This is a genomic window from Actinomadura formosensis NBRC 14204 (assembly GCF_001552155.1).
Classification (GTDB): Bacteria; Actinomycetota; Actinomycetes; order Streptosporangiales; family Streptosporangiaceae; genus Spirillospora; species Spirillospora formosensis.
In genome coordinates this window covers 1-52,628 of sequence record NZ_BCQQ01000039.1, presented here as the reverse complement: position 1 = coordinate 52,628, position 52,628 = coordinate 1, and the positions used below count along the sequence as shown (strand labels likewise).

Annotated in this window: 48 protein-coding genes and 1 pseudogene; 26 read left to right on the top strand and 23 right to left on the bottom strand. The window is 70.5% G+C overall.

Annotated elements, in window-relative coordinates:
- Positions 1-242: 242 nt before the first annotated feature.
- Both AF1_RS13195 and AF1_RS13190 read left to right on the top strand, forming a co-directional pair.
- A complete protein-coding gene (locus AF1_RS13195) occupies positions 243-485 on the top strand; it encodes a hypothetical protein (RefSeq protein WP_067797424.1) in 243 nt (80 codons plus the stop codon).
- Positions 482-1,522 (top strand): hypothetical protein, encoded by a 1,041-nt coding sequence (locus tag AF1_RS13190; protein WP_067797421.1) that lies wholly within the window; start codon positions 482-484, stop codon positions 1,520-1,522. The genes AF1_RS13195 and AF1_RS13190 overlap by 4 nt, the downstream gene beginning before the upstream one ends.
- 181 nt (positions 1,523-1,703) lie before the next feature.
- Here the strand turns inward: AF1_RS13190 and AF1_RS13185 are convergent, their stop codons facing one another.
- Both AF1_RS13185 and AF1_RS13180 read right to left on the bottom strand, forming a co-directional pair.
- Entirely contained in the window at positions 1,704-2,414 is a 711-nt protein-coding gene (locus AF1_RS13185; protein WP_242609054.1) for an MFS transporter, read from the bottom strand.
- Positions 2,411-3,394: an NAD(P)/FAD-dependent oxidoreductase gene (locus AF1_RS13180; RefSeq protein WP_067797441.1), complete on the bottom strand. Its 984-nt coding sequence runs from the start codon at positions 3,392-3,394 to the stop codon at positions 2,411-2,413. Before AF1_RS13180 ends, AF1_RS13185 begins: the two co-directional genes overlap by 4 nt.
- A gap of 90 nt (positions 3,395-3,484) precedes the next feature.
- Between AF1_RS13180 and AF1_RS13175 the strand changes: the two genes are divergently transcribed.
- The gene (locus tag AF1_RS13175; protein WP_067797418.1) at positions 3,485-4,084 is read left to right on the top strand and encodes a helix-turn-helix domain-containing protein; all 600 of its coding nucleotides are present in this window, start codon (positions 3,485-3,487) and stop codon (positions 4,082-4,084) included.
- 180 nt (positions 4,085-4,264) lie between these two features.
- Here the strand turns inward: AF1_RS13175 and AF1_RS13170 are convergent, their stop codons facing one another.
- On the bottom strand, positions 4,265-4,678 hold the full coding sequence (locus AF1_RS13170; protein WP_131733027.1) for an ATP-binding protein: 414 nt from the start codon (positions 4,676-4,678) through the stop codon (positions 4,265-4,267).
- Positions 4,678-4,824 carry a hypothetical protein gene (locus AF1_RS13165; RefSeq protein ID WP_157419182.1) on the bottom strand — a complete coding sequence of 49 codons (147 nt, stop codon included), beginning with the start codon at positions 4,822-4,824 and terminating at the stop codon, positions 4,678-4,680. The genes AF1_RS13170 and AF1_RS13165 overlap by 1 nt, the downstream gene beginning before the upstream one ends.
- Before the next feature lie 640 nt (positions 4,825-5,464).
- Here AF1_RS13165 and AF1_RS13160 point away from each other — a divergent pair.
- Positions 5,465-6,151 (top strand): hypothetical protein, encoded by a 687-nt coding sequence (locus AF1_RS13160; protein WP_067797403.1) that lies wholly within the window; start codon positions 5,465-5,467, stop codon positions 6,149-6,151.
- Between the two features lie 13 nt (positions 6,152-6,164).
- Here the strand turns inward: AF1_RS13160 and AF1_RS13155 are convergent, their stop codons facing one another.
- Positions 6,165-6,665, bottom strand: coding sequence for a 2-thiouracil desulfurase family protein (locus AF1_RS13155; RefSeq protein WP_067797400.1), 501 nt, complete (start codon positions 6,663-6,665; stop codon positions 6,165-6,167).
- A gap of 111 nt (positions 6,666-6,776) precedes the next feature.
- On the opposite strand from AF1_RS13155, the gene AF1_RS13150 reads away from it, so the two are divergent.
- A complete protein-coding gene (locus AF1_RS13150; RefSeq protein WP_067797397.1) occupies positions 6,777-7,985 on the top strand; it encodes a PP2C family protein-serine/threonine phosphatase in 1,209 nt (402 codons plus the stop codon).
- A gap of 6 nt (positions 7,986-7,991) precedes the next feature.
- On the opposite strand, the gene AF1_RS13145 is transcribed toward AF1_RS13150, so the two are convergent.
- The 3 genes from AF1_RS13145 to AF1_RS13135 all read right to left on the bottom strand — a co-directional run bounded on the left by AF1_RS13145 (position 7,992) and on the right by AF1_RS13135 (position 10,577).
- On the bottom strand, positions 7,992-8,810 hold the full coding sequence (locus tag AF1_RS13145) for an SDR family NAD(P)-dependent oxidoreductase (protein WP_067797394.1): 819 nt from the start codon (positions 8,808-8,810) through the stop codon (positions 7,992-7,994).
- On the bottom strand, positions 8,807-9,808 hold the full coding sequence (locus AF1_RS13140; protein ID WP_067797391.1) for an AurF N-oxygenase family protein: 1,002 nt from the start codon (positions 9,806-9,808) through the stop codon (positions 8,807-8,809). Before AF1_RS13140 ends, AF1_RS13145 begins: the two co-directional genes overlap by 4 nt.
- 61 nt (positions 9,809-9,869) lie before the next feature.
- Positions 9,870-10,577 (bottom strand): TetR/AcrR family transcriptional regulator, encoded by a 708-nt coding sequence (locus tag AF1_RS13135; protein WP_242609053.1) that lies wholly within the window; start codon positions 10,575-10,577, stop codon positions 9,870-9,872.
- Between the two features lie 202 nt (positions 10,578-10,779).
- Here AF1_RS13135 and AF1_RS13130 point away from each other — a divergent pair, with 202 nt between their 5' ends.
- From AF1_RS13130 to AF1_RS13120, 3 genes are all read left to right on the top strand, one after another.
- Positions 10,780-11,556 carry an ABC transporter ATP-binding protein gene (locus AF1_RS13130; RefSeq protein ID WP_067797380.1) on the top strand — a complete coding sequence of 259 codons (777 nt, stop codon included), beginning with the start codon at positions 10,780-10,782 and terminating at the stop codon, positions 11,554-11,556.
- Positions 11,553-14,063 (top strand): ABC transporter permease, encoded by a 2,511-nt coding sequence (locus tag AF1_RS13125; RefSeq protein WP_067797372.1) that lies wholly within the window; start codon positions 11,553-11,555, stop codon positions 14,061-14,063. The genes AF1_RS13130 and AF1_RS13125 overlap by 4 nt, the downstream gene beginning before the upstream one ends.
- Positions 14,064-14,152: 89 nt before the next feature.
- Positions 14,153-15,364: a pyridoxal phosphate-dependent aminotransferase gene (locus tag AF1_RS13120; protein WP_067797369.1), complete on the top strand. Its 1,212-nt coding sequence runs from the start codon at positions 14,153-14,155 to the stop codon at positions 15,362-15,364.
- A gap of 22 nt (positions 15,365-15,386) precedes the next feature.
- Here AF1_RS13120 and AF1_RS13115 read toward each other — a convergent pair whose 3' ends face one another.
- Entirely contained in the window at positions 15,387-17,486 is a 2,100-nt protein-coding gene (locus AF1_RS13115; RefSeq protein WP_242608970.1) for an ATP-dependent DNA helicase, read from the bottom strand.
- A gap of 173 nt (positions 17,487-17,659) precedes the next feature.
- Here AF1_RS13115 and AF1_RS13110 point away from each other — a divergent pair, with 173 nt between their 5' ends.
- Positions 17,660-18,628 (top strand): DUF4192 domain-containing protein, encoded by a 969-nt coding sequence (locus AF1_RS13110; RefSeq protein ID WP_067797366.1) that lies wholly within the window; start codon positions 17,660-17,662, stop codon positions 18,626-18,628.
- A gap of 33 nt (positions 18,629-18,661) precedes the next feature.
- On the opposite strand, the gene AF1_RS13105 is transcribed toward AF1_RS13110, so the two are convergent.
- On the bottom strand, positions 18,662-19,033 hold the full coding sequence (locus AF1_RS13105; RefSeq protein ID WP_067797360.1) for a hypothetical protein: 372 nt from the start codon (positions 19,031-19,033) through the stop codon (positions 18,662-18,664).
- 151 nt (positions 19,034-19,184) lie between these two features.
- Between AF1_RS13105 and AF1_RS13100 the strand changes: the two genes are divergently transcribed.
- From AF1_RS13100 to AF1_RS13085, 4 genes are all read left to right on the top strand, one after another.
- Entirely contained in the window at positions 19,185-19,979 is a 795-nt protein-coding gene (locus tag AF1_RS13100; RefSeq protein WP_084262846.1) for a polysaccharide deacetylase family protein, read from the top strand.
- 35 nt (positions 19,980-20,014) lie between these two features.
- Positions 20,015-20,518, top strand: coding sequence for a DUF1707 and DUF4870 domain-containing protein (locus tag AF1_RS13095; protein WP_067797357.1), 504 nt, complete (start codon positions 20,015-20,017; stop codon positions 20,516-20,518).
- A gap of 198 nt (positions 20,519-20,716) precedes the next feature.
- The gene (locus tag AF1_RS13090) at positions 20,717-22,084 is read left to right on the top strand and encodes an FAD-binding oxidoreductase (protein ID WP_067797354.1); all 1,368 of its coding nucleotides are present in this window, start codon (positions 20,717-20,719) and stop codon (positions 22,082-22,084) included.
- A gap of 79 nt (positions 22,085-22,163) precedes the next feature.
- The gene (locus tag AF1_RS13085) at positions 22,164-23,429 is read left to right on the top strand and encodes an SAM-dependent methyltransferase (protein ID WP_067797351.1); all 1,266 of its coding nucleotides are present in this window, start codon (positions 22,164-22,166) and stop codon (positions 23,427-23,429) included.
- Positions 23,430-23,559: 130 nt separating this feature from the next.
- On the opposite strand, the gene AF1_RS13080 is transcribed toward AF1_RS13085, so the two are convergent.
- Positions 23,560-24,435, bottom strand: coding sequence for an alpha/beta fold hydrolase (locus tag AF1_RS13080; protein WP_067797348.1), 876 nt, complete (start codon positions 24,433-24,435; stop codon positions 23,560-23,562).
- Positions 24,436-24,599: 164 nt separating this feature from the next.
- On the opposite strand from AF1_RS13080, the gene AF1_RS13075 reads away from it, so the two are divergent.
- Together AF1_RS13075 and AF1_RS13070 are read left to right on the top strand one after the other, a co-directional pair.
- The gene (locus AF1_RS13075) at positions 24,600-25,988 is read left to right on the top strand and encodes an aspartate aminotransferase family protein (protein ID WP_207394164.1); all 1,389 of its coding nucleotides are present in this window, start codon (positions 24,600-24,602) and stop codon (positions 25,986-25,988) included.
- A 162-nt stretch (positions 25,989-26,150) separates the two neighbouring features.
- Entirely contained in the window at positions 26,151-27,398 is a 1,248-nt protein-coding gene (locus AF1_RS13070; protein WP_067797338.1) for a cytochrome P450, read from the top strand.
- 105 nt (positions 27,399-27,503) lie between these two features.
- Here AF1_RS13070 and AF1_RS13065 read toward each other — a convergent pair whose 3' ends face one another.
- Positions 27,504-29,048 (bottom strand): long-chain-fatty-acid--CoA ligase, encoded by a 1,545-nt coding sequence (locus AF1_RS13065; protein WP_067797336.1) that lies wholly within the window; start codon positions 29,046-29,048, stop codon positions 27,504-27,506.
- Between the two features lie 125 nt (positions 29,049-29,173).
- On the opposite strand from AF1_RS13065, the gene AF1_RS13060 reads away from it, so the two are divergent.
- Entirely contained in the window at positions 29,174-29,788 is a 615-nt protein-coding gene (locus tag AF1_RS13060) for a hypothetical protein (protein ID WP_067797333.1), read from the top strand.
- Positions 29,789-29,962: 174 nt separating this feature from the next.
- Positions 29,963-32,431 carry a leucine--tRNA ligase gene (leuS, locus tag AF1_RS13055; protein WP_067797330.1) on the top strand — a complete coding sequence of 823 codons (2,469 nt, stop codon included), beginning with the start codon at positions 29,963-29,965 and terminating at the stop codon, positions 32,429-32,431.
- Between the two features lie 55 nt (positions 32,432-32,486).
- On the opposite strand, the gene lexA is transcribed toward leuS, so the two are convergent.
- The gene (gene lexA, locus AF1_RS13050; RefSeq protein ID WP_067797327.1) at positions 32,487-33,188 is read right to left on the bottom strand and encodes a transcriptional repressor LexA; all 702 of its coding nucleotides are present in this window, start codon (positions 33,186-33,188) and stop codon (positions 32,487-32,489) included.
- Between the two features lie 174 nt (positions 33,189-33,362).
- Here lexA and AF1_RS13045 point away from each other — a divergent pair, with 174 nt between their 5' ends.
- The 5 genes from AF1_RS13045 to AF1_RS36300 all read left to right on the top strand — a co-directional run bounded on the left by AF1_RS13045 (position 33,363) and on the right by AF1_RS36300 (position 38,413).
- The gene (locus AF1_RS13045) at positions 33,363-33,698 is read left to right on the top strand and encodes a LysM peptidoglycan-binding domain-containing protein (protein ID WP_067797323.1); all 336 of its coding nucleotides are present in this window, start codon (positions 33,363-33,365) and stop codon (positions 33,696-33,698) included.
- Between the two features lie 257 nt (positions 33,699-33,955).
- Positions 33,956-34,429: a transcriptional regulator NrdR gene (gene nrdR, locus AF1_RS13040; RefSeq protein ID WP_067797318.1), complete on the top strand. Its 474-nt coding sequence runs from the start codon at positions 33,956-33,958 to the stop codon at positions 34,427-34,429.
- A gap of 121 nt (positions 34,430-34,550) precedes the next feature.
- A complete protein-coding gene (locus tag AF1_RS13035; RefSeq protein WP_067797312.1) occupies positions 34,551-37,367 on the top strand; it encodes a vitamin B12-dependent ribonucleotide reductase in 2,817 nt (938 codons plus the stop codon).
- Between the two features lie 207 nt (positions 37,368-37,574).
- Positions 37,575-37,991 (top strand): prevent-host-death protein, encoded by a 417-nt coding sequence (locus AF1_RS13030; RefSeq protein WP_067797309.1) that lies wholly within the window; start codon positions 37,575-37,577, stop codon positions 37,989-37,991.
- Complete coding sequence (locus tag AF1_RS36300) at positions 37,988-38,413, top strand: cytotoxic translational repressor of toxin-antitoxin stability system (RefSeq protein WP_067797304.1); 426 nt, start codon at positions 37,988-37,990, stop codon at positions 38,411-38,413. The genes AF1_RS13030 and AF1_RS36300 overlap by 4 nt, the downstream gene beginning before the upstream one ends.
- A 92-nt stretch (positions 38,414-38,505) precedes the next feature.
- Here AF1_RS36300 and AF1_RS35800 read toward each other — a convergent pair whose 3' ends face one another.
- Positions 38,506-39,201, bottom strand: a complete 696-nt coding sequence (locus tag AF1_RS35800) for a DoxX family protein (RefSeq protein ID WP_084262844.1) — start codon at positions 39,199-39,201, stop codon at positions 38,506-38,508.
- Between the two features lie 196 nt (positions 39,202-39,397).
- Here AF1_RS35800 and AF1_RS13015 point away from each other — a divergent pair, with 196 nt between their 5' ends.
- The 3 genes and pseudogenes from AF1_RS13015 to AF1_RS37025 form a co-directional block, all read left to right on the top strand.
- Entirely contained in the window at positions 39,398-39,859 is a 462-nt protein-coding gene (locus AF1_RS13015; RefSeq protein ID WP_067797297.1) for an OsmC family protein, read from the top strand.
- A gap of 75 nt (positions 39,860-39,934) precedes the next feature.
- The gene (locus tag AF1_RS13010) at positions 39,935-40,984 is read left to right on the top strand and encodes a lipoate--protein ligase family protein (protein WP_067797432.1); all 1,050 of its coding nucleotides are present in this window, start codon (positions 39,935-39,937) and stop codon (positions 40,982-40,984) included.
- Positions 40,985-41,103: 119 nt separating this feature from the next.
- A pseudogene (locus AF1_RS37025) lies at positions 41,104-41,619 on the top strand (TerD family protein); the annotation flags it as partial.
- A 1,006-nt stretch (positions 41,620-42,625) separates the two neighbouring features.
- On the opposite strand, the gene AF1_RS13000 reads toward AF1_RS37025, so the two are convergent.
- The 6 genes from AF1_RS13000 to AF1_RS12975 form a co-directional block, all read right to left on the bottom strand.
- Complete coding sequence (locus AF1_RS13000) at positions 42,626-43,258, bottom strand: HhH-GDP family DNA glycosylase (RefSeq protein WP_067797286.1); 633 nt, start codon at positions 43,256-43,258, stop codon at positions 42,626-42,628.
- A 71-nt stretch (positions 43,259-43,329) separates the two neighbouring features.
- A complete protein-coding gene (locus tag AF1_RS12995; protein ID WP_067797429.1) occupies positions 43,330-44,073 on the bottom strand; it encodes a ribonuclease HII in 744 nt (247 codons plus the stop codon).
- A gap of 135 nt (positions 44,074-44,208) precedes the next feature.
- On the bottom strand, positions 44,209-44,814 hold the full coding sequence (locus AF1_RS12990) for a response regulator transcription factor (protein WP_067797281.1): 606 nt from the start codon (positions 44,812-44,814) through the stop codon (positions 44,209-44,211).
- A gap of 5 nt (positions 44,815-44,819) precedes the next feature.
- Positions 44,820-46,013 carry a sensor histidine kinase gene (locus tag AF1_RS12985; RefSeq protein ID WP_067797278.1) on the bottom strand — a complete coding sequence of 398 codons (1,194 nt, stop codon included), beginning with the start codon at positions 46,011-46,013 and terminating at the stop codon, positions 44,820-44,822.
- 46 nt (positions 46,014-46,059) lie between these two features.
- The gene (locus AF1_RS12980) at positions 46,060-46,788 is read right to left on the bottom strand and encodes an ABC transporter permease (RefSeq protein WP_067797274.1); all 729 of its coding nucleotides are present in this window, start codon (positions 46,786-46,788) and stop codon (positions 46,060-46,062) included.
- Positions 46,785-47,714 carry an ABC transporter ATP-binding protein gene (locus AF1_RS12975; protein ID WP_067797271.1) on the bottom strand — a complete coding sequence of 310 codons (930 nt, stop codon included), beginning with the start codon at positions 47,712-47,714 and terminating at the stop codon, positions 46,785-46,787. Before AF1_RS12975 ends, AF1_RS12980 begins: the two co-directional genes overlap by 4 nt.
- A 184-nt stretch (positions 47,715-47,898) precedes the next feature.
- On the opposite strand from AF1_RS12975, the gene AF1_RS12970 reads away from it, so the two are divergent.
- Positions 47,899-50,445 (top strand): AAA family ATPase, encoded by a 2,547-nt coding sequence (locus AF1_RS12970; protein WP_067797426.1) that lies wholly within the window; start codon positions 47,899-47,901, stop codon positions 50,443-50,445.
- Between the two features lie 80 nt (positions 50,446-50,525).
- On the opposite strand, the gene AF1_RS12965 is transcribed toward AF1_RS12970, so the two are convergent.
- Genes AF1_RS12965 through AF1_RS34305 form a run of 3 tightly spaced genes read right to left on the bottom strand, consistent with a single transcriptional unit; the run spans position 50,526 to position 52,199 of the window.
- On the bottom strand, positions 50,526-51,278 hold the full coding sequence (locus AF1_RS12965; protein ID WP_067797268.1) for a LamB/YcsF family protein: 753 nt from the start codon (positions 51,276-51,278) through the stop codon (positions 50,526-50,528).
- Positions 51,279-51,306: 28 nt separating this feature from the next.
- The gene (locus AF1_RS12960) at positions 51,307-51,675 is read right to left on the bottom strand and encodes a hypothetical protein (RefSeq protein WP_306303163.1); all 369 of its coding nucleotides are present in this window, start codon (positions 51,673-51,675) and stop codon (positions 51,307-51,309) included.
- The gene (locus AF1_RS34305) at positions 51,672-52,199 is read right to left on the bottom strand and encodes a hypothetical protein (protein ID WP_131732882.1); all 528 of its coding nucleotides are present in this window, start codon (positions 52,197-52,199) and stop codon (positions 51,672-51,674) included. Before AF1_RS34305 ends, AF1_RS12960 begins: the two co-directional genes overlap by 4 nt.
- Positions 52,200-52,628: the final 429 nt, after the last annotated feature.

Here is a 52,628-nt window from a genome sequence, read left to right as displayed (position 1 = left end):
AGGGGCCCCGCCGTTACCGGCGGGGCCCTTCTCATTTCTAGGGTTTTACTGTCGCTCCCGCCGTTCTTGCGACGCCGAAGACACATCGGCACAGTGTTGACCGTCGGCCCGGGACCAGCTCGCATCTGGTGGGTGTCGGCTGCTCGAAGAGTAAGAAGAACGGCCCCCACTCGACCGATGGACCGCTCGCCCTAGACCATTGTCGCTATCGACAGGGGCACCGGCTCGGCACGATCGTAGTCATGAAGGATTCAAAGTCTTACGATCGCCTGTCGGGACTGTTGCTCTTCCTCGGCGTCATCGAGGGTGTCCGGCCGTTCATCAACAAAGCTCTCGGCTGGGACAGCAGCTTCCTCTGCCTGCCCATGTACCTGCCGAGCCCCTTCTGGTGGATCGCGTCGGCCGGTGTCATCGTCTTCAGTGCCACACTGATCATCTGGCTCGATGTGGCGAAGAAACGACGCTTTCCGGAGAAATCCGAATGAGCGGGCCGAACACGGGCGGGATCCGGTTGCGGCGAAGCCGGCGTGCCGCTCCCGCCATAGCGCTGTTCCTCCTCGCGCCGACGGTCGGAGAACTGCTGCTGGGGAACCTCGCGTACACGCAACTGCCGTTCTTCCTGCCCATCCTCGCCCCAATGTACGGCGGCGGCGCCCTGCTCATCCGGGAAGTGACCCGGAGGGCCGGGCGCGGGCCGACGACGATGCTGATCCTCGGCGTGGCCTACGGGCTCGTAGAGGAGGGCCTGGCGGACCAGATGCTCTTCAACCGGTACTACGCCGGGCACGACGAGATGGGCGACACCTACATTCCCGTGCTCGGGATGGGCGGCTGGCTGACCCTCGGTGTCCTGACGATGCACGCGGTATGGAGTACGAACGTCGGTATCGCGCTGGTGGAGGCTTTCGTGCCTGACCGGGCGGAGACACCGTGGCTGGGCCGGACCGGCCTGAGCGTCACCGCGGTCATCTTCGCCACCGGCTCGGCTCTCGTCGCCTGGGGCGGCTACCAGGACGAGCGGTTCCTCGCCGCGCCCGTGCAGTTGCTCGGCACCGCGGCCGCGATTGTGGCACTGGTCATCGTGGCGTTCCGCCGTCCACCCGCGTCGCGGCTCGCCGGCATCGCCCCGAAGCCGTGGATCGTCGGCGTCGTCGCCTTCGTCGCGGGTGGCGCGTTCTCGTGCACGGCCGACCTGCCCGGATGGTGGAGCGCCGCGGCGGTTGCAGTGGTGATCGCCGTCACGATCATCGTGGTCGGCCGCTGGTCGCGGCAGCGGAACTGGAGCCGTGCTCATCGCCTTGCTCTCGCCACGGGCGCGGTGCTGACCTATGCCTGGATGGGGTTCGGGATGCAGCCGGAGTCGGGCCCCAAGACCACGGGTGACTACGTCATGAACGTTGTGCTGGCTTCAGGCACCGTTGCCCTGGTCGTGTTCGCGGCCCGGAGACTGCACGCGTTCCGGCCGGCCGCGTCCACCGCCGGGGAACGGTTCGAGCCCGCTGCTCAGCCGCCGCGCGGGTGACGCCGCTCGCGACGAGCCGGACCGGCGACGTCACGGCACTCATCCCTTTTCCTCCCGAGACGAGGTCGCCGGTGCGGCGCTCGCCGAACGGGTTGGCCTCCGCTGACCCGCCGGTTCGAGTACAGCCTCGCACCATCCCCAGCCGTCATCGGGCCGCCACCGCCGACGTCCGGACGGACGTCTACACCGGCGGAGACCTCGGGCTCAGCCCGGCGAACCGGCCTCGTCCACCGTCATCTGCGACCGGGCGGCGAGAGACCGCCCGGTCGAGCAGGACGGCCGGCACCACGGCCGCGGCCAGGACGGCGCCGATCCAGGTGACGGACGTGAGGCCCGCGCCGGCGTTCAGGGCGACCACGCCCCAGAACCCGCCCCGCCATCCGGTGAAGTGACTGAGCAGCGCGCCCGCCGGGCCACCGGCGATCATCGCCAGGCTGAGGCCGCTGACGACGACTCCGGAGGCGCGTGCGGTGCGGCCAGGGGGGACGAGGCCGGTCGCGGTGACCGCTGCGACCGCCCAGTACCCCGCATAGGCGAGGCCGCAGACGAAACGGGTGGCCAGGAGCACCGCGTAACTCCCGGTCAGAAGGCCGGCCGTCACCGAGACGGCGAAGACGACCTGAGCGGTCACCAGCGTGGTGCGTCGCGGCCAGCGCAGCGTCATGATGGCGAAGGGAGGCCCGCCGATCACGACACCGACGGCGAATGCCGAGATCAGCGCGCCGGCGGAGGACAGGCTGATCTTCAGGTCGTCGGCGATCGCCGGCAGGGTCCCGGCCAGCAGGAACTCCGCACTGCCCATCGCGAACAGGCTGAACGCGAGCAGGTGGACGCCGAGCGGCAGCCTTCCGTGAGGGACCGGCACCTGCTGCCGGGTGGTGTCCACGCTCATCGGCCATCACCCCGGGCCGTGGTGCGGTGCTGTTCGACGGCGCGGTCGACGTCTTCGTCCAGCAGGTCGGTGTTGATGGCGAAGGCGGCGGTGGAGCCCAGGCCGGCGGCGGTGATGACCTGGGCGCGCGGATCGATGACGTTACCGGCGGCCCAGACGCCGGCGATGCCGGTGCGGCCGGTGCGGTCGACGGTGACCCAGCCGTCGTCGTCCTTGTCGCAGCCCAGCCGGGTCAGCAACTCGTCCTGCGGAACCATGCGGGGGACGAGGAAGGCGGCGGCACGGGGGATGTGGCGACCGTCGGTGAGTTCGATGCCTTGCAGCCGGTCGTCGTCGATGACCAGATGCCTGATCTCGCCCTCGATGATGCGCAGGCCGCGTGCCTCCAGCCTTTCCCGATCCTGCGCCGTCAGCTTGAGCGTGTGCGGGAAGAAGACGACATCGTCGCTCCACGCGCGCAGGAGCAGGGCCTGGTGAACCGAGCCCGGATGGGAGCCGAGGACGGCGAGCGGCCGGTCACGGACCTCATAGGCGTGGCAGTAGGGGCAGTGCAGCAGGTCCTTGCCCCACCGTTCACGCACGCCGGGGATGTCGGGCAACTCGTCGCGCAACCCGGTCGCGACCAGCACGCGGCGGGCCTTGAGTGTCGGCCCGCCGGCCATCCGGACGTAGTAGCCGTGGTCGATCCGGTCCACCCGGCCTTGGATGAGCCGGACGCCGTACCGGGAGATCTCGGCGCGGCCGAGTTCGAGCAGTGTCGCGGGGGCCAGTCCGTCACGGGACAGGAAGCCGTGCATGTGCGAGGCGGGCGCGTTGCGCGGCTCACCGCCGTCTATTACCGCTACCGTACGCCGGGCCCGTCCCAGCACCAGGGCGGCGCTCAGACCGGCGGCGCCGGCGCCGATCACCACCACGTCGTAAACCCCGTCGCCGGCGGCGCGCCGCGCGCCGTGGGGCTGGTCGTTCACCGCATTGATCATGGCGATCACCTCCGCGCCCGATGGTGCGGCCCTGGTGACGTTCCGACAACTTCTGTTGCCATTTCTGGGACGCAGGGATGGAATGGGGGGATGGACGAGCAATCTCCGATCGCCGCCACGCTGGCCCAGGTCGGCGCACGCCTCAAGCGCATCCGCACCCAGCGCGGCGTGAGCCTGTCCGCGCTGGCCGAGGCCACCGGCATATCCAAGAGCACCCTGTCGAGGCTGGAGACGGGCGGGCGCCGCCCGAGCCTGGAGCTCCTGCTGCCCATCGCCCAAGCCCACCAGCTCCCGCTGGACGAGCTGGTCGGCGCGCCCGAGGTCGGCGACCCGCGAATCCGCTGGAAACCCCGCGTCCGCAATGGCCGCACGATGATTCCGCTGACCGCCCACCCCGGCCCCCTGCAAGCCTGGAAGTCGATCATCCCGGCCGAGCAGAACCGGCCCGAGCCGTGCACACACGAGGGGTATGAGTGGCTGTACGTGCTATCCGGGCGCCTGCGGCTCATCGTGGCCGACCACGACCTGATCCTGGGACCGGGTGAGGCCGCCGAGTTCGACACCCGCCTGCCGCACTGGTTCGGCCCCACCGGTGAGTCTCCGGTGGAGGTCCTCAGCCTGTTCGGCCGTCAGGGGGAGCGCATGCACATCCGCGCCAGGCCACGCCCCCGGCGGGAGCCGGCGTCCTGACCCGCTCGGCCGCCGCCTTCACGTTGCCGCATGGGGAGATGGATCCGCCGCGTCCGTTCCCCGCCTCGGATCGGAACTCCCGCTTGTCGTGCAGGCCCGCGCAACGGACGCACGCCTTGCGTGATCTTGCCTGCTCTTCCCGTTTCGGTCCGTTCGGGTGCCCGGCACTGCCCGAGTGCGTCACGCCAGCACACGTGCCCATATCCACTTCCCGCATGGTCTGGTCGGGGAGATGCCGCACTTGGACGACAGCGCCTCCACGATGGGCAGGCCCCTGCCGTCCGCCCTCATGGGCGCGGTGTGCATCGGCGGTTTGCGCACCGGCAGGGCGTCCGAGGAGTCCCACACCATCAGCAGCACCCCGCACGGCTCGCGCGTGAACTGCACGCGAATCTGCTGCTCGGGAGTGTGCAGGATCGCGTTCGTCACCAGCTCACTGGCGATCAGCGCCACGTCGTCGCGCAGCCCGGCCAGCCCCCACGAGGCAAGCCGGAGGTCTACCAGTGTCCGAACCTGACCCGGGGCCGTCCGCGCCGCCAGGAACGTCATGTCCAGCCTGTCGGTGACGATCGCGCTCCTCCTGCCATGGCCCATCACGACCGCCGCGCCAACTGCCGCAGCACCGGTACGGCCCGCTCCGCCGTCGCCGACCCGTCGCCGGCCTCGCCGAGCACATGCCCGCGCTCGCCGCCCAGGCGGAACAGCCGGCCGTCGCACGCGATCACCCGCTCGCCACGCACTCTCAGCGATGTGATCAGGGGCGTCCCGTGCACCGCCGCGCGGCGTCTCCACCGCATGAGCCGCGCTGCCAACTCCGCTAATGGGTTGGTCGTAATATTTCCCATAAGTCCGACTCCTTCCAGTCGGGCCCAGGCCCTGGGACGCGGTGGTGATGACACCGGTCCGGGGCCGCCTTGTATCTCCGTTCTGCGCCCTTCTTTCGCTTTCGGGGGAAGGTGAGGCGGTCCAGCGAGGAGAGGCGCGATCTTTCTCTTTTCTCTGATTCGGAGAGCGCTTAGACTTGGGTCAAGATTGCCGCTATGCGGCAATAAAGCCAATGTCTGATCAAGGCAACGGCATTGCCGTATGGCGACAATGGGAGCGTGAGCAGTGGCTGCTACCAGGGCGAATGTGCAGCGTCGCCGGCAGATTGAACGTGAAGCCAACGAGATTCGTCTGGATGGAATCCGTCGCGGCCTTACCGTCGAAGCCATCGTTGAAGGGATTACTCGTAAGATTTCGGACATTACGCCGCTGGAGGCATGGCGGTTCGCCAGCGGCTACGACCGCAGCGAGGTTTCCGCGAGACTCGACGCCCTGTACGAGGCGGACGGTCTCCAGCCGCCGCACATAGACGCAGCCGTCCTATGCCGGTGGGAATTGGGCGATCGCCGCCCGAGCAACGAACGCATCGAGTACTTCTGCCGCCTCTACCGCACAAGGCCCGATCGGCTCGGATTCGGGACCGACCACAGTCCCGGCGACGTGGCCCACGTTCAGCGCGCGGGGATCGTTGACGCGTTCCCGTTCACGAGTGAGGAGTCCGAACAGGATCTCGTCCAGCGGATCTCGGCCGCCCGGGAGCGCATCAACCTGTTCGGCCTGACGCGATCGTTCTACGCCAGTGACACCGTTCTCTCCGTCCTGAAGAAGAAGGCGCGGACGATGGACGTCAACGTCTATGTCATGGACCCCTACTGCGAGTCCCGCAAGGACCGTTACCGGATCGAACCAGCGGACGCGGCCATGGAAGACCCCGAGCGCTACGTTCGGGAGATCATCCGGCCGCTCCGTGCCGCGTCGGACGAAGAGCCCCGGCTCCGGCTGTACCTCTTCGACTTCCCCTGCTCGTTCGCGATGGAGGAGGTGGACGGGGTCGTGCGCGTCATGATGTACGGGCACGGCCGGCGGGGGACCCATGGCCCGATCATCGTCTTCGGCGAGGGCACGTCCTCGCACGCCTACTTCGTGGAGCAGCTCCGGTGGCTGGAGCGCCTCTCGTCCGACGACTCGCCGGAGCCCTGGAAGAGCAAGGGGGTGCGGGTCCGGCCCTTCGACCTCTGGTAGCCACGTACCCTGGTTAGAGGGACCGGTCTTCGAGGACGGCCAGGTGGGTCTGGAGGGCTTCCAGGTCGTTCTCGGTGAAGACCGTGATGCCGGCGCGTTCCAGGAGGGCCGTGGTCACACCGGAGCCTGGGCGTTTCGTGGCGGTGAAGGTGCCGTCGTAGATGCGGTGGGTGCCGCAGGACGGACTGCCCTCCTTCAGGAGGGCGATTCGGGTGCCGGTGCGCTGGGCGGTGTCCAGGGCCAGGCGGGCGCCCTGGAGAAACCGGTCCGTGACGTCCTCGCCGGTGTCGGTGAGGATGCGGGCTCTTCCGTCCAGGACGTCGGCGCCGTCGCCGTCGACGATCTCGGCCGGGGGGCGCGGAACGGGCAGGCCACCCGACACCTCCGGGCAGAATGGCACGAGACGCCCCTCCGAACGCCAGCGCTCGAACAGGCCGTTCCCCACGGGCCTGGCCGCGCCGTCGTAGCGGACGGGGCGGCCCGCCAGGCAGGAGCTGACCAGGATGCGTTCCACGTCGCCCAGCCTATGCGGGACCGTCGCGCCGTACTCTGCGCCCCGGTTAGGATCGGCCCCCAGACCTGGGGGAACAGCAGTGAATCAGTAGATCTAGTACATACAGGTGGCATGTTGGAGAACTCGGAGGACGCCGCCCGGAGGCTTGAGAACATCCGGGCGCTCACCGATGAGGCGTTCGCCCATATGGATATGGACGAGTTCCTCGACACGCTGCTCGACCGCGTGCGCGAGATCCTGGACGTCGACACCGCCGTCGTCCTGCTCCTCGACCGGCAGGGGCGCTTCCTTGAGGCGACGGCCGCCAAGGGCATCGAGGAGGAGGTCAGCCAGGCCGCGCGCGTCCCGGTCGGCCGGGGCTTCTCCGGGCGTGTCGCCGCCGAGCGCCGCCCCGTCTACATCGCGGACGTGCCGAGCGCCGCCGTGTTCAACCCGCTGCTCGCCGAGCGGGGCCTGCGCTCCCTGCTCGGCGTGCCGCTCATCGGCGGTGGCCGGGTGGTCGGGGTGCTGCACGTCGGGACGCTCACCCACCGCGAGTTCACCGAGGACGAGGCCGAACTGCTGCAGCTCGCGGCCTCGCGTGCGGCGCTGGCGGTGCAGGCGCTGGTCAGCCGGGCCGAACGCGCCGGAGCCCGGGAACTGACCCGCAGCCTCATACCGACCGCGCTTCCCGACATCCCCGGCGCCGAGCTCGCCGCTCGCTACAGTCCCGGCAAGGCGAGCGTCGGCGGCGACTGGTACGACGTGTTCACGCTCCCGTCCGGCGAGATCGGCATCGTCATGGGGGACGTGGCCGGGCACGGGCTCGGCGCCGCCGTCGTGATGGGCCGGATGCGCAGCGCGCTGCGGGCCTACGCGCTGGAGAGCACCGATCCCGCCGAGGTGCTGCGCAGGCTCGACCGCAAGATGCAGCACTTCGAGCCCGACGCGACGGCGACGGTCCTGTACGCGGTGTTCGATCCCGGGCTGGAGCGGGTCCGGCTGTCGTCGGCCGGCCATCTGCCGCCCGCCCTGGCCCTGCCGGGACGTCCCGCGCGGTGTGTCGACACGAAACCCGACGTCCTCATCGGCCTCGGGATCGAGACCCCGCGCGAGACCGTGACCGTCACGCTCCCGCCGGGCGGCCTGCTGGCCCTCTACACCGACGGGCTGGTGGAGCGGCGGGGCAGCTCGGTGAACACCGGCATCGACCGGCTCTGCGAGGTGGTGTTCGCCGGTCCGCCCGAGGAGGTGAGCGCCACGGTGATGTCGGCGCTCATCGGCCGCGAGCGGACCGAGGACGACGTCGCGCTGCTGGTGATCCGGCGCGCCCCCGCCTGAACGGGCTCACTTCCCGGCGCGGATCCGGTTCACGGCGAGCTGCGCCACCCGGACGGCCGCGCCGGGGTTGAGCCGGACGCCCCGCCACGCGATCCGGCCGTGCGCGGGCGCGACGATGAGCGCCTGGTTCTTCGCGACGCCGCGCATGATGTCGCGGGCCAGCTTCTCCGCCGTGTAGAGGCGCGGGGACGCCTTGGCGATGTCACCGGTCGCGTCGCCGCTCAGCGCCGTCTCCGGCAGGTCCGGGTTGACGTTGTGCAGAAGCGGGGTGTCGACGAAGGACGGGCACACGACGCTGACCTTGACGCCGCGTCCGGCGGCCTCCGCGCGCAGGCCGAGGGAGAGCCCGACGACCGCATGCTTGGTGGCGGTGTAGGGGATGCCGATCGGCATCGGGACGAGCCCGGCGAGCGACGCGGTGTTCACGATGTGGCCGCCGCCCTGCTCCAGCATGATCGGGTAGGCGGCGTGGACGCCGTGCACGACGCCCTTGAGGTTGATGTCGATGGCGCGGTTCCAGTGGTCGAGGGTGAGTTCCTCGGCCAGGCCGCCGATCGCGATGCCCGCGTTGTTGAACACGAGGTCGAGCCGTCCGTGGTCGGCCCTGACGCCCTTATAGAGGTCGGTGACGGCGCCGGCGTCGGTGACGTCCAGGGCGGCGGACGTGGCCTTGCCCCTGCCGAGGGTGTTCAGCTTGTCGGCCACCCGCGCGGCGCCCGCGGCGTTGACGTCGGTGACCACGACGGTGTCGCCGCGCGCCACCAGGGACGTGGCGATCGCGCGGCCGATGCCGGATGCGCCTCCGGTCACGATCGCGATGCTCATCGCGCGCTCCGCCCGGTGCCGGCGCGGCGCTGCCTCGGCTCGTCCCAGATGCCGAACGCCTTCCAGACCTGCCTGTTCACCGGGCTGATCACGCCGAGTTCGGCCATCAGGTCGCGGATCTTGCCGACCGAGTTGGAGATCTCCGCCTGCGACGCCTCGTTCTTGTAGGCGGCGCGGACGACGTCCTTCGGAATGCCGAAGTGCCGCACCATCGGGCCGGGCGGGGCCAGCATGATCCGCGCCATCACGCCGAGCACGACCGGGGTCGCGATGCCGAGGACGCGGCGGCGCAGCGGGTTCATGTTCGGCACCCGGTGCCTGAGGTAGTGCCGGGCGAAGGAGATGTGCCGGGCCTCCTCCGCGATGTGGATCTTCATGATGGTCTCTTCGAGCGGGTGCTTGACGTGCCCGCCCTTGAGGGACTTGCGCTGGACGTAGTCGATCGGGTCCTCGCCGCCGAGCACGAATATGAAGAACATCTCGGTGCTGACCAGCGGAATCCACGGGGCGGCCTGCGCGATGAGGCTGAGCGACCGCGGCATGCCGCGGATCGGCATCTTCGTCCGGTTCACGAACTCCTGGAACATCATCCCGTGATGACATTCCTCGGTCGTCTCGTGGTAGACGTACCGGAACTCGGGACGGCCGTTCGGCAGCCGGTAGGCGTAGTTGAGCAGCCCGCGCTTCAGCAGGTTCTCGAACTGCAGGCCGATCTTCATCGCGGTGGCGATGCGCCACAGCCCGATCTGCGCCTGGATCTCCGGCGGCTGCGCCTGGTACCAGGCCGTCTCGCCGAGCCGGTCGAACGGCGGCAGCACCCAGCGCGGGTCGTTCTTGTCCACGGCGAACTCGGGGTCGTCCCAGGGGATGTCGGCGTAGGCCTCCCAGTGCTTCTCCACCGACGCCTTGTTCAGGCGGTCGATGACACCGATGTACGACTTTTTGTCCTTGACCTGCTCGCGGAGCTCGTCGGCGAGTTCGGTGGGGGCTTTCGGCATGTGAGGCGCTCCCTCGGGGCGGTGCGGTCGGCGGGCGCCGACGGGGGTCACGGGGACGGGGTCACTGCTCGGATCCGGGCGACGACGCCTCCGCGGGCGTGTCGGGCATGGGCGGGCCGGCCGGGATGCCCGGCTGTGGGACGATCAGCTGCGCGACGTCCTTGACCTGGCGCAGCACCGCGGCCTGGTGGCCCTCGGCGTCGTCGTCCAGCGCGTTCTGGATGGACAGCCCGACGAACATCGCGAACACGCCGCGCAGCATCGCCGGGACGAAGTCGGGGGGCAGAGTGTTCTCCGGGAACAGCCGCTCGAACGTCTCCAGGATCACCTGGAGGATCCGCTCGTTCAGGTCGCGGCACAGGGGCCGCAGCTCGTCGTCGGTGCGGGCCGCCACCGCCAGCTCCGTGAGGGCCTTGGCCGGACGGCCGCGGAACACCTCCCACAGCAGGTCGAGCGCGCCCGACACGTTGCGCCGCTCGGGCGGCAGGACGGCGAACGCCGTCTCGTACGCCAGCCGCTGCGCCTCCAGCAGATGCTCCAGCGCGGCGGCGACCAGCACCATCTTCGTCGGGTAGTGGTGCTGCTGCGCCCCGCGCGAGACGCCGGCGCGGCGGGCGACCTCCGTGGTGGACGTCCCGGACCAGCCGAGGTCCACCAGGCACTCCATGGTCGCCTCCAGGAGCCTGGCCCGCGTGCGCGACCGGCGTTCCTGCTGCGTACGGCGGCTCGGGGCGCCGTAGCGGTGCCGTCGGTGGCTGCTTACTGCCATGTCTCCGACCGTACGAGCGCAGATACAAGCAATCAAGCCTGCATGTATGTTGCCCGCATCACAATTGGACATCGAGTCTTATTGGCCTCTCCGCATACCGCGGCGGACGTAGCAGGGGAGGCCGGAGTGCTGCGCGGGGAGCAGTGCGGGTGACTCTCCTGGCCGGACGACGGCTCCCGGGCCGTGCCGCCACGATCCCGCTATGGGAAATGCAGCAGAAGCGAAGCGAACGATCAGCGAGGGGACGGCGGCGGGCGGCGCCCGCACGGTCCGCCTCGGCAAGGTGTACGGGTCCGGTGACATGGCGGTGCGCGCGCTCGACGACGTCACCGTGGAGTTCCCGGCCGGGCGGTTCACCGCGATCATGGGCCCGTCCGGCGCCGGCAAGTCCACGCTGATGCACTGCGTGGCCGGGCTGGAGGACGCGTCGTCCGGCAAGGTCTACGTCGGCGACCAGGAACTCGGGGCCCTGTCGGACCGGCGGCTGACCAGGCTCCGCCGCGAGCGCATCGGATTCGTGTTCCAGGCGTTCAACCTGATCCCGACCCTCACCGCGCGCGACAACATCCTGCTTCCGCTCACGCTGGCCGGGACGAGCCCGGACCGGGAGTGGCTGAACACGGTCGTCCGCGTCCTCAAGCTGGGGGACCGGCTGTCGCACCGGCCGTCGGAGATGTCCGGCGGGCAGCAGCAGAGGGTGGCGCTGGCGCGCGCGCTGGTCACCCGCCCGCAGATCGTGTTCGCGGACGAGCCGACCGGCAACCTCGACTCCCGCACCGGCGCCGAGGTCCTGGCGCTGCTCCGCAACGCGGTGGACGACCTGGGCCAGACCGTCGCGATGGTCACCCACGACCCGGTCGCCGCGGGGCACGCCGACGCGGTGGTGTTCCTCGCTGACGGCCGGATCGTCGACCTCATGGACGCGCCCACGGCCGACCGGGTGCTGGACCGCATGCGAGGGCTGGGAGACCACTCATGATCGGGCTCGTTTTCAAGGAACTGTGGGGACGCAAGCGCCGGATGGTCGGCTCCCTGGCGGCCGTCTTCCTCGGCGTGACGTTCCTGACCGGAACGCTCGTGCTCGGCGACACGCTCGCGGCGAGCATCGACGGATACTTCTCCAAGGCGTACGGCAAAACGGACGTGACCGTAAGGAACGCGACCAAGGTCAGTGATGCGCCGTGGGGCGCGCGCGGGCAGATCGATGCGTCCCTCCTGGACAGGGTGCGTCAGGTGAACGGCGTCGCGAACGCCGAACCCACCATCGAGGGGTCGGGCCAACTGCTCACCAAGGACGGCACCACGATCCAGTCGCGCGGACCCCGGACGGCCGGCAACTGGGTGACCGACGCCAAGCTCAACCCGTACCACCTGGTGTCCGGGCGGGCGCCCCGCGCGCCCGACGAGGTCGTCATCAACAAGATGTTCGCCGATGAGGGGAAGCTGAAGGTCGGCGACCGGACGGCGGTGCTCACGCCGCGGAAGGTCCCGGTGACCGTCGTCGGGATCAGCAAGTTCGGTGCCGAGGACGCGTTCGGCGAGACGTCCTTCACGGCGTTCTCGCTGGAAGGCGCCCGCGAGCACGTCGTGCAGGGGACCGACCGGATCAGCGGCGTCGCCGTCCGCGCGCGGGACGGCGTCAGCCAGGCCGAACTGGCGTCCCGCATCAAGCCGGTCCTGCCCGCCGGGGTGGAGGCCATCACGAACAAGGCGCAGGTCGAGGAGGGCATGAGCCTCGTCCAGAGCGGCTTCCTGCGCGTGTTCCGCATCGTGCTGGCCTCGTTCGGCGGCGTGGCGCTGCTCGTCGCCGCGTTCTCGATCCACAACACGTTCGCGATCACGATGGCGCAGCGGACCCGCGAGTCGGCGCTGCTGCGCGCCCTCGGCGCCGGACGCCGCCAGGTCGTCACGATCGTCGGCTTCGAAGCCCTGGTCGTCGGCGGTGCCGCCACCCTCGCGGGCCTCGCCGGCGGGCTCGGCTTCGCGGCCCTGCTCCGGCAGTTGTTCACCCGGTTCCGGATCGGCATCGCGATGGAGGGCCTCACCGTCGCCCCCACCTCGATCATGATCGCGGTGCCGGTCGGGCTGCTGGTCACCCTGATCGCGGCGCTCGGTCCCGCGCTGAAGGCGTCGCGGGTGCCGCCGCTGGCCGCGCTGCGCGAGGTCGCGGCGGAGGCGTCCGGCCCGTCCGACACCCGCGTCGTCGTCGGCGGCGTCTTCGCGGCGGTCGCGATCGGGACCGTCGTGTTCGGCGCGGTCACCGGGCAGACGGCGATGGCGGCCGCGGGCGCGGTCGTGACCGCCGCCGCGATGGTGGCGCTCGGGCCGGTCGCCGCCGGGCCGGTCGCGCTGCTGCTCGGCGGGCCCGCGGCGCGGCTGCGCGGGGTGCCGGGGACGCTCGCGCGGGACAACGCCTCCCGCAGCCCGGCGCGCACCGCCGGCGCCGCGACCGCGCTGATGATCGGCGTCGGCGTCGTCACGCTGATGACGGTGTTCATCGGGTCGCTGCGCGCGTCCCTGGAGGACGGCGTCGCCGGGTCGTTCAAGGGCCCGATCGTGGTGAACGCGGGCAACAACGAGACCGGCGGGTTCAGCACGTCCCTCGTCCGGGAGGCGGCGAAACTGCCCCAGGTGCGCGAGGTCGCGGGGCTCGGCACGGGCAGCATGCGGGTGGACGGCTCCCCCTCCACCGTCAGCGTGGCCGACCCGTCCAGCCTGCGGCGTGTCCTCGACCTGGGCGTCACGCAGGGCGGCCTCAGCGACGCGAGCACGTTCGCCGTATCGAAGAAGGCCGCGGATGACAACCACTGGCAGGTGGGCACCCCGGTCGGCGTGACGTTCGCGGACGGCACCTCACAGAAGCTCACCGTGGGGGCCGTCTACGAGAATACCGACCTGACCGGTGACTACCTCGTTCCGCGCACCGTATGGAACGCGCACACCAGGCAGCCCTTGGACACGCGTGCCTTCGTCGAACTGAACCCCGGCGCGTCGGCCGCGTCCACCCGGCAGGCCCTGACGGCGCTGGCCAAACCCTACGGCGCACCCGAGGTCCAGTCGCGGGACGATTTCGTCGCCGCGCAGACCGAGGAGATGGCCGGCTTCATCACCGTCGTCTACGGGATGCTCATCCTGGCCATCGTCGTCGCGCTGCTCGGCATCGCCAACACGCTGTCCCTCGCCGTCCACGAACGGACCCGCGAACTCGGGCTGCTCCGCGCGGTCGGCGCGACCCGCCCGCAGATCCGGTCGATGGTCCGCTGGGAATCGGTCATCGTGGCACTGTTCGGCACCGGCGGCGGGCTCGGCCTCGGCGTGTTCCTGGGCTGGGGGCTCGGCACCGCCCTGGGCAACCCGTTCGCGCCGTCCGCCGTCCAGCTCGCGGTCATCGCGGCGGTCGGCGCGGTGGCGGGGGCGCTCGCCGCGATCCGTCCCGCCCGGCGCGCGGCGCGGCTGGCGATCCTGTCCGCGATCTCCGCGCCGTGACACCGCCGCCCCGTTCCCCGCCGCGCCGTTGTCCCGCCGCGCCGGGGAAACGGGGCGGCGGGCCCGCACCTCCCGGATATGGTGACCCCATGCAGGTCAACCAGTCGGGCAAGCTCACCAACGTCTGTTATGACATCCGCGGGCCGGTGCTGAAGCGCGCCAAGCAGCTGGAGGCCGAGGGGCACAACATCCTCAAGCTGCACATCGGCAACCCGGCCCCGTTCGGGTTCGAGGCCCCGCCCGAGCTCCTCCAGGACATGATCCGCAACCTGCCGGAGGCGCACGGCTACAGCGACTCCAAGGGCATCCTGCCCGCCCGCCGCGCCATCGTGCAGCAGTTCGAGGCGGGCGGTGTCACCGGCATCGACGTCGAGGACGTCTACCTCGGCAACGGCGTGTCCGAGCTCATCGTCATGACCCTGCAGGCGCTGCTCAACGACGGCGACGAGGTCCTCATCCCCACGCCCGACTACCCGCTGTGGACGGCGTCCGTCTCGCTCTGCGGCGGCACGCCCGTCCACTACCTGTGCGACGAGGACGACGGCTGGCAGCCGAGCCTGGACGACATCGAAGCCAAGATCGGCGACCGGACCCGCGCCATCGTCATCATCAATCCGAACAACCCGACCGGCGCCGTCTACTCACGCGAGGTGCTGTCCCGCGTCGTCGAGGTCGCCCGCCGCCGGGGGCTGATCGTCTTCGCGGACGAGATCTACGACCGGATCCTGTACGACGGCGCCGAGCACGTCCCGATCGCGTCGCTGGCGCCCGACCTGCTCTGCCTCACCTTCGGCGGGCTGTCGAAGAACTACCGGGTCGCCGGGTTCCGCTCGGGCTGGGTCGTGCTGTCCGGGCCGAAGGAGCACGCCGAGTCCTACATTGAGGGGCTCGACATCCTCGCCAACATGCGGCTGTGCCCGAACGTCCCCGGCCAGCACGCCATCCAGGCCGCGCTCGGCGGCCACCAGAGCATCGACGACCTCGTCCTGCCGACCGGCCGCCTCGGCGAACAGCGCGACCGCGCCTGGAAGCTGTTGAACGACCTGCCCGGCGTCAGCTGCGTCAAGCCGCAGGGCGCCCTCTACGTCTTCCCGCGCCTCGACCCCGAGATGTATCCGATCGAGGACGACATGGCCTTCGCCCTCGGCCTCCTCGAACACCAGAAGCTCCTCGTCGTCCAGGGAACGGGCTTCAACTGGCCGTCCACCGACCACTTCCGCATCGTCACCCTCCAGTACGCCGACGACCTGGAGGACGCGGTCGGCCGCATAGGCGAATTCCTGGCCGCCTACCGACGCTGAGCCGCCGGCCGCGAGCGGCCCGTCAGGACGGTTCCGCAGCGGCGGCGTCGAGGCGGCGCAATGCGCCGCGGACCACGTCCGGGTCGGTCGTGGCCCAGAACGGCGGCAGCGAGTTCTTCAGGAAGCCGCCGTACCGTGCCGTGGCGAGCCGCGGGTCCAGGACGGCGACGACGCCGCGGTCGTCCATCGAACGCAGCAGGCGCCCGGCGCCCTGGGCGAGCAGCAGCGCGGCATGCGTCGCGGCGACCGACATGAAGCCGTTGCCGCCGCGTGCCGCGACCGCCCGCGACCGGGCCGAGGACACCGGGTCGTCCGGACGCGGGAACGGGATGCGGTCCATGATGACGAGCTGCAGCGACGGGCCGGGGACGTCCACGCCCTGCCAGAGCGACAGGGTGCCGAACAGGCAGGTCCGCTCGTCCTCGGTGAACTGCCTGACCAGCAGGGACGTCGAGTCCTCGCCCTGGCACAGCAGCGGATGCGACAGGTGGTCCTTCAGCTCGTCGGCGGCCTGCCGCGCGGCCCGCATCGAGGAGAACAGGCCGAGGGTGCGCCCGCCCGCCGCCTCGATCAGCTCGGTGATCTCGGTGAGGTAGGCGTCGGCGAGACCGTCCCGTCCCGGCTGGGGCAGATGCCGGGCGACGTACAGGATGCCGGCCTTCGGATGGTCGAACGGGGAGCCGGCGTCCAGCCCGGACCACACGACCTCGGTCTCCTCGCCCTTCTGCGTCGCGGTCCGCGCGAGCCCCTCGGCGGCCGCCCTGGCGTCCCGCGGGGCGCCCTCCTCCAGCGATGGCAGGCCCCACTGGCGGGCCAGCGGCTCGAACGACCCGCCCAGCGTGAGCGTCGCCGACGTCAGGATCGCGGTGCGCTGCTCGAACAGGGTCGTCCGCAACAGGCCGCCGACCCCGATGGGTGCCACGTGCAGCGCCGGCGGCCGTTTGGGGCGCCCCTCCTGGACGAAGGGCTTCTCCAGCCACACCACGTCAAAGCGTTGGGCCATCTCGGGCTGGAACGCCTCCAGCATCCGTACGGCCGTGTCGTGCAGGTCCTCCAGCGACGACCGTGCGGCCTTGCGCGCGGCCATGTCACCTGGGTCGGAGTCCTTCTTGTCCGGGCCGAGCGCAGTGATGCAGGCGTGCGTGGCGTCCCGGACGGTGGCGAGGGTGTTGCCCAGAGCGGGTGAGAGGACGTCCATACGGCCCTGGGGCAGCTCCTCAAGGAGGATGCCGAGCCCTTCGGCGGCCTCCTTCAACCGGTCCGCGACGGCATCCTCGATCAGGCGCCCGCAACGCCGTGCGGCGGTCTCCACCCCGGCCGCGCTCAGATCCCCGGTGGCGACCGACGTGACCCGGTCGACGAGCTCATGAGCCTCGTCCACGATGACGACATCGTGCTCAGGCAGGACCTGGAATTCCTCCAGAGCGTCAATGGCCAGCAGCGCATGGTTGGTGACCACGATGTGAGCCTCACCGGCCTCCGCCCGTGCCAGCTCGGCGAAGCACTCCGTTCCCTGCGGGCACCGCTGCGCCCCCAGGCATTCCTTCGCCGTGACCGCCACCTGCCGCCACGCCTGCTCGCCCACCCCGGGCACCAGCTCGTCACGGTCCCCGGTCCGGGTCTCCTCCGCCCACTCGTTCAGCCGCTTGACCTGCCGCCCGAGCGCGGACAACTGCTGCGGGTCGAACAGGGACGGGCCGTCCTCCTCCTCGGGCACGCCCGTCTGCACCCGGTGCAGGCACAGGTAGTTGCGGCGGCCCTTGAGGATCGCGAACTTCAGCTCCGTCCCGAGCATCGGCCCGAGCGCCTCCGCCAGCCGGGGCAGGTCACGCTCGACGAGCTGCCGCTGCAGCGCGATCGTCGCGGTCGACACGACCACCGTCGTCTGCTGGTCCACCGCATGCCGGATCGCCGGAACCAGATAGGCCAGCGACTTGCCCGTTCCGGTGCCGGCCTGCGCGGCGAGATGCTCCCCGGACCCGATCGCCTTCTCCACCGCCCGCGCCATCTGGACCTGGCCGGGGCGCTCGGCACCCCCGATGGACGCGACGGCCGCGGCGAGCAAGGTCGCCGTGTCCGGAATCTGGGTGTCGCTGCCGGTCAGCAGATCAGGGGCGGGCACGTCGCCCAACGCTACCGCCCGCGACGGACACCCGCGTCCCACCCGGCGAGACCGGCCCCCGCCGATCACCCCATTCCAGGATGGACCACATCAAACCTGGAGCGTCCGATCCGGGTTATCCACAACCACGGGAAACTCGTCGGCCGCCTCCCGGCCCTGCGAGTGTCGACGGCATGGCACCTCTCGTGATCCGCTCCGCCCTGGACGCCATCGCCGCCGTCCCGTACCTCCTCGGCTTCCACCCGTCCCGCAGCCTCGTCGTGATCGGCTTCGAGGGCCGCGACCACGGCACATGCGCGATCCGGCTCGACTTACCGGCCACGGGCGCCGCAGGCCGGGTCGCCGCCCTCCTGGCCGGCAACGGCTTCGCCCGCTCGCTGCTGCTCGGTTACGGCTCCGAGGACGAGGTCGGGCGATCCGCCGGGGCCATGCGCGCGGCCCTCGCCGCCGCCGGCGTCCCCGCCGCGGAGGCGATCCGCGTCGCCGGCGGCCGCTGGTGGTCGCTCACCTGCCACGACGACTGCTGCCCGCGCGAAGGGACCCCGTACGACATCTCCGCAAGCGTCCTCGCCGCCCAGGCGACCTACGCCGGTCACGTCGCCCTCGCCGACCGCGCCGAACTCGTCCGCTCCGTCCAGCCGGTCGACGGCCCCGCCCGCGCCTCCATGCGCCAGGCCACCGCCCGCGCCGAAAAACGCCACCTGGCCCGCCGCGACGACCACCTCGGCTTCCTGCGGGCCCTGCTCACCCGGGCTCGCGCGGGCGTCTCCCCGACCGACGACGAGGCCGCCATGCTCGGCTTCGTCCTCACCGACCTGCGCCTCCGCGACGAAGCGTGGATCCGCATCGACGAGGGCGCCCCGGCCGCCGACATCGCCCTCTGGCGCGACATCCTGCGCCGCGTCGAGGAACCCTACGCCCCCGCTCCCGCCTCACTCCTGGCCTTCGCCGCCTACACGGCCGGCGACGGCGGCCTGGCCAACGTCGCCCTCCAGCGCGCCCTGGACGCCGACCCCGCCTACTCGATGGCCGTCATCCTCCGTGAAGTGATCAACAGCGGTATCCCCGCCTCCCGGCTCCGCCTCCACATGACCTCCGACCAACTGGCCGCCGCCTACGACGACGAAAGGAAAGCCGGCTGACAGCGGGCGGCTGCCGGGGCGGGCGCGGCCGGATCAGGGAGCCACCGCTTGGCCGGGGGAGCCAGGGTCTATCCGGCGGCTGGGGTTCCGGGCGTTCCACGCGCGCATTCGCGGCGGGTAGCCGACTATCTGGACGTCGTAGACGGGGAGGCCCAGATCACGAGCGACCTTACCGATGACTTTGGGGGAGCCCACGCGGCGGCGGGTCCATTCGCCGTCGTGGGCGACGGCGACGGCGGTGGTGTCGGTGGCGAAGGTCTCCGGCTCGACGAAGAATTCCACGCCGCGGCGTGCGCGGGCGAAGGCGATCAGCGCCCCTATGTCGGCGTCGGTCGCCTCACGGTCGAGTTTCGTCACCGTGGATCCGCGGTTCTTGCGAATCCCGAATCTGTCCCGGAACCTCATTCGCCTACCCCGTTGTCTGGTGCGGATGCGGTGTACGACAATAACGACTTTCCGGGTGCGGTGGTTACCCGACACAGCGATGGGCATCCCCGGCGGAAAAGGCCCCGCGCCCTAGACTGGCGGACTTGGGTGAACAGCAGCGGGGGTGTTGATGGACGGGCCGTACCTTGTCCGGCGAGGGGCTGCCGGCGTGCTCGCGGCAGCGGTGTTCGGGGGGCTGAGCACGCTCACGCCGGTTCCCGGCCAGGCGAGACCGGTCACCGTGCGGCGCACGGTTCCCGAGGTGAAGCCCAGGCCGGTGCCGCCGCCGCCGGATTGTTCGCGGGTCAAGTGCGTCGCGTTGACATTCGACGACGGCCCGGCGGAGAGCACGGGGAAGTTACTGGACGTCCTCGCGGCGCGGAAGGTGAAGGCGACGTTCTTCGTGGTGGGGGAGAACGTTGTGAGGTATCCAGAACTCGTCCGCCGGGAGCATGAGGCCGGGCACGAGATCGGAGATCACAGCTATACGCACGCCGACCTCGGAAGGGCGTCCAAGGAGAAGGCCAGGTCGGAGTTGACGCGGACCCAGGACGCCATCCGGCGGGTGTCCGGGGTCACGCCGGTGCTTTTCCGGCCGCCGTACGGGTCGATGTCGAAAAGGCTGACGGGGATCACGCGGAAGATCGGGCTGGCGCAGGTGTTGTGGACCGTCGATCCGCTGGACTGGGAACACCGCGACAGCGAATACGTGAAAAAGCGGGTCCTGAAGTCGGTGAAGCCCGGTTATGTCGTGCTGATGCATGACATCCATCCGACGACGGTGAAGGCAGTCCCAAGGATCATTGACCGGCTGGCGGCCGAGGGCTATGTGTTCGTGACCGTGTCGGAGCTGTTCGGCGGGAGACTGACACCTGGGAAGGAGTATCTCCAGCTGAACTCAGGGGAGGCTCAGGGTCTTCCCTGATGGCCGGTGGGTGGGGCCGTGTTCAGCATGGAGTTATGGAAAGCAGCTATGCGGTGGGGGATCTGCGGGTCTCGGACGCCGAGCGGGAAGCGGTCGTCCAGCGGCTTCAGGAGGCCTACGCGGAGGGGCGCCTCGACGAAGACGAGTTCGACGTGCGCGTGCAACTGGCGATCACGGCCAGGACGCGCAACGAGTTGGGGGCGGTCACCGGTGACCTGACGCCCCGGCAGCCGGTCGCCGGGAACGTGTCGGGGGAGGACCGGATGCTGGCGGCGGCGGCCCATGCGGTGGCGGTTCCGACGCTGTTCGTGGGGCCGCTGGTGCTGATGCTGGTGAGCGGCAAGCGGTCGGCGTACGTCCGGCAGCAGGCGGCGGAGGCCGTGAACTACCAGGTCACGCTGCTGCTACTCACGATCGTCACGTTCGGGGTCGGCGGGATCGCCTACGCGGTGGCGTGGGTGCTGTCCGCGGTCGCGGCGGTCTTCGCGCTGGCCGGGCAGACGTTCCGCTATCCGTGGATCCTGCGTCTGGTGAGGTGACACGGGTTTGTCGGTGTGCGGCCTGGGGGAAAGGTTGACGTGGCCGCCCTGTAGCGGTTCTGTCGCCTTCAGGAGACGAAACGACACCGATGTATAGACCTGTGGCTTTATTCCCTTTCCCGCCTGTGACTCCTGCAACGTCCGGGTTGTGTGGACCCGTCCATAGGATGATCGATTAACTGTGCCCGGGAGGGGTAGATGACGGAGCTTGCGGTCAAGGGCGATCATCAGCGGGCGGTGGACGCGCTCAGGAGGTCCTACGCGGCGATCCCGGCGGGTACGCCGGTGCGCCTGGCGAAGCGGACCTCGAATCTGTTCCGGTGGCGTGACCCCTCGGCGGCGCCCGGCCTGGACGTGTCCGGGTTCGACAAGGTGCTGAGCGTGGACGCCGATGCGATGACGGCGCAGGTCCAGGGGATGACGACCTACGAGGACCTGGTCGATGCGACGCTGCCGCACGGGCTGATGCCGACGGTCGTGCCGCAGTTGAAGACGATCACGCTGGGCGGAGCGGTGACGGGCCTCGGCATCGAGTCGACGTCGTTCCGGGACGGGCTGCCGCACGAGGGCGTCCTGGAGATGGAGGTCCTCACCGGTGACGGCGAGGTCGTCACGGCGACGCGCGACAACGAGCACGCCGACCTGTTCTACGGGTTCCCGAACTCCTACGGGACGCTCGGCTACACGCTGCGGCTGAAGATCGAACTGCGCCGCGTCAGCCCGTACGTCCGGCTGCGGCATCTGCGGTTCGCCGACGCGGCGGAACTGGCCAAGGCGATGGGCGAGATCACCGAGTCGGGAACGTTCGAAGGCGAGTCCGTCGACTTCATGGACGGGACGGTCTTCAGCGCCGACGAGCAGTACATCACGCTCGGGTTCTTCGCCGACTCGGCGCCGTACACCTCCGACTACACCGGCCAGGGCATCTACTACCGGTCGATCCAGGAGCGGTCGGTCGACTTCCTGACGATCCGCGACTACATCTGGCGCTGGGACACCGACTGGTTCTGGTGCTCGGGCGCGTTCGGCGTGCAGAACCCGACCGTCCGGCGGCTGTGGCCCGACAGGTACAAGCGTTCCGACGTGTACCGCAAGCTCGTCGCCTACGACCGCCGCTACCACATCGTCGCGCGCGTGGAGCGGTGGCGTGGGCTGCGTCCGCGCGAGGACGTCATCCAGGACATCGAGGTCCCGATCGAACGGCTGCCCGAGTTCCTGGAGTTCTTCCACGGCAAGGTCGGCATGAGCCCCGTCTGGCTGTGCCCGCTGCGTGCGAAGGAGCGGTGGCCGCTGTACCCGCTGGAAGTGGGCCGCACGTATGTGAACGCGGGCTTCTGGGGGACGGTCCGCATCCCGCCCGGCCAGATCCCCGAGCATCACAACCGGCTCATCGAACGTAAGGTCGCGGCCCTTGACGGGCACAAGTCCCTCTACTCGACGGCTTTTTACGGCCGGGACGAGTTCTGGCGTTACTACGACGGGGAGACCTACCGGCGGCTCAAGGAGAGGTACGACCCCGGCGAGCGGTTGCTGGACCTCTACGACAAGTGCGTGCGCGGACGCTGACAGGCGTCCGCCGTATCGGGGGAGCCCGGAGGGCAGCCGGCCGGCAGGGCGGGCCCGGGCGGAGAGACAGGAGGGAAACATGACGCTGGCCAGGGTCTTCGAGCGGCTTGCCGGGGCTGAGACGCCAGTGGAGTTCACGGCGTACGACGGATCGCGGGCGGGGGTGCCCGGTGCCGACATCCGGTTCGACGTCCGCTCGCCGTACGCGGTGTCGTACCTGCTGCACTCGCCGGGCGCGCTGGGGCTCGCCCGCGCCTACGTCACCGGCATGGTCGACGTCGACGGGGACATGATCACCGCGCTGACGACGATGCAGCAGATGCTCGGCGAGGTGACACCGCGGGACAAGGCGCGGGTCGCCGCGGCGGTGCTCGGGGACCCGCTGCTGCGCGGCGCGATCTCGCGCCGGCTGGACCCGCCGCCGCAGGAGGCGCCGTTCAGCCGCATCCCGTCGTGGCTGCGGCACTCCAAGCGGCGGGACGCGAAGGCCATCTCGCACCACTACGACGTGTCCAACACCTTCTACGAGTGGGTGCTCGGCCCCTCCATGGCGTACACGTGCGCGTGCTATCCGCACGAGGGGGCGACACTGGAGGAGGCGCAGTTCCACAAGCACGACCTGGTGGCGAAGAAGATCGCGCTGAAGCCGGGGATGCGGCTGCTGGACGTGGGCTGCGGCTGGGGCGGCATGGTGATGCACGCCGCGAAGGAGTACGGGGTCAAGGCGCTCGGCGTCACGCTGTCCAAGCAGCAGGCCGAGTGGGCGCAGAAGGCGATCGCGGACCGGGGCCTGTCCGACCTCGCGGAGGTCCGGCACATGGACTACCGGGACGTGACGGAGACCGGCTTCGACGCGATCAGCTCCATCGGCCTCACCGAGCACATCGGCAAGGCGAACCTGCCGTCCTACTTCTCGTTCCTGCACGGGAAGCTGCGCAAGGGCGGGCGGATGCTGAACCACACCATCACACGCCCGGACAACACGGCCCCGTCCCGCAAGGAGAACGGGTTCATCAACCGGTACGTGTTCCCGGACGGCGAACTGGAGGGTCCCGGCTACGTCCAGATGCAGATGAACGACGCGGGTTTCGAGATCCGGCACCAGGAGAACCTGCGCGAGCACTACGCACGCACCCTCACCGCCTGGTGCAGGAACCTCGACGAGCACTGGGACGAGGCCGTCGCCGAGGTGGGTGAGGGCACCGCCCGCGTGTGGCGCGTCTACATGGCGGGCTGCGTGCTGGGCTTCAACCAGAACTGGATCCAGCTGCACCAGACGCTGGGGGTCAAGCTGGACGACGGCGGCGTGAGCCACATGCCGCTGCGCCCCGACTGGGAAGCGTGACGGCGGAACCGCTCCCGCGACGAAGACGGGCCGGCCGGACGTTGTTCCGGCCGGCCCGTCCACGTCCGGGGCCGGTTCGCGAGCGGGCGCCGTCCCGGGCCGCGCGGGACCTGCGCGGCCCGGGACCGGCTCAGGACAGCCAGTCGAGGATGCGCGCGTTCACGTCCTCCGGGCGGTCGAGGTGGAGGAAGTGGCCGGCCCGCGGGACCAGGTGCGCGGCGGAACCGGGCGGCAGGGCGGCCTGGACGGCGTCGAGGTGGATCACGTCGGTGCCGAGGCAGCCGTCCTCGGCGCCGTGCAGGTAGAGGACGGGCACCTCCCCGGCGGCGGAGGCGGCCTCCTGCTCGGCCGCGTACCGCTCGACGTGCTTGGACGGGTCGAGCATGGCGCGGTAGTACCCGATCGCCGCTTCGATGTTGGCGGGCGTGGCCAGGCACTCCATGGCGTGGTCGACGTCCGCCGCGTGGTCGGCCCCGGCGGGGGACCAGTCGCGCCAGAGGCCCTCGACGAACGCGCGGTCCAGCGCCATCCCGGCGAGCGGCGTCTGGAAGAGGAAGATGTAGAACGAGCGCTTGAGCTGCTCGTAGTCGAAGAACGCGGTCGTCATCACCGACATCGGCGGGACGGACATCGCGACGGCCCTGCGCCAGCGGCCGGGCGCGACGTTCGCGGCGCCGTAGGTGGTGAAGGCGCCCCAGTCGTGGCCGATGACGACGGCGTCGGGGCCGCCGCCGAGGGCCTCGTGCAGTGCGACGGCGTCGGCGGCGAGGGCGCCGGTCTGGTAGGCGCCGTCCGCGGGGACGGACGTGGGCGCGTAGCCGCGCGTGAAGGGGGCCACGGCGCGGTATCCGGCGGCGGCCAGTTCGGGCATGAGGTGCCGCCAGGTGCGGGCCGAGTCGGGGAAGCCGTGCAGGAGCAGCGCGAGGGGACCGTCCTCGGGGCCCGCCGTGAGATATCCGAAGCCGAGCCCGTTCGCCGTGACCGATCCGGTCGTGATGTCGCCCATGTCCGCCTCCTCGGTTCGCGGCGCACGCTACCCGGCGGCCGGCAAGATCCGCCGACCGGGTCCGCTAAGCTTCGGATATCGGAGTATCAGTAGCTATTTACAGCGGATTCCGTGCTCATCTAGCATCTTGACAACTGGATCAATCGCACTAAGGGAACGTGATGATGGAGCCGGACGTGACCAGCCAGCAGCACGACGCGATGCAGAGGGCGGCGCGCGACCATCTGTGGATGCACTTCGCGCGCCACTCGGGGTCTCAGGGCGGCGCCGAGATCCCCATGATCGTCCGGGGGGACGGCCCGTACGTGTACGACGCGGCCGGCCGCCGCTACCTGGACGGGCTGTCCGGGCTCTTCACCGTTCAGGCGGGGCACGGGCGCGAGGAACTGGCGCAGGCCGCCGCCAAGCAGGCCGCCGAGCTGGCCTACTTCCCGATCTGGTCGTACGCGCACCCGAAGGCGGTCGAGCTGGCCGAGCGGCTCGCCGCCCTCGCGCCCGGCGACCTGAACCGGGTCTTCTTCACCACCGGCGGCGGCGACGCCGTCGAGAGCGCGTGGAAGCTCGCCAAGCAGTACTTCAAGCTCACCGGAAAGCCCACGAAGCACAAGGTGATCAGCCGTGCGGTCGCCTACCACGGCACCCCGCACGGCGCCCTGTCGCTGACCGGGCTGCCCGGCCTGAAGGCCCCCTTCGAGCCGCTCGTGCCGAGCGCCTTCCGGGTGCCGAACACCAACCTCTACCGGGCCGCCGAGCACCGCGACGACCCCGAGGCGTTCGGGCGCTGGGCCGCCGACCGGATCGAGGAGGTCATCGAGTTCGAGGGCCCCGACACCGTCGCCGCCGTGTTCCTGGAGCCGGTGCAGAACGCCGGCGGATGCTTCCCGCCCCCGCCCGGCTACTTCGAGCGCGTCCGGGAGATCTGCGACCGGCACGACGTCCTGCTGGTGTCGGACGAGGTCATCTGCGCGTTCGGCCGCCTGGGCACGACGTTCGGCGCGCAGCGGTTCGGCTACACGCCCGACATCATCACCTTCGCCAAGGGCGTGACGTCCGGCTACGCACCGCTCGGCGGCATGCTCGTCACCGACCGCCTGTTCGAGCCCTTCAAGGAAGGGACGCGGATGTTCGCGCACGGCTACACCTTCGGCGGGCATCCGGTGGCGGCGGCCGTGGCGCTGGCCAACCTCGACCTGTTCGACCGCGAGGACCTCAACGGCCACGTCATGCGCAACCGGGACGCGTTCCGGGGCACGCTGGAGCGGCTGCTCGACCTGCCGATCGTGGGGGACGTCCGCGGTGACGGCTTCTTCTACGGCATCGAGCTGGTGAAGGACAAGGACACGCGGGAGACGTTCAACGACGACGAGTGCGAGCGGCTGCTGCGCGGCTTCCTCGACAAGGCGCTCTACGAGGCGGGCCTGTACTGCCGCGCGGACGACCGCGGCGACCCCGTCGTCCAGCTGGCGCCGCCGCTCGTGTGCGACCAGGGCCACTTCGACGAGATCGAGCAGATCCTCCGGTCGGTGCTCACGGAGGCGTGGGGCCGGCTCTGACCGGACGGCCGGGCCTGGGGGCGTCGCGGGGGGCGTCGTCCCGGGCCCGGCGCCGTTAATGTGAGGTGGGTCACCCCTTCGATCGGTGTGCGCCGGCGACTTTACTTTGAGAGGCTGCCTGTAAACCGAATTAGGTTCGGAATGTGACGAGGTGGTGGGCGCGTGCTCAAGGTCGAGGACATCAACCTGACGGACTGGGAGTTCTGGCGGCGGCCGCACGAGTACCGGCACGAGGCGTTCAAGGCCCTGCGCCGGCACCCGGAGCTGATCCGCTTCGAGGAACCCGACATCGTTATCGTGCCGCAGGGCCCCGGCTACTACGCGCTGACCAGGCACGCCGACATCGTCGAGGCGTCCCGCCGCCCGCAGGACTTCTGCTCCGGCAAGGGCGCCATCAGCATCCCGGACATGCCCGGCGACATGCACGAGTACTTCGGCTCGATGATCAGCATGGACGACCCCCGGCACGCCAAGATCCGGCGCATCGTGTCCCGGGCGTTCTCACCGCGGATGATCCAGCGGTTCGAGGACCGGGTCGAGGCCGTCGCCGCGCAGATCGTCGAGAACATGGCGGCGGGCGGCGGCACCGGCGACTTCGTCGCGGACGTCGCCGCGCGGCTCCCGCTGAAGATCATCTGCGACATGATGGGCATCGCCGAGGAGCACTACCAGACCGTCCTGGACGCCACCAACGTCGTCCTCGCGGGCAACGACGCCGAATTCGTCCCCTCCGGCAGCGCCGAGGAACACGCGATGGCGCTGCTCGGTGCGGGCGAGACCCTCAAGGGCCTGGTCGAGGACCTCGGCCGGCGGCGCCGTGAGAACCCCACCGACGACCTGACGTCCGCGCTGGTGAACGCCAACATCGACGGCGAGTCGCTCAGCGACCAGGAACTCGGCTCGTTCTTCATCCTGCTGGTCGTCGCCGGCAACGAGACCACCCGCAACGCCATCGCGCACGGCCTCGACCTGTTCACCCGCCACCCCGACCAGCGGGCCCTGCTCACCGGGGACTTCGAGAACCGCATGCCCGGCGCGGTCGAGGAGATCGTCCGGTACGTCTCGCCGGTCATCTGGATGCGCCGCACCGCGACGCGCGACACCACGCTGAACGACCACGAGATCAAGGAGGGCGACAAGCTCCTCCTGTACTACTGGTCGGGCAACCGCGACGAGTCCGTCTTCACCCACCCGGAGAAGTTCGACATCCTGCGCGACCCGAACCCCCACGTCGGGTTCGGCGGCCCCGGGCCGCACTTCTGCCTCGGCGCGCACCTGGCGAGGCGCGAGATCACCGTGATGTTCCGCGAACTGCTGCACCGCACTCCCGGCATCCGCGCCGCCGGCGACCCCGACCGGCTGGAGTCCAGCTTCATCAACGGGATCAAGCGCCTGCCCTACACGTTCTGACCTCCCGGCCGGCCTCCCCGGCCCGGTCCACCGGGGCGCCCGGCCACGGCGCCCGGGTGGAGCGGTGGCCTCGGCGTCGGCCGAGGCCACCGGTCCGGCGGCGGGTCAGCGCAGCTCGCGCTTGAGGATCTTGCCGGTGGCGGTCATCGGCAGCTCGTCCCGGAACTCCACGATCCGCGGGTACTTGTAGTTGGCGAACTGCTCCTTGCCCCACGCGATCAGCTCGTCCTCGGTGACGGTGGCGCCCGGCGTCCGGATCACGTACGCCTTGATCTCCTCGCCGTGCGAGGGGTGCGGGACGCCCACGACCGCGGCCAGCGACACCTCCGGGTGGGTCATCAGAACCTCTTCGAGCTCCCGCGGGTACACGTTGTAGCCGCCCCGGATGATCATGTCCTTGGAACGGTCGATGATGTAGTAGTAGCCGTCCTCGTCGCGGCGGGCCACATCACCGGTGCGGAACCAGCCGTCCTTGATCGCGGTCTCGGTCGCCTCGGGCCGCCTGTAGTAGCCCTTCATGATGTTGTGCCCGCGGATGGCGATCTCCCCGGGCCCCTCGCCCTCGATCTCCTTCCAGCCGTCGTCGATCAGCTTCATCTCGACGCCCCAGATCGGCAGGCCGATCGACCCGGGCCTGGTCGGACGGTCCGGACGGTTGAACGACGCGACCGGCGAGGTCTCCGACAGGCCGTAGCCCTCCAGGATGTCCACGCCGAACTTCTGCTTGATCCCCTTGAGGACCTCCATCGGCAGCGCCGAGCCGCCCGACACCGCGACGCGCAGGTTCTCCTGGATGGCCGCGATGTCCTCGGCGGACGTGTCGTCGGTCAGCAGCCCCCAGTACATCGTGGGGACGCCCGCGAAGATGTTCACCTTCTCCTTGACCATCAGCTCGACGGCCTGCCCGGCGTCGAACCGCGGCTGCATGACGAGCGTCGCCCGGCGGTAGAAACCGACGTTCATCACGCACGTCTGCCCGAAGATGTGGAACAGCGGCAGCGTCACCAGCGACGTGTCGTGCAGCGTCCGGTAGAAGAGCGTGTCGTCCACCATGGTGTTCGACAGCAGGTTGCTGTGCGTGAGCTCGGCGCCCTTCGGCTGCCCGGTCGTCCCGCTGGTGTAGATGATGACGGCGGTGTCGTCCGGCCCGGTCCGCGCGGTGTCGAATGTGCCCGGATGGCCGGCGAGCGCGGCCCAGAACAGCTCCGCGCCCTCGATCGGCGACTCGGTCGCCGCGGGGTTGGCGGGCAGCAGGAAGAAGTGCTCGCAGCCGTCCGCCCGCTCGAACCCGGCGTGCCCCATCTCGCCGAGCGGCAGCTCGGGCGTGCCCTCGAAGCAGAAGAACGCCTTCGCCTCGGAGTCGCCCAGGTGATAGGCGATCTCCCGCGGCTTGAGCAGGACGTTCAGCGGGACGATGACCGCGCCCGCCTTGAGCGCGCCGAAGTACACCATCGGGAAGTACGGGAGGTTCGGGCTGGACAGCGCCACCTTGTCGCCCGGCCCGATGCCGCGCGACCGCAGCAGGTTCGCGACCTGGTTCGCGACCGAGTCGATGAACGCGTAGGAGAGCCGGAGATCGCCGAACACGACGGCGTCACGTTCGGGCGTCTCCCTGGCGGCGTCCTCCAGCAGCACGGACAGGTTGAGCATGGCACTCCTCGCGCGGAAAGGTGACCGGCCGGTTAGTTACCGCCGAGTTTACGCACGTCCGGGCGGATTTCCGTCGGCGGGGACCGCTACGATGTGCCGCCTCACGGAAAAAGGGGTGCGCGATCTTGATCATCTTCGGTTGGCGGGTGGTGTTCTTCACTCTGACCAGGGGAGTCTTCCACTGCCCGAGCTGCGGCGGCGACCGCGACTACCGGCGCCGGCAGGGGCGCAACTTCTTCACCCTGTTCTTCGTCCCCGTCATTCCGCTGAACAAGACGGGCGGGGAGTTCATCGAGTGCGACACCTGCCACGGGCGCTGGGAAACCGGTGTCCTGAACGTGCCGACCACCGCGCAGCTCGCCCACATGCCCGCGATGCTGCTGCGCATGGCCATCGCCCAGGTGCTGCGCTCCGGCGACTACACCAACGCCGCCGCCCGGTCCCGCGCCGTCGCCGTCGTCCGGCAGGCGGGCGACGGCGGCTACGACGATGCCGGGCTGACCGCCGACCTCAGCCGTCCCTTCGACGAGGTCCGCGCCGAGATGGGCCGCGCCGCCTCCGCCCTCGCCCCCGAGGCGCGCGAGAGCATCCTGCGCGCGGCGGCCGAGATCGCCCTCATCGACGGTCCGCTCACCGTGTCGGAGGAGGAGACGCTCTCCGCCGTCGGCGCCGACCTCGAACTCACCCGCGTCCAGGTGACCGGTGTCGTGTCCCTGGCGCGCCAGGACTCCGGCCGCTGAATCCCCGCGACCGGGCTTGCGGTTGCGCTACTCTTGATGTATGTCAGCCAGGCTGCTCCTCGAAGGACCACGTTGACGCACTGACGTCAGCGTGGTGGCCCCTCCTGTGCGAGGGGCCGTTTCATGTCGGCGGACGGCCTACGACCCTGCAGCTAGGAACCGGAGTCTGTAAGCGTGAGCAGCGACGAGCAATACGATCCACGGGCGGTTCAGGACAAGTGGCAGGCCCGCTGGGCGGAGCTCGACCCGTTCGCGGCCGACGAGAAGGACACCACCGCCGAGCGGCGCTACGCGCTGGACATGTTCCCCTACCCCAGCGGTGACCTGCACATGGGGCACGCGGAGGCGTTCGCCATCGGGGACGTCCCGGCGCGCTACTGGTTCCAGCGCGGCTACAACGTCCTGCACCCCATCGGCTGGGACTCCTTCGGCCTGCCCGCCGAGAACGCCGCCATCAAGCGCGACTCGCACCCCGCCGAATGGACCTACGCCAACATCGAGACGCAGGCGTCCTCGTTCCAGCGGTACGCGCCGTCGTTCGACTGGTCGCGCCGCCTGCACACCTCCGACCCCGAGTACTACAAGTGGACGCAGTGGCTGTTCCTGCGCTTCTACGAGCGGGGCCTGGCCTACCGCAAGGGCGGCCACGTCAACTGGTGCCCGAAGGACCAGACCGTCCTGGCCAACGAGCAGGTCGTCGGCGGGCACTGCGAACGCTGCGGCGCGCTGGTCGAAAAGCGCGTGCTGACCCAGTGGTACTTCAAGATCACCGACTATGCGGACCGGCTGCTGGACGACATGGAGCAGCTGGAGGGCAGGTGGCCCGAGCGCGTCCTGCTGATGCAGCGCAACTGGATCGGCCGCTCCACCGGCGCCGACGTCGACTTCGTCATCGAAGGACGCGACGAGCCCGTCACCGTCTACACCACCCGCCCCGACACCCTGTACGGCGCGACGTTCATGGTCGTCGCCGCCGACGCCCCGCTGGCCGAGGAGATCTGCCACCCCGACCGGCGGACCGCGTTCGAGGCGTACCGCGAGGAGGTCTCCCGCGAAAGCGAGATCGAGCGCCTGTCGACCGAGCGGGAGAAGACCGGCGTGTTCCTGGGCCGCTACGCGGTCAACCCGGTCAACGGCGAGCGGCTGCCCGTCTGGGCCTCCGACTACGTGCTGGCCGAGTACGGGCACGGCGCGATCATGGCGGTCCCGGCGCACGACCAGCGCGACCTGGACTTCGCGCTGAAGTTCGGCCTGCCCGTCCGCGTCGTCGTCGAGACCGGGCTGGCCGACCCGGCCGAGACCGGCGTCGCCACCCCCGGCGACGGCGCGATCGTCAACTCCGGGCCGATCGACGGGCTGACCAAGGCCGACGGCATCGCCCGCATCATCGAGATCCTGGAGGGGCGCGGCACCGGCCGCGCGTCGGTGAACTTCCGGCTGCGCGACTGGCTGGTGTCCCGGCAGCGGTTCTGGGGCTGCCCGATCCCGGTCGTCCACTGCGAGGCGTGCGGGGAGGTCCCCGTCCCCGACGAGCAGCTGCCGGTGACGCTGCCCGAGGGGCTGCGCGGCGCCGACCTGGCGCCCAAGGGCACCTCGCCGCTGGCCGCCGCGGCCGACTGGGTGAACGTCGAGTGCCCCAAGTGCGGCGGCGCCGCCACCCGCGACACCGACACCATGGACACGTTCGTCGACTCGTCCTGGTACTACTTCCGGTACTGCTCGCCCGGCTACGAGGGCGGCCCGTTCGACGTCGAGCAGGTCCGCCGGTGGATGCCGGTCGACCAGTACACCGGCGGTGTCGAGCACGCCATCCTGCACCTGCTGTACAGCCGGTTCTTCACCAAGGTCCTGTACGACATGGGCATGGTCGAGTTCACCGAGCCGTTCCGCCGGCTGCTGAACCAGGGCCAGGTGATCAACCAGGGCAAGGCGATGTCGAAGTCGCTGGGCAACGGCGTCGACCTGGGCGAGCAGATCGCCGAGTTCGGGGTGGACGTCGTCAGGCTGGCGATCCTGTTCTCCGGCCCGCCCGAGGACGACATCGACTGGGCGGACGTGTCGCCGCACGGCATGGCGAAGTTCCTGTCCCGCGTGCACCGCATCGCGACCGAGGTCTCCTCGGCGCCGGGCGCCGACTCCGCATCCGGTGACACGGCGCTGCGCCGCGCCACCGCCCGCACCATCGACGAGGTCACCACGCTGGTCGAGACGGAGCGGTTCAATGTGGCGATCGCGCGGATCATGGAACTGGTCACCGCGACCCGCAAGGCCATCGACTCCGGCCCCGGCCCGGCCGACCCGGCCGTCCGGGAGGCCGCCGAAACGATCGCGGTCCTGCTGTCGCTGTTCGCGCCCTACACCGCCGACGAGGCGTGGGAACTGCTGGGACGCACCGCACCGGTGATCCGCGCGGGCTGGCCGTCCGCCGACCCGGCGCTGCTGGTGGAGGAGTCGGTCACCTGTGTCGTCCAGATCGCCGGCAAGGTCCGCGACCGGCTGGAGGTCGCGCCCGGCATCGCCGACGAAGAGCTGGAGCGCAAGGCCCTGGCCTCGGCCAAGATTCGGGACGCCCTGGGCGGCGCCGAGATTCTCAAGATCATCGTCCGTGCACCCAAGATCGTCAACATCGTTCCCAAGCGCTGACCGGGCACGCCGAAACGGCCGCCGGAACCGTCCGGCGGCCGTTTCGGCGGGCGTGTCACATCTTGCGGAGGACCGCCACGACCCGGCCGAGGACCGAGGCCTCGTCGCCGGCGATCGGCTCGTAGGCCGGGTTCTGCGGCATCAGCCAGATGTGGCCGTCGTCGCGGCGCTTGAACGTCTTCACCGTGGCCTCGCCGTCGATCATGGCGGCCACGATGTCGCCCTGCTCGGCCACCGGCTGCTGCCGCACGACCACCCAGTCGCCGTCCGCGATCGCGGCGTCGATCATCGAGTCGCCGGTGACCTTCAGCAGGAAGTGGGTGCCCTCGCCGACGAGCTGCTTCGGCAGCGTGAACACGTCCTCGACGGCCTCCTCGGCGAGGATCGGCCCACCGGCGGCGATCCGGCCGACGAGCGGCACGTACGCGGGCGCGGGCCGTGCCGCGGCCGGCCGGCCCGTGGCGGTGTCGTAGGGCTCCTCGTCCGTGCGCACCGGCGTCGCGCCCGGCACCCGGACCTCGACCGCGCGCGGCCGGTTGGGATCGCGCCGCAGGAAGCCCTTGCGCTGAAGCGACCTGAGCTGGTGGGACACGCTGGAGGTACTGGTCAGCCCCACGGCCTCGCCGATCTCGCGCATCGACGGCGGATACCCCCGGCGCTGCACCGAGTCGCGGATCACCTCCAGCACCATGCGCTGCCGCTGGGTCAGGCCCGTCTCGTCCATCGGCCCGTCGGGCAGCTGCCGGACCTTGCTCATCGCTCGTCGCCTCCCGGGCGCCTCGATCGGTCACTCCTCGTCATGGAACGCTATCGCGTCCCGGCCAAATGATCAAACAATTGTTCGAAGATGCACTCGCTTTTTCTGGCCTTCCCTTGATAGAACATCGTACAGGCGTTCGATCGAAAATTCATTCGACGTCGAGGAGCGGAGATGCCCGGTTCCCCGCACAGTGACCACGTCCCGATCCGGCTGACCCGGCGCGGCCGCGCCGTCGTGGTCGCCTTCGCCGCCGCCGTCACCCTCGCCGCCCTCTGGGCCACCGTCGGGCCCGGTGCCTTCGCCGGTTCGCGCGAGAGCCGCCACGGCCCGTCCCGTCCCGCGAGAACCGTGGTCGTCGAACCCGGCGAGACCCTCTGGGACATCGCCTCCGCCGCCGACCCCGGCGGCGACCCCCGGCGCGCCGTCCAGCGGATCATGGACCTCAACGGCCTGGGCGGCGACCCCACCGTCCACCCCGGCCAGGAGATCCGCCTTCCCGCCGGCTGACCCGCGCACCGAATCCGGCCGGGCGTTCCGCGATCGCGGCGGACGCCGTGCCGCGACACGCCGGGACGGAAAATCGGGACCGGTGAGATGACCTGCGCGGACGTGTCGGGGGTGACCCGTGAGGCGCCTGATCAGGTTGCGAACCCTTGTGTCGAGCCGTACGGTTGACCACAACATCTAGTAGTCACATCGATGTAGTTCCCTATATATGGCACTCACATCGGTGTAACTCGTTTTCGTCAGGGGAGGAATCAAGCGTGCACTGCCCGTTCTGCCGCAACCCTGACACCAAAGTGATCGACAGCCGTTCGACCGACGACGGCGCCGCGATTCGGCGCCGCCGCTCGTGCGCCGAATGCGGCAAGCGATTCACGACGCAGGAGAATGTGCTCGTCATGGTGGCCAAGCGCAGCGGCGTCACCGAGCCGTTCTCCCGAGAAAAGATCATCGCCGGTGTGCGCAGGGCCTGCCAGGGCCGACCGGTGGACGAAGATGCGCTCGCGAAGCTGGGACAGCGGGTCGAAGAGGCGATCAGGTCGTCCGGATCCGCGGAAATCCCCTCGCACGAGATCGGCCTCGCGATCCTGGGGCCGCTCGGCGAACTCGATGAGGTCGCCTATCTGCGATTCGCCTCGGTCTACCGGAGCTTCGAGTCGCTGGACGACTTCGCCAAGGAGATCGAAGCACTGCGGAAGGCCGGTTCCTCGGGGGAGCCCGGCCCGTCCCGGTAGGGACGGTTCCAGAAACACACGCCAGCACATGTAAAGGCGCTTCCGCGCGGGCATGGCCCGTGCGGCGGCGCGGTTGTTCCTGAGCTGGGCCCGGCGGGAGGGCCCGAGAAGGGGGAAGGCCATGACGGAGACGGTGAGCGGCTCGCCGACGCGGCGCGGCAAGGGGGGCCGCAAAGGGCTGAAGGTCGAGCGCATTTTCACCACGCCCGGCGTGCACCCGTACGACGAGATGCGCTGGGAACGTCGTGACGTCGTCATGACCAACTGGCGCGACGGCTCGGTGAACTTCGAGCAGCGGGGCGTCGAGTTCCCCGACTTCTGGTCGCTGAACGCCGTCAACATCGTCACGTCCAAGTACTTCCGCGGCGCGGTCGGCACCCCGCAGCGGGAATGGAGCCTGAAGCAGCTCGTCGACCGCGTGGTGAAGGTCTACACCGAGACCGGCATCCGGGAGGGCTACTTCGCCTCCGAGGAGGACGCCGAGATCTTCGACCACGAACTGAAGTACGCCCTCGCCCACCAGCTCTTCAGCTTCAACTCGCCCGTCTGGTTCAACGTGGGCACCAAGTCCCCCCAGCAGGTGAGCGCGTGTTTCATCCTGTCGGTGGACGACACGATGGAGTCCATTCTCGACTGGTACAAGGAAGAGGGCGTCATCTTCAAGGGCGGCTCCGGTGCCGGCCTGAACCTCTCCCGCATCCGCTCCAGCAAGGAACTGCTCTCCTCCGGCGGCACGGCCAGCGGGCCCGTCTCCTTCATGCGCGGCGCCGACGCCTCCGCCGGGACGATCAAGTCGGGCGGCGCGACCCGCCGCGCCGCGAAGATGGTCGTGCTGGACGTCGACCACCCCGACGTCGAGGAGTTCATCCAGACCAAGGCGCGCGAGGAGGACAAGATCCGCGCGCTGCGGGACGCCGGGTTCGACATGGACCTCGGCGGCAAGGACATCAACAGCGTCCAGTACCAGAACGCCAACAACTCCGTCCGGGTGTCGGACGAGTTCATGCGGGCCGTCGAGTCGGACGGCGAGTTCGGGCTGCGCGCCCGGCTGACCGGCGAGGTCATCGAGACCGTCAAGGCCAAGGACCTGTTCCGGCTGATGGCGAAGGCCGCCTGGGAGTGCGCCGACCCCGGCATCCAGTACGACGACACGATCAACGACTGGCACACCAACCCCGAAACCGGACGGATCACCGCAAGCAACCCTTGCAGCGAGTACATGAGTCTGGACAATTCGTCCTGCAATCTCGCGAGCATCAACCTGCTGAAATTCCTCACGGACGCGGGCATGTTCGACGTCGCGAAGTTCGTGAAGCTCACCGAGCTGATCATCACGGCGATGGACATCTCCATCACGTTCGCCGACTTCCCGACCGAGAAGATCGCGCAGACGACGCGGGACTACCGCCAGCTCGGCATCGGCTACGCCAACCTGGGCGCCCTGCTCATGGCGACCGGGCACGCCTACGACTCCGCGGGCGGGCGCTCCCTCGCCGCGGCGATCACGTCGCTGATGACGGGCGTGGCCTACCGCCGGTCCGCCGAGATCGCCGGCGTGGTCGGCCCGTACGCGGGCTACGCCCGCAACGCCGAGGCGCACAAGCGCGTCATGCGCAAGCACGCCGCCGCCAACGACGGCATCCGCACGCTGGACGTGATGGACAAGGCCGTCCACGTCGCCGCCGCCAAGCAGTGGACGGAGTGCCTGAAGGCCGGCGAGAAGCACGGCTACCGAAACGCCCAAGCGAGCCTTCTGGCACCTACCGGGACAATCGGGCTGATGATGGACTGCGACACCACCGGCATCGAACCCGACCTGGCGCTGATGAAGTTCAAGAAGCTCGTCGGCGGCGGGTCCATGCAGATCGTCAACCACACGGTGCCGCGGGCCCTGGAGAAGCTCGGCTACCAGCAGGAGCAGATCGAGGCCATCGTCGAGTACATCTCCGAGCACGGCCACGTGGTGGACGCGCCGGGCCTGCGTCCCGAGCACTACGAGGTGTTCGACTGCGCGATGGGCGAGCGGGCGATCAGCCCGATGGGACACGTCCGGATGATGGCGGCGGTCCAGCCGTTCCTCTCGGGCGCCATCAGTAAAACGGTCAACATGCCAGAAAAGGCCACCATCGAGGACATCGAGAAGGTGTACTTCGAGGGCTGGCGTCTCGGCCTGAAGGCCCTGGCGATCTACCGCGACAACTGCAAGGTCGGCCAGCCGCTGTCGGTGGCCGGCAAGAAGGAGAAGGAGAAGGAGGCGCCGGCGGAGGTCACGGTCCCACGCCCGGTCCGGCGGCGGCTGCCGAAGCAGCGTCCCGCGACCGTCACCCGCTTCTCCGTCGCCGGTGCCGAGGGCTACATGACGGCCTCGTCCTACCCGGACGACGGGGTCGGCGAGGTCTTCCTCAAGCTCGGCAAGCAGGGCTCCACGCTCGCCGGCGTGATGGACGCGTTCTCCATGGCGATCTCCATCAGCCTGCAGTACGGCGTCCCGCTGGAGACGTGGGTGGAGAAGTTCACCAACATGCGGTTCGAGCCCGCCGGTATGACCGACGACCCCGACATCCGCATGGCGACCTCGGTGATGGACTACATCTTCCGCCGCCTGGCGCTGGACCACCTCCCCTACGAGGAGCGCGCGGGCCTCGGCATCTTCACCGCTGAGGAACGCGCGATGCAGGCCAACGGCGAGGACCCCGCCGCCCTGCACGCCGAGGACGAGGTCGACCACGAGTCGCTCGCCCAGTCCGCCGCGATCACCCGGCCGGCCGCGCCCGCCCCGGCCCCGTCCGCCGAGGCGCACTCGTCCGTGGAGGCGATCGAGAGCCGCCAGGGCCGTACCGCCGACGCGCCGCTCTGCCTCACCTGCGGCACCAAGATGCGCCCGGCGGGCAGCTGCTACGTCTGCGAGGGCTGCGGCTCCACCAGCGGCTGCAGCTGAAACCGGGCCTCGATACGGCATGAAAGGCCAGTTCAGAGCGGTGGAGCGATGGAGGGACGGGGCATCGCTCCACCGCGCCGAGGGGATCATGTTGCATCCAGTGCAACGCGATCTCTTCAGTGCATGTGGCATCATAAGTACGTGACGTACTTGACGTACTTACCTGCGGGCGTCACCCTGGAGGCACGATGCGACGGAGGTACTGCCATGACCGCTGTTCACTTCGACAGCTATACGGAGGCCCGTGCGCATCTCAAGGCGCTCCTTGACGCAGCTGAAACAGGACGGGTGGCCACGGTGCGTCGTGAGTCGTCCACAACCGCCATGGTGGACGTCGAGCGATTGCGCCACTACCTCGCAGTGGTCAGTCCATCGCGTGCGCAAGTGGTTTCGGAAGCCGACGGCTGGTCGATCTTCATCCCCGGGTTGCCCATCGCAGCGGACGGAGGGACCTTCGACGAGGCCGTCACGGAGATGATCGATGCGCTGCGTGAGTACGCCGAAGACTGGCAGGACCATCTGCTCGATGCTTCGAACCACCGCGAGAACTGGGGGCTCGTCCAGCTGATCAGCCTCAGCGATGATGAGCAGTTGCGTGACTGGCTGGTGGGGAAGGCTCGGTGACCTGGCCCCAGCCCGCGCGTGATGACCACGACCGCTTCTGCCGGACGGAAGGGTGGCGCCCGGTGCGGAATGCCCGCGGGCGAACCGGGACTCACCACGTCATCTATGAGTTGGATCTTGCCGACGGCCGGATCCTGAGGACTCGCATCTCCCACCCGGTCGATCGGAGCACCTATGGCCCCGGTATCTGGGGCCATATCCTCCGCGATCAGCTTCAGGTGGACGAGGCAACGTTCTGGGGGTGTGTCCAGGACAAGGTCGTGCCGGATCGCGGAACGCCCACGCCGCCATCGGAGGCATTGCCCGCCGACCTCGTCCACTTGCTGATCTCCAGGGTCGGTCTCGATGAGGCCGAGGTCGCGATGATGACCAAGGAGGAAGCCGTCGCCAGGCTGCAGAGGTACTGGACTGAAGGCGCCTGATCCGTAGGAATACCGCACCCTCGAATAAGTGCGCTGCCCCAGTACGATCCGGTGAGAGGGCGGGGAGCGGGTGGCTTCCCGCCCTCTTCGGGTCAGGGGGTGCGGGGCTCGTCGTCGGCGGACGGCTGCTTGACCGGCTGGGTCGCCGCGGCGCGGCGGCGGCGGGAGGACCTGTGGCGGCCGGCCCCCACCAGGTCGTCCCCGGAGTCCTTGGCGGGCTCTTTCGGGGGCTTGGCGGGCTCGGGCGCGGCGGCGGGGGTCTTCGCCGGGCGGCGGGATTTCTGCGCGGGTTTCGGTTCGGCCTGGCGGAGTGACTCCACGAAGCTCGCGGCGTCCTCCTCGTCCTCGTCGTCGTCCGGACGGCGCAGGCGTTTGCCGATGACCCACTGGTCGAGGGTCAGGCTGCCACCGCCGCCCGCGGCGAACAGCAGGCCGGCCATGCCGAGGACGAGGGCGAGTTCGTAGCCGTCGCGGACCCTGCCGCCGTCCACGAGGAACAGGCCCTGGTCGGCGTGGACGAAGACGAACGCGCCGGCCATGTCGACGAACAGCAGGATGCCGGTGACGGGCAGGGCCAGCCCGGCGATGAGCGCGGCCCCGCCGAGCAGTTCGATGAACGTGGAGTAGACGGCGGCGGCGGTGGGGAACGGCACGCCCAGGGCGCCGAACGAGCGGCCGGTCGCGGTGATGCCGGCCTCGATCTTCTGCCAGCCGTGCGCCATGAAGATGACGCCCACGCCGAGCCGCGTGAGGACTGCCACGCCGTCGTACAGCGGTCGTGAGCGCATGCCGTCGACTCCTTCAGCAATGGGGATGGGGCCCGGTTCGACGGAGAGTATGACGGCCTGCGGGCCGGTATCGCGAACGTCGCAGGTGGGACGGTGGCGGGGGAGGGATGCCGGGGGGAGCGGCTCACCGAGATGCCGGGGAGCGCGTTGCCGTGGCGGAGAATGATCGGGTGCGAGAGACGAAGGTGAGCCCGAGATGAAGAGCCATCAGTACGAAGTGACGGTGACGTGGACGGGGAACACCGGGGCTGGGACGAGTTCCTACCGCGCCTATGAGCGGGCTCATGAGGTTCAGGCACCGGGCAAGCCCGCCATCGTGGGAAGTTCCGATCCCGCGTTCCGGGGTGATCCCTCCCGGTGGAACCCGGAGGAACTGCTCGTCGCGTCCCTTGCGCAGTGCCACATGCTGTGGTTTCTGCATCTGTGCGCCGTCGAGAAGATCGTGGTCACGGAGTATGAGGACCGTCCGTGCGGGACGATGGCCGAGACATCGGACGGTGGCGGGCGGTTCGAGGAGGTCGTCCTGCGGCCCCGGGTCACGCTGGCCGACCCCGGGCAGGCCGAGCGGGCGGCCGGGCTGCACGAACGGGCCGGCGAGCTGTGCTTCATCGCCAACTCGGTCAACTTTCCCGTCCGGCATGAGGCTCGCTTCCCGTAGGCCGGCGGACCTCCTCGTCCGCGCGGTCGAACCTCATGGAATGGGGTGTACGGCGCCAGGGTTCAGGTGTACGTGATGCACGGTGAGTACAAGGTTCCCGGTGGCAAGCTCGTCGTCGCCGACGTCGATGTCGTGGACGGTCTGCTGCGCGCCCCCAGGATCAGCGGTGACTTCTTCCTCGAACCCGATGAGGCGCTCGATGCGATCAACGGCGTCCTGGACGGGCTGCCCGTCGGGCTCGACGCGAGGGCGATCGGTGCCCGCGTCCAGGCGGGACTGCCGCGCGGCACGGTGATGCTCGGGATCACCGCCGAGGCCGTGGGCATCGCGGTGCGGCGGGCCGTCACGCGGGCGTCGGACTGGCGCGACCACGACTGGCGGCTGATCCACGAGCCGCCGCGGGAACCCGCCCTGCACATGGCGATCGACCAGGTGCTGGCCGAGGAGGTCGGGGCGGGCCGCCGCCCGCCGACGCTGCGGGTGTGGGAGTGGGCGTCCCCGGCCGTGGTCATCGGCAGCTTCCAGTCACTGCGCAACGAGGTGGACGCCGAGGCCGCCGAGCGGCACGGGGTCGAGGTGGTCCGGCGCATCAGCGGCGGCGGCGCGATGTTCATCGAGCCCGGCAACACCATCACCTACTCGCTGTACGCGCCGGACACGCTGGTGGCGGGCATGTCGTTCGCGGAGAGCTACGCGTTCCTGGACGACTGGGTGCTGGGCGCGCTCGGCGAACTCGGGATCAGGGCGTGGTATCAGCCGCTGAACGACATCACGTCCGACAACGGCAAGATCGCCGGTGCGGCGCAGAAGCGGCTCGCGGCGGGCACGGTGCTGCACCACGTGACGATGGCCTACGACATCGACGCGGACAAGATGCTGCGGGTGCTGCGGATCGGCCGGGAGAAGATCTCCGACAGGGGCATCGCCAGCGCGGTGAAGCGCGTCGACCCGCTGCGGCGGCAGACCGGGCTCGCCCGCGAGGAGATCATCGACCGCATGATCGGGCACTTCCGGACCCGGTACGGGCTGACCGGCGACCGGGTCACCGATGACGAGCTGCGCCTGGCGCACAAGTACGTCACGGACAAGTTCAGCACCCGCGAATGGACCGCCCGCGTCCCCTGACGCCCCGCGTGGGCGGACGGAACCCCGGGGTGCCGCCGCGCGTCCTCCTCTCATGGCAGGTCGCGGGGCCGGGCGGCACGCCGTAGGTTGGTCACGTCGGCCGATGATGAGGAGCGTTCATGTCGATGCAGAAGGGCGCCAACACCCCGGTGCCGGTTCCCTCGGTGCGGATCGAGCTGGGCTGGCAGGCCGGTCCCGGTGTGCCCGACGCGGACGCGTCGGCGCTCCTGCTGGCGGAGACCGGCCGGGTGCGTTCGGACGACGACTTCGTCTTCTACAACCAGCCGGCGCACAAGTCCGGCGCGGTCCGGTACGAGGGCAAGCGGCAGGGGCCGACGGTCCTGGACGTCCTGTCGGTGGACCTGGACCGGGTCGAGCCGGCCATCGACCGGATCGTGATCGCGGCGTCCGCGGACGGCGGGACGTTCGGCCGGTTCCAGGGGCTGTACGTGCGGGTCGTGGACGCGGCGGGCGGCACGGAGGTCGCCCGGTTCGACAGCCAGGGCGCGACCACGGAGACGGCGTTCGTGCTCGGTGAGCTTTACCGGCGGCAGGGCGCGTGGAAGTTCCGCGCGGTCGGCCAGGGCTACGACTCGGGGCTCGCCGGGCTGGCCACCGACTTCGGCATCTCGGTCGACGACCCCGGTCAGGCCGCGCCCCCGCCCCCGCCCCCGCAGGCGCCTGTCCCGCCAGGACAGCAGCAGTACGCGCCTCCGCCGCCTCCGCCCGGCGGCCAGTACACGCCGCCGCCTCCGCCCGGCCAGTACGCTCCGCCTCCACCCCCCGGCCAGTACGCTCCGCCCCCGCCGCCTCCTGCCCCGGGGCAGTACGCGCCCCCGCCCCCGCCAGGGGGCCAGTACGCTCCGCCTCCGCCCGGGCAGTACGCGCCCCCGCCCCCGCCTGGGCAGTACGCGCCTCCGCCTGGCGCGGCCCAGCCGCAGCAGAGCGGCGGCAAGATCTCCCTGACGAAGAACGCGCCCTCGGTGTCGCTCACCAAGCACGGCGCGACGGGCGGGCACATGCGCGTCAACCTCAATTGGACCGCACGTGAGGGCGTAGCCAAGGGGCGGCTCGGCAAGCGGCGCCGCGGCGTCGACCTCGACCTGGACCTGTGCTGCCTCTGGGAGCTGCAGGACGGCCGCAAGGGCATCATCCACGCGCTCGGCGACATGGGCGCATTGGACCGCGCACCGTTCATCAAGCTCGACAAGGACGACCGGACCGGCGCCATCGAGACGGGTGAGAACCTTCACATCAATCTGGACCACACCCGTGACTTCAAGCGGATCCTGGTGTTCGCCGAGATCTACGACGGCGCCGACGACTTCCGCGGCCTGGACGCGATCGCCACACTGTTCCCGGTGGGCGCGCCGCCGATCGACATGCGGATGGACGACTGCATGGACGCGTCCCGTGACGCGGTCCTGGCGCTCATCGAGAACGTGAACGGTGAGCTGGTCGTCCGCCGCGAGGGACGGTTCATCCTGCCGCCGCCCGGCCGTCCGCGCTGGGGGAAGATGAGCGTCGACCAGGCGTACGGCTGGAATCTGGAGTGGGTCGCCTCGCGCGGCAAGGACTGACCGGCACGAACCGTCCCGCGGGCGATGCGGTGACCTCGTCCATCCGCGCGGGTGGACGAGGTCATGCGGCTTTCAGATGGTCCGCGAGCTTCTTGTCGTGGGCGACGCGGACCAGGGCGGCGCTGAACCGGGCCAGGTCCTTGTCCGGCACCTTCCCGGCGAGCTCGCCGGGGTCGGCGGGCAGGCCGAGCCGTTCGGCGCCCCTCTTCACCTGGTCGTCGATGTAGGGGCGGAGCCACGGCCAGATGGCCTGGGCCTCGCGGCAGAAGATGTCCGCGCCGGTGGGGCCGATGCCGGGGAACTCCTGCAGCAGTTCACGAGCCTTCCCGGTGTCGCGTCCGGCCTCGATGGCGAGGCGCCGCAGGTCGCCGTTGTACTTGTCCTGGGCCAGGTCGGCGGTGTCGCCCAGGCGGGACGCGGTGCTCTCGTCATAGCGGACGTAGTGGGCGCGTCCGAGGGCGTCCACCCGGTCCTGCCACGACATCCTGCCCATCCCGCGGGCCGTGCCGCCCCCGGCCTCGAACAGCTCGTGGGCGGCGGCGACCGCGATGTCGGACGAGATGCGCGCGCTCAGCAGGTTCACCAGGACGAGGAGCTTGAACAGCGGGCCCGGCTGGTCCTTCAGCGTTATGCCGGCCTCCTCGGCGAACGTCTGACCGGACTCGCGCAGCAGGTTCTTCACGACGGCATCCATGGCATGTACCTCCAGTGAACAGCGCCTACCCGGCCGGACGGAGATGACTCATGAACGGCACGGGGATGGCGTCAAAGGAGACTGAGCTGCCCTTCGCCCGCGAGGGGGTCGCGGTGTTTCTTCAGATGCCGCCAGCGTGGAAGGTCGTCCAGGTACGACCAGGACATCCGGTGGTGCGGTGTGGGCCCGTGCTCCTCCAGCGCCTTCTGGTGGACGGGGGACGGGTATCCGGCGCTGTCGGCGAACCCGTATCCGGGAAACTCGCCGTCCAGCTTTGCCATGAGCCCGTCACGGTGAACCTTCGCCAGGACGGAGGCGGCCGCGACCGTGACCGACCTCTGGTCGGCCTTGACCTCGCACCGGACCCGCCAAGGCCCGCCCAGGAAGTCGTGCTTGCCGTCGAGGATGACCATGTCGGGCCTGGCGGGCAGAGATTCCAGGGCCCGGACGGCGGCGCGCCGCAGGGCCTCGGTCATGCCCACCTCGTCGATCTCCTCGGGACCCGCCGCGCCGATGGCGTGCCCGGCGAGCCAGCCGGGCAGCAGCTCGGCGAACGACTCGCGGTGCGCCTCGGTGAGGAGCTTGGAGTCGGTCAGCGCGATGGTCCTCTTCCCGCGCCCCGGCAGGACGGGCGGCGGGCTCAGGTCGGTGACCGCGGCGCACACCACGACCGGGCCGGCCCAGGCGCCGCGTCCGACCTCGTCCACTCCGGCGATCCGGACCGGACGTGCGGCCCGCAGCTCGTCCTCGATCTCGTAGCCCGCGGCACGCGAGACCCCTTTGGAACCCGCAGGGGCGGGATCAAGACCGGGCAGGGCGTCGGTGGGGTCGGTCAAAGAGGCTCCTAAGAACGCATGAACGCCGCGATCGCGTGGCCGAGCCGTCCTCCGGGGTCTCCTGGAGGAAGCGGCCCGCGCCGTCGATCGTACGATGGCGGCGGACATGCCGGTTCAGAGCCAGCCGTTGTGCCGCGCGGTGCCCACCGCCTCGATGCGGTTGCGCGCCCCCGTCTTGCCGATCGCGGCGGACAGGTAGTTGCGGACGGTGCTCTCCGACAGGTGCAGGCGCCCGGCGATGTCGGCGATCGTCGATCCGTCGGCCGCGGCGGTCAGCACGTCCCGTTCCCGGCCGGTCAGCGGGTTCGGGCCCACCGCCAGCGCCGCCGTCGCCAGCGCCGGGTCCACGACCCGTTCCCCGGCCAGGACGCGCCGCAGCGCCGAGACGAGGTCCTCGATGGGGCCGTCCTTGACCAGGAACCCGCTCGCCCCCGCCTCCATGGCGCGGCGCAGATATCCAGGGCGCCCGAACGTGGTGATGATCAGCACCTTGCAGCCGGGCAGCTCACGGCGCAGGTCGGCGGCCGTGTCGAGACCGCTGCGGCCGGGCATCTCGATGTCGAGGACGGCGACGTCCGGGACGGTCCGCAGCGCCTCGGGCAGCACCCGCGCCCCGTCTCCGACCTCGGCGACGACCTCGACGTCCTCCTCCAGGCCGAGCAGCAGGGCGAGCGCGCCGCGCATCATGCCCTGGTCCTCGGCGAGCAGAACCTTGATCACATGCCTCATTGTCCACCGGTCCCGCCGGACGCCGCGCCGGGCACGGTGACGGTGAGCAGGAAGCCGCCGCCCGGCACGAGACCGGCCTCGACGGTGCCGGCCACCGCTTCCATCCGCTCGGAGAGGCCGCGCAGACCGTGACCGCCGGATCCGCCGATTCCGCCCTTTCCCGGGCCGTCGTCCTTCACCTGGAGGACGGCCCCGTCCTCGTCGGTCCGGACCGTGATCTCGCAGTGCGCGGCGCCGCTGTGCCGGATCACGTTGGTGACGCCCTCCCGTACCGCCCAGCCGAGCAGCGCGTCCGGCTCCGGCGGCAGCGCGTGCCCGCTGCGCCGGACGGTGAGATCCACGCCTGCGTCCGACAGCGCCACCCGCGCGTCGTCCAGTTCGTCGGCCAGGCCACGGCCGCGGTAGCCGCTGACCGCCTGCCGCACCTCGGCCAGGGCCCGCCGTCCCACGGTCTCGATGTCGGCGGCCTGCCCGGCGGCCACGGCCGGGTCGCGTTCGACGACGCGGCGGACGGCCTGCGCCTTGACCACCATGAGCGACAGCGTGTGGCCGAGGAGGTCGTGCAGGTCGCGGGAGAAGCGGAGCCGCTCGCGCGCCACGGCGGCGTCGGCGAGTTCCTCCCGGGCTTCCCGGAGCAGGCCGATGACGGTGAACAGCCGCAGGATCACGGCGGTGACCACACCCGCCGTCACGGTCCCGTACCAGTTGGCGGCCAGCGCTGCGCCGCCCTCGCCGGCCGCCCAGCCGATGAGGAGGCTCACGGACGAGATGCCGCCGATGCCGACGAGCAGCGGCAGCTCCGGGCCCTTCGCGTTGCGGGGCAGGTGCCCCACGACGACCCCGGCGGCGAGTCCCAGCAGCGGGAACATGGTGAACCAGCGGCCGTGGAAGGCCAGTGCCGCGGCGGACGCGACCGCAGTCTGGGCGACCAGCAGCGTGATCGGCACCCGCATCGGGAAGCGCCCGTCGAAAGCGGTGCGGACCACGGCGAAATGCAGGAACGCGAAGGCCACCAGCGCCACGACCGCGAGCCACAGCGGGTGGGTCCGGCCCCTCACCAGATCCCACCCCGGCCAGAGGAGGACGACGAGCCAGAACACGAACGCGTGGCCGCCGGGACCGCTGCGGTCCACCTGCTCCAGGTCCAGGTCGGGTATACGCCGCTGCGGAGTGCCCTTCCAGGGGATCACCTGTCGTTCTCCTCAATCACGAGACCACGGTAGATGGACGGACATCTCACACCGTGCGGGCCGAGCGCCGGTAGGCGTAGGCGGCGAACACCGCGAACAGGACGGCCCAGCCCACGAGGATCAGGCAGCCGGCCGGCGCCGGAGCGTCGCCACCGATGACCCGCCAGGACAGCTCCCCGTACCGGTTGAGCGGGGTGGCGGTCGCTACGCGCTCCAGCCAGCCGGGGAACCGCGTGATCGGCGCCCACAGGCCGCCCAGCAGGGACAGACCCATGTAGCAGACCAGACCGGCCATCTGGGCCTGCTGCCCGGTGAGCAGGTAACCGAGACCGATGCCGAGCACGGCCATGGGCGCGATGCCCACCCAGAGCAGCACGAGCACCGACGCCCACTGGCCGACGCTGAGCGACACCCCGTTCACCAGGGCTCCGGCCAGGCAGACCGAGACGATCGGCGGGACAGTGACGGCCATCGCGCACAGCGTCCTTCCCGCGACCGCCTCGAACGGGCGGAGGGGCAGAAGACGCAGCTGGCGTATCCAGCCGAGCCGCTTGTCCTCGGCGATGGACACGCCGTTGCCCATCACGGCGCCGACCGCGCCGAAACCCGCCATGCCCACCATCGAGTACGCCGCACCCTGCGGGCCGGGTCGCCCGGTCAGGTCGAGGCTGGTGAACACCAGGTACATCGTCAGCGGCGACACCAGGCTCAGCACGAGGTAGCCGGGGTCGCGCAGCAGCCGGACCATCTCCAGCCGCACATAGTCGACGATCATCGTGTGCCTCCCCGGGATCCGGTCAGGGCCAGGAACGCCTCCTCCAGCCCGGCGCCCGTCACCTCCAGGTTGCGGACCAGTCCCGCCCGGGCCAGCGCGAGTACGGTCGCGTCGGAGTCCGTGGTGTGCAGGTGCACGCGGGTGCCCCGTACCTCGCTGCCGATGACGCCCGGCAGGCCGTCCACCGCCGCGATAGGACGGTCCAGGTCGAACCCGACCGTCCGCTCGGGGATACGGCGCTTGATGTCCTCGCTGGTGCCGTCGGCGATGACGCGGCCGCGATCTATGACGACGATCCGGTCGGCGTAGTCGTCGGCCTCCTCCAAGTAGTGGGTGGAGAAGAGCACCGTCCGCCCTTGCGCGGCGTAGGAGCGCACACCGGCCCACAGTTCGCGCCTTGCCTCGATGTCCAGTCCGGCGGTGGGCTCGTCCAAGACAAGGAGATCGGGTGCGCCCGCCATGGCGATGGCGAACCTGACGCGCTGCGCCTGCCCGCCCGACAGCCGGTCGGCGCGCCGTCCGGCCAGGTCCGTGACATGCGCCGTCCGCATCAGCTCGTCCAGCGGGGGCACGGTACGGCCGCGCGCCCTCGCCGCGTAGGAGGCCCGGACGAAGCCGAGCAGCCGGCGGACGGTCACCCCGCCGATCAGCCCTCCGCTCTGCGGCATCGCGCCGACGCGCCCGTCCCGCACGGCCCGCTCCGGGGACGCGCCGAGGACCGTCACGGTGCCCGAGTCGGGCGGGATCAGGCCGAGCATCATCGAGAGTGTCGTGGACTTGCCGGCGCCGTTCGGGCCGAGCAGCGCCACCGACGTCCCCCGGCCGAGCCGGAGGTCGAGCCGGTCCACGGCCCGCACCGTCCCGTAACTCCTGGTCACACCGGTGATATCCACCGCGGTGGCCGTTTGCGTCGCTTTGACTTCCATGACGGCGACGGTACGGATTCGGCCGGTGCCGGCTGTAGATTCGGATCTCCACTTCCGGACAGGACGAATGTCCTGGTCTCGGGACCGCGGCGCACCCGTTCCGCAGCAGGCGGGCGGGGCGGACGCCAACGAACCGGGCGCGGGGAGTCCCGTTCCGGGCGGTCCTGCGCTTTACTCGCTCTTGATGGCTTTGTTCGGCAGGTCCCGCTCCCGCCCGGCGAAGGACGCCGCGGCACGGGATCTTTTCGAGCGCCTGCGGGTGCGCTACTTCCAGATCGCGCCGGGACTGCGGTTCCTGGGGGGATCACTGCTGATCGCGCTGGTCCTGGCGGGCACGGTCGTCCTGGACGGGCCGATCCTCGGTGTGGCGGCGGGCACGGTGATCCTTGTGATCGTGGTCCATCTGACCCTGCGCTCACCCACGGGCATGGTGGTCGTCGCGGTCATCGCGTCCTGGCTCGCCCTGTCGGTGCCCCTCGGCGGGCTCTATCCGGACGCCGGCGGTCCGCTTTACCTGAGCCCCACGCCGCTCTTGGCGGTGCTCGCCCTGCCCGTGGCGCTCGCCGCCTACCGCCTGCGCGGGTACGCGCCGTGGCGCACGACCCTGCTCGCGCTGGCCGCCGCGGGGGTGGCGACGGCGGTGCTCGCCCAGCCGCTGCCGGCGGCGAACGCGGCGCCCGGCTGGGCCGCGGCCCTGGCCGTCCTCGGGTACCGGTGGGACCGGGCACGCCGGACGGTGCCCGCCGAGGCGTACGAGACCGGCTGGGTGCAGGAGCAGGCGAGCCCGAAGGGGGATGCCATGACGGGACCGCGTAAGAACCCGGCCGACCCCGACAGGAGGGACCGGCCGGGCCGGTCCGACCGGCGGGGCGCGGGCGAGGAGGCCGGTGCCGCGGGCGCCGCGCAAGCGGCCCACGAGCAGCGCGCCGCGGCGCAGGCCGCCCCCGTGCCGGAGCGCACGCCTCCCCCCGACCGCCGGGCCGACGCCTCGCCGGACATCTCCGTCGCGGAAGCGCTCACCGAGCTGGAGAACATGATCGGGCTGGAGCCGGTCAAACGGCAGGTCCGCTCCATCGCCGCGTCCATCGAGGCCGCGCACATGCGCGCCGCCGCCGGTGTCCCCACCGAGAAGCCCATGCGGCACTTCGTCTTCGTCGGCCCACCGGGAACGGGCAAGACCACCGTCGCGCGCGTGCTGGCCAAAATCTTCTACGCGTTCGGGCTGCTGCCAGAGCCGGCCGTGGTCGAGGCTCACCGTGCTGATCTCGTGGGTGAGTTCCTCGGTGCCACGGCCATCAAGACCAACCGGCTCATCGACTCCGCCCTGGGCGGGGTCTTGTTCATTGACGAGGCATACAGCCTGGCCAACTCCGCTGAGGGGCAGCCCGACCGCTTCGGTGACGAGGCCGTCCAGGCGTTGCTGAAGCGCGCCGAGGACGACCGCGACAACCTGGTCATCATCCTCGCCGGGTACGACGCGCAGATGGCCGAGTTCCTCGACTCCAACCCCGGGCTGGCCTCACGGTTCGGCACGCGCGTGCACTTCCCCTCCTACCGCCCGTCCGAGCTGCTCCAGATCGCCGAGTACCACACCGGGCTCCGCGAGGACCGGCTCGACCCGGAGGCCCGGCGACACCTCGCCGCGCGGTTCGAGGAGGTCGAACGGCGCGGGATCGTCGACGAACTGGGCAACGGGCGGTTCGTCCGGTCCCTGGCTGAGGCGGCGGCGCGCGCGCGGGACGTGCGGGTCGTCGACGCGGTGGCGGCGTCCGGAGGGCCGGGCACGCCCAGCGCCGACGACCTGGTCACCCTCCGCGCGGACGACGTCGAGACCGCGTTCGCCGAGGTCACCGAGCGGTACCGCGGCTACGCCGAGACACCGACGCTGGACGAGGCGCTCGGCTCGCTCGACGCGATGATCGGGCTCGAACCGGTGAAGCGGCAGGTCCGCGAGATCGCCGCGCAGTTGCAGGTGGCCCGGATGCGCCAGGAACAGGGGCTGGTGACCCGCCCGCCGACACGCCATTTCGTCTTCACCGGGCCTCCCGGAACCGGAAAGACCACCGTCGCACGCGTGCTCGGTCGTATCTTCGCCGCCGCCGGGCTCCTCGCCAGGCCCGAGGTGGTCGAGGCCCAGCGCGCCGACCTCGTGGGTGAGCACCTCGGGGCGACGGCCCTCAAGACCAACAAGGTGATCGATTCGGCGCTCGGCGGCGTCCTGTTCGTGGACGAGGCGTACGCGCTGAGCAACCCGGGCTACTCCGGCGGTGACGCGTTCGGCGCGGAGGCGGTGCAGACCCTGCTCAAACGCGCCGAGGACGACCGTGACCGGCTCGTCGTCGTCCTCGCCGGCTATGACGCCGACATGGGCCGCTTCCTGGCGTCCAACCCGGGGCTCGCCTCACGGTTCGACGTGTGCGTGGACTTCCCCTCCTACGGGCCGGACGAGCTGCTCCGCATCGCCCAGCTGATCGCCGAGCAGGGCGGTGACCGCTGGGAGGACGGCGCCCTGGACGACCTCGCCCTCGTCTTCCAGCGGGTCTGCGGGACGGGCCGGATCGACGAGTTCGGCAACGGGCGCTTCGCCCGCTCCATGTACGAGAAGGCGTGCGCGTGCCGGGCGCTGAGGGTGGCCGGGCTCGGCGACCGCGCCACCCCCGACGACCTCACGCTCCTCACCGCCGACGACGTGCGCGACGCGTTCGCCGAGCTCGCCCACCGCCTGGCCTGACGGCGGACCGGTTTAGAGGCGGAAGCGGACCTGCTGCCCGGGACGCGGTTGCGCCGCGTCCGGGACGGCCCTCAGCACCTTCACGCGAACGGCTCCAGGACGATGCCCGCCTCCGAGAGCGCCGACCGGACGGACTTGGCGAGCGCCACCGCGCCGGGTGTGTCACCGTGCACGCAGATGGAACGGGCCTTGAGCACGATCTCACTGCCGTCTTGCGCGACGACCGTGTTCTCCATGGCCATCCTGATCGCCCGCTGGACGACCGTCTCCTCGTCATGGACCACGGCCCCCGGTTCACGGCGGGACACCAGTTCCCCGGACGGGGTGTAGGCACGGTCGGCGAAACACTCCGCGACCACGGTGAGGTCCTCGGCGACGTCGTGCATCACAGAGCCGGGGAGGGTCAGCAGCGGAAGTGACGGGTCGTACGCCCGTACCGCTTCGGCCACCGCACGGGCCTGGACGGGGTCACGGCTGACCCGGTTGTAGAGCGCGCCGTGCGGCTTGACGTAAGCCACACGGCCGCCCTCCGTACGCGCTATCCCGTCCAGGGCCGCGAGCTGGTACAGGATCTCGGCGGTCAACTCGGACGCGGCCACGTCCATCTCGCGGCGTCCGAAACCGGACAGATCCCGGTACGACACCTGCGCGCCGATCGTCACGCCGCGCTCGACGGCCGCCGCGCACACCCGCCGCATGATCAGCGGATCGCCCGCGTGGAACCCGCACGCCACGTTCGCGCTCGTGATCACGTCCAGCAGCGCCAGGTCGTCGCCCAGCTCCCAGACGCCGAATCCCTCGCCGAGGTCGGCGTTGATGTCGATGACCGCCATGCCCAGGCCCCTCCCACCGTTCTCCGTCTCAGACGGTTTCCTCGTGCAGGTCCTCGACCTCGTGCCGGGAGGCCCACGCCTGGTACACGCCGCGGTCGAACAGCTCCAGCCCGAGCCGTTCGGCGACCGGCGCCCTGCCGCCGCCGTACTCCACGCGCAGCCAGCCCTCGTGCTCGCCGAGCACCACGAACGGTTCGCCGCGCCAGGTGCAGTGCGTGGTCACGTACCGCAGCCGCTCCACCTCGGACAGGGGCACCACCTGGACGTACCGGTCGGGCGAGATCTGCTGGAACCCGTCCGTGCGCCGCGCGGTGTAGAGCCGCACCCGGTCGCCGTCGGGGCTCGCCTCGTACTCGGCGCCCCGCCAGCCCGCATAGAAGCCGTGCCGGATGCTCACCCTCGTCCTCCAGGCAGCTTCACCAGCCATCTGCGCAGGTCCGCATCGTAAACCGCGACGACCGTCCGCGCACCGCGCGCGTCCAGCCGGTGCAGCTCGGCACCGTGCGGAAGCCGCTGGCTCTCGATCTTGAACTCGGGGATCGCGGGACCCTCGCCCGGCGCGTATCCCGAACCCGGGAACGGCGCACGCTCGATCACCCATCCGCCGGGGATGATCCCCATGCTCCACTCGTCGATCCCGCCCAGCGGGCGGCGGAACAGCGCCGGCTTCACCGCGGGCCACCGGATCATGAAGATCTGCTCGTCCGCGTGCGAGAACGGGGATCCCTCGTACACCAGGCCCAATGCCCGGATCATCGCGGCGGGGGACCGGATCTCCCGCACGTCCTGCAACCGGTGCACGTAACCGGCGACCAGGTCATAGCCGCCCTCCAGGTAGTGCTGCACATGCTCCGGCCGCACCACCTTCTGCATGACCACGACCTCGGAAAGCCCCTCGGGGACCTCGTGGGGCCTGGCCACGGGCTCGCCGCGGGTGGCGGTGTCGCTCCGCTTGCCCTGGCCGTAGAGCGGCGCTACCGGGAGACCATGCGGGTCGCTCGGCGTTTTGCGGGCCGCCGGGGTCTCGGGGGGGCGCCGCGCGGGAGCCGGCGGACGCGCGGAGGGAACCGGCGGACGCTCGGCCGGTGCCGGAGGCCGCGGCGCCGGTGCCTGTGGAGGTGGTGCCTGTGGAGGCGGTGCCTGCGCCGGAGCCGGAGGCTGCGGGGCGCGTGCCGGCGGCCGTGCCTCGGGGACGGGCGGACGCGGCGCGGGCGGACGCGGCGCACCGGAGCCGTCGCGCGGGCCTGAAGGCGCCTGTGGCGGCGCTGGAGCGGGAGAGGTCAGCTGCGGCCGGGTCTGCGCCGAGCCGGGGCCCTGCGGCGGCTCAGCGGCCCGCCGCCGGGCGGCGGG

Bases quoted from the DNA above. Each gene is read 5' to 3' on its own strand.
- AF1_RS13185 (WP_242609054.1), bottom strand. From the start codon at position 2,414: ATGAGCGTGGACACCACCCGGCAGCAGGTGCCGGTCCCTCACGGAAGG.
- AF1_RS13125 (WP_067797372.1), top strand. From the start codon at position 11,553: ATGATCGGGCTCGTTTTCAAGGAACTGTGGGGACGCAAGCGCCGGATG.
- AF1_RS12970 (WP_067797426.1), top strand. From the start codon at position 47,899: ATGGCTTTGTTCGGCAGGTCCCGCTCCCGCCCGGCGAAGGACGCCGCG.
- AF1_RS12975 (WP_067797271.1), bottom strand. From the start codon at position 47,714: ATGGAAGTCAAAGCGACGCAAACGGCCACCGCGGTGGATATCACCGGT.
- AF1_RS13120 (WP_067797369.1), top strand. From the start codon at position 14,153: ATGCAGGTCAACCAGTCGGGCAAGCTCACCAACGTCTGTTATGACATC.
- AF1_RS13010 (WP_067797432.1), top strand. From the start codon at position 39,935: ATGCACGGTGAGTACAAGGTTCCCGGTGGCAAGCTCGTCGTCGCCGAC.
- AF1_RS13030 (WP_067797309.1), top strand. From the start codon at position 37,575: ATGACCGCTGTTCACTTCGACAGCTATACGGAGGCCCGTGCGCATCTC.
- AF1_RS13095 (WP_067797357.1), top strand. From the start codon at position 20,015: ATGGAAAGCAGCTATGCGGTGGGGGATCTGCGGGTCTCGGACGCCGAG.
- AF1_RS13190 (WP_067797421.1), top strand. From the start codon at position 482: ATGAGCGGGCCGAACACGGGCGGGATCCGGTTGCGGCGAAGCCGGCGT.
- AF1_RS13015 (WP_067797297.1), top strand. From the start codon at position 39,398: ATGAAGAGCCATCAGTACGAAGTGACGGTGACGTGGACGGGGAACACC.
- AF1_RS13045 (WP_067797323.1), top strand. From the start codon at position 33,363: ATGCCCGGTTCCCCGCACAGTGACCACGTCCCGATCCGGCTGACCCGG.
- AF1_RS13175 (WP_067797418.1), top strand. From the start codon at position 3,485: ATGGACGAGCAATCTCCGATCGCCGCCACGCTGGCCCAGGTCGGCGCA.
- AF1_RS13105 (WP_067797360.1), bottom strand. From the start codon at position 19,033: ATGAGGTTCCGGGACAGATTCGGGATTCGCAAGAACCGCGGATCCACG.
- AF1_RS13100 (WP_084262846.1), top strand. From the start codon at position 19,185: ATGGACGGGCCGTACCTTGTCCGGCGAGGGGCTGCCGGCGTGCTCGCG.
- AF1_RS13135 (WP_242609053.1), bottom strand. From the start codon at position 10,577: ATGGCAGTAAGCAGCCACCGACGGCACCGCTACGGCGCCCCGAGCCGC.
- AF1_RS13080 (WP_067797348.1), bottom strand. From the start codon at position 24,435: ATGGGCGACATCACGACCGGATCGGTCACGGCGAACGGGCTCGGCTTC.
- AF1_RS13150 (WP_067797397.1), top strand. From the start codon at position 6,777: ATGTTGGAGAACTCGGAGGACGCCGCCCGGAGGCTTGAGAACATCCGG.
- AF1_RS12965 (WP_067797268.1), bottom strand. From the start codon at position 51,278: ATGGCGGTCATCGACATCAACGCCGACCTCGGCGAGGGATTCGGCGTC.
- AF1_RS13085 (WP_067797351.1), top strand. From the start codon at position 22,164: ATGACGCTGGCCAGGGTCTTCGAGCGGCTTGCCGGGGCTGAGACGCCA.
- lexA (WP_067797327.1), bottom strand. From the start codon at position 33,188: ATGAGCAAGGTCCGGCAGCTGCCCGACGGGCCGATGGACGAGACGGGC.
- AF1_RS13195 (WP_067797424.1), top strand. From the start codon at position 243: ATGAAGGATTCAAAGTCTTACGATCGCCTGTCGGGACTGTTGCTCTTC.
- AF1_RS13170 (WP_131733027.1), bottom strand. From the start codon at position 4,678: ATGGGCCATGGCAGGAGGAGCGCGATCGTCACCGACAGGCTGGACATG.
- AF1_RS13075 (WP_207394164.1), top strand. From the start codon at position 24,600: ATGGAGCCGGACGTGACCAGCCAGCAGCACGACGCGATGCAGAGGGCG.
- AF1_RS35800 (WP_084262844.1), bottom strand. From the start codon at position 39,201: ATGCGCTCACGACCGCTGTACGACGGCGTGGCAGTCCTCACGCGGCTC.
- AF1_RS13065 (WP_067797336.1), bottom strand. From the start codon at position 29,048: ATGCTCAACCTGTCCGTGCTGCTGGAGGACGCCGCCAGGGAGACGCCC.
- AF1_RS13110 (WP_067797366.1), top strand. From the start codon at position 17,660: ATGGCACCTCTCGTGATCCGCTCCGCCCTGGACGCCATCGCCGCCGTC.
- AF1_RS13180 (WP_067797441.1), bottom strand. From the start codon at position 3,394: ATGATCAATGCGGTGAACGACCAGCCCCACGGCGCGCGGCGCGCCGCC.
- AF1_RS13145 (WP_067797394.1), bottom strand. From the start codon at position 8,810: ATGAGCATCGCGATCGTGACCGGAGGCGCATCCGGCATCGGCCGCGCG.
- AF1_RS13035 (WP_067797312.1), top strand. From the start codon at position 34,551: ATGACGGAGACGGTGAGCGGCTCGCCGACGCGGCGCGGCAAGGGGGGC.
- AF1_RS12980 (WP_067797274.1), bottom strand. From the start codon at position 46,788: ATGATCGTCGACTATGTGCGGCTGGAGATGGTCCGGCTGCTGCGCGAC.
- AF1_RS13130 (WP_067797380.1), top strand. From the start codon at position 10,780: ATGGGAAATGCAGCAGAAGCGAAGCGAACGATCAGCGAGGGGACGGCG.
- AF1_RS13090 (WP_067797354.1), top strand. From the start codon at position 20,717: ATGACGGAGCTTGCGGTCAAGGGCGATCATCAGCGGGCGGTGGACGCG.
- AF1_RS13140 (WP_067797391.1), bottom strand. From the start codon at position 9,808: ATGCCGAAAGCCCCCACCGAACTCGCCGACGAGCTCCGCGAGCAGGTC.
- AF1_RS13000 (WP_067797286.1), bottom strand. From the start codon at position 43,258: ATGGATGCCGTCGTGAAGAACCTGCTGCGCGAGTCCGGTCAGACGTTC.